The sequence below is a fragment of the Rhodoferax sp. ZS1R25 genome, from assembly GCF_056521335.1.
The window spans coordinates 675,675-733,345 of sequence record NZ_JBWMAZ010000001.1 but is presented as its reverse complement, the minus strand read 5'-3'; the positions used below and the strand labels follow the sequence as shown (position 1 = coordinate 733,345).

Sequence of the window (57,671 nt, the reverse complement as noted above, 5' to 3'; positions counted from 1 at the left end):
ACACTGGGCGGTTCGGTCTCAAACGCGGTACCAGGCAGCCAGACGCGCACGCCCATCTCCAGCAGCATGGCGCGTTGGCGGTCGTCAAGGTTCAGGGCCATGGTGGAATGGTTCTCGTCGAATTCAGAGGGGCAGGCTCATGACCACCGCGTCTTCGCGCTGGCCACCGTCTGCCGGGTAATAGGCTTTGCGCTGGCCCACGCGGCGGTAGCCGTAGCGCTCGTACACATGCAGGGCACGCAGGTTGCTCACGCGAGCCTCCAGCCACAGCCACTGCGCACCTTGGCCACGGGCCCATACCGCCAGGCCGTCCAGCATCACGCGGGCCCAGCCCTGGCCCTGGAATTCGGGCGCCACGGTGATATTGAGCAGGTGCACCTCGTCCACTCCCTTCATGGCCACAAAGTAGCCCAGCACATAGCCATCGGCCATGAGCATTTGGGCCTGGTAACCGCTGTGCAGTGCGTCCAGAAAATTGGTACGGTTCCAGGGGTGGGCATACGCACGGTCTTCCACGCGCAACACCTCGTCCAGGCGGTCGGCCAGCAGGGGCTCAAAGATAGCTTCCGGTTCGCGTGGGAGAGACGACATAGCGTGCGAGGCTCAGGCAGCCGCAGCTGCGGCTTTTTCAGCCATGCGCTCGGCCGTGGTTTTGGCCACCTTGTCGCGGATATAGCTGGGCATGGCGTGGGCCGCGTCCACGGCTTGGCCTGCTGCCAACAGGGTGGGCGCCAGGCGCAGCATGGCCGTCGCAGTGGGCAGGGCCTTCACCACGGTGGTGGCCTGCAGCGCGGCTGCGGGCAAGCGGTTGGCGTACACGCCAAACACATTGCCTGCCAGCAACAGAGGGCCGAGCGCTGCGTCGTCCGCAGGCAGCACCAAATGCTCGGGACGCAGCAGTTGCTGGGGCTGCAGCACACGCCACTGGCCATGGGCATAGGCGTAGTGGGCGGCATACATCTCGTCCATGCGGGCATCCAGCAGGGCCAGCACCTGCAGGGCTGGCGCATCGGGCGCAGCAGCCAGGCGCGCGTCTTCAGCCACAGCCATCAACGAATCCACGGGCAACACCCGCAGCTTGGCACCAAACGCCAGGCCCTGGACCACGGAACACGCCGTGCGCAGCCCGGTGAACGAGCCTGGCCCCGCACCAAAGGCAATAGCGTCCAGCGCAGGCAGCGTCAGGCCCGCCTGGGCCAGCAGATCCAGCACCCCGGCAATCAGGTCGGTGGACGCGCGGGCACCGCCTGCCCCCGTGTATTGCCACACCGTGGGGCCCTGGCAGACCGCAATGGACAAGTGTTCGGTACCGGTGTCGATGGCCAGCAAGTTCATGATTTTAAGAAAAATAGGCCTCTAGCCCCCGTGGATATTGCGCGAGCAGCTCCTGATTTAGGAGCATTGCGCACCCCTGCGGGGAAACGCAACCACTATCGCGGGCGCAAATGGGAGTGAATGAAGGCATTCCCCGATTATCGGGGCTTGCCCGGATAATCCCGCGATGCCCCTGACCCTTAGCCTCCGCCCTACGCTCCTGACCCTTGGCCTGCTGGCCGCAGCCCTGCCCAGCCTGGCCCAGCCCCTGCCGCCCGAGGTGGATGCCGCCCTCGCCCGCGCCAAGGTGCCACGCGATGCGGTGGCCTTTCTGGTCGTGGACGCCCAAACCCCCAGCGCCCCGGCCCGCTTGGCCTACCGCGCCAGCACGCCGATGAACCCGGCCTCGGTCATGAAGCTGGTGACCACCTATGCCGCATTGGACTTGCTAGGCCCCGCCTACAGCTGGGCCACGCCGGTGTACACCGACGGCACGGTGCAAAACGGCATCCTCAACGGCAACCTCTACGTCAAAGGCCAGGGCGACCCCAAGCTGGTGCTGGAGCGCCTGTGGTTGTTGCTGCGCCGCGTGCAGGGCCTGGGCATCAAGACCATTGCGGGCGACATCGTGCTGGACCGCAGTGCACTGGAGGTGCCCGAGACCGACCCGTCCAAGTTCGACGGCGAGCCGCTGCGCCCGTACAACGCGGCACCCGATGCGCTGCTGATCAACTTCAAATCGGTGGTGATGACCTTCACACCCGACCGCGCCGGCAATGTGGCCCAGGTGCAGTACGACCCGCCCCTGGCCGGCGTCACGCTGGCCGCCACCGTGCCACTGGGCGTGGGCGACTGCGGCGACTACCGCGGCACACTGAAGGCCGACTTTGCCGACCCCGCGCGCATTCGCTTTCTGGGCAGCTACCCAGCCAGCTGTGGCGAAAAGGTTTGGCCCGTGGCCTATGCCGATGCCAAGAGCTACGCCCCGCGCGCCGTGCAGGGCCTTTGGGAGAGCATGGGTGGCAAGGTCATGGGTGCGGTGCGCTTTGGCCTGGTGCCACCCGCACTGGCGGCTGGCAAGCCCGCCTTTGTGAGCAACTCGGCACCGTTGGCCGAGGTCATCCGCGATATCAACAAGTACAGCAACAACGTCATGGCGCAGCAGGTGTTTCTGACGCTGGGCCGCGCGGGCAGCGCACCCACCGCGGCATCGACAGAGAGCCAATCCGATCCCACGCTGCCCCAAGGCAGCTTCACGGCCAGCCGCGCCGTGGTGCAGCGCTGGTGGCGCGAGCGCATCAGCCCGGACGATGTGCCGGTGCTGGAGAACGGCTCCGGCCTGTCGCGCCAGGAGCGCATCAGCGCCCAGGCGCTGGGCCGCATGCTGCAAACCGCCTATGTTTCGCCGGTGATGCCGGAGCTGATGTCGTCCCTGCCCATCTCGGGCGTGGACGGTACGCTGCGCAAGGTGAAAGGTGGCGTCAGCGCCCACCTGAAGACCGGCAGCCTGAGCAATGTGGTGGCACGGGCCGGCTATGTGCTGGCGACCAGCGGCAAACGCTATGTGGTGGTGGCCTTCATCAACCACCCTAACGCTGGCGAGGCGCGACCAGCCATCGACGCTTTGGTGAATTTTGTAGCCAACGACCAGTAGCCCATGCTCACCACCACCCCTTCCTGGAGCCGGGACCTGCGCGGCGGCCTGGAGACCGCCCTGCAGGGCCTGTCCAGCTTTATCGCCCCGATCCTCATCTTGGTCGGGCTGTTGGGCAGTACCGCCTTGGGCGCAGGCTATTGGGCCACGCTCGTGGCCGTCAGTGTGGTTCCTTTGGCACGCTTTGCACTGGGGGGGCATACCGCCCTTCTGTCTGCACCACGTGCGGCATCGCAGACCACCTACGCCACGCTGGTCTATTTGCTGTGCGTGGCATCTACAGGTACCCACGCGCCCGACCTGCCCCAGGGACTGACACCCGAGCAATTGCGCGCAGGCCTGGCCACCGGTGCCATCCTGTACTTCTCGGCCAGCACGCTGGTGCTGCTCGCCGGCGTCTTTCGGCTGGGCACCATGTTCAAGATGATCCCATCGCCGGTCTCCGCCGGCATTGGCAATGGCACGGCCTTGCTGCTGGCCTGGTTGGCCCTGCAGCGGCTCTGGGGCGCGGAATCCGGTGCCGGACTTACGGCGCTGGCCATGCTGGGAACCTACGCACTGTGGCAATGGCTGCAACGCACCACGGCGTGGACACGCGCCATCCCTGCGGTGGTGACTTCTGTGTTGACGGGCCTCGCCATGACGCGACTGTTAGCTGCCGAATCCGCTCCCGCGTTGTCTCTGCTGTCGATAGCACCCGGCCAATGGGTGCCGGTACTGCACGGGTCGGATATGGCGCTGGGAGAACTGCCCCGCATGCTGCGCATCGCTGTGCCCGGCACCATCACGCTGGCGCTCATCATGATTCTGGAGAGCTTCACGGCGGCCGCACTCATGGAAAACCGCTTCAACCTGCGCACCGATGGCAACCGTGAATTGATCGCTTTGGGTGGCGCCAATATGGTCGGCGCGCTGGTCGGCGGGGTGCCCTGTACCACCAGCGCCCTGGTCAGCGTGGCGCATCGCAACGCAGGGGGCCGCGGTGCGTTTGCCGTGCTGGTGGCCTACGCAGCGGCATTGGCAGCCCTGCTGCTGGCCGCACCCTGGCTGATCGCCCTTCCTGTGGGCATTGGCGCGGGCCTCCTGTTGCTGCAATGCGGCCCCTTGGTCGATCCCATATTCCGCGCCCAATTGGCACAACTGCTGCGTCATCGTACGGCGACGATCTCCGACCTCGGATTTCAAATCACCACGGTGATTTCGCTGATTGGTTTTTTTGGTGACCTGATCTGGGCCTGCACCGTGGGCATCGCCCTGTCCAGCCTGGCCGTGCTCAAGCGGGTATCCAGCCATCTCACGGCCCAGTGGACCTATCTGGACACCCGCCGTTCGCGGCGCGTCCGCAGCCCGGAGGAACTCGGCCTGCTGGGCCAGCAGGCGCGTACCGTGGGCGTGCTGCAGCTGACGGGACATCTGTTTTTTGGCAACAGCGTGCGCTTGCAGCAGCTCGCCAGCGAACTCGATGCTCAGGCCACCTTGGTGGCTCTGGACCTGAGCCAGGTGTACGAAGTGGATCCCAGCGGGGTGAATGCAGTGCGCAATCTGGTGCTCGCCTTGCGGGCAGACGGGCGCACCGTGTTGCTCAGCGGTCTGGGCAGTTCGCCATCGCAAGCCCTGCGTGCCGGCGTGGGCCAACTGCCCGGGGTGGCTTACCACCCCGACTTGGACCGCAGCCTGGAAGACTGCGAAAACCGTCTGTTGGCAGATGCCGGCGTTTTCCACGGTGCCCAGACACAGCCCATTGTCCACAACCAACTTCTGCACGACCTGACGCAAAACGAGGTGCAGGCCGTTGTGGCTCTGGGCGAGATGCGCAACGTGAACCAAGGCGCCACCTTGTTTGACCGGGGCGCGCAGGCCAACGGCATCTGGCTTCTCACAGCCGGGCAGGTCAGCATCCTGTGGGATGCCCAGCAGGATGCTGCGCGGCTGGCCACCCTGGGGCCGGGCCAGTTCGTGGGGGAAATGGGGCTGATCGATGGCCAAGCGCGCTCCGCCAGCGCGCGGGCCGACACCGCGGTGAGCGCATGGCTTTTGGACCGCGACGCCATTGCTACACTGATGGTGCAACATCCGGCTGCGGCCCTGAAAATCACGCGCAATATCGCCAGGGAACTGTCCCTGCGGCTGCGCAGTGTTGCACCCTAAGGCAAGCCCCTGAGCCCACCATGAACTCTCACTACGCTGCACCCGGCAAACGGCATCTGCCCGAAGACGATGTGCTGCGCGCCGTGCTGCACAACGAGGTACTGCTGCGCCCTCCGCCCCGCATGGGCCTGCCGGTGCACTTGCTGTGTGTGGTCGTGCGCAATGCGGACGTGGACCTGCAAACCGAATGCGCCCACCTGGCCTTGTTGCCGGGCCAAAAGGATCTGGACGTCTCCATGCTGCAGGCGCAACAGTTGCGTGTACAGGTGGGGCCCTGCACGCTGCGTTGGGAACGCCATACCGAGTTCACGCGCTACACGCTGATGCGCGCCTTGCCACCGGCCACGCTGATCAACGACGTGCCGCAGCAGTATGTGTCTCAGCTGTTTCCGGACGATGGCTGGCTGGAGAATATTCCCGGCACCACGCTGGCCGCCATGCATCTCGTGATGCTGTGGGGCGAGCCCCCACATGCCGTCACGCGGGCCACGGCCTATGGCCACTGGTTTGCCGAAGGCGCCGCCGTGGCCGCCCTGATGGGCACCCCGCCGCATTCCTGCATCGTCACCGACCTGGCGCTCCAGCCCGACGGGTTTGAGCGCCTGTTGGTGGTGGCCACACCGGGCATGAGCGAACCGCGGGCAGGACGCATTGCCCAGCGCCTGCTGGACATCGAGACCTACCGGATCATGGCCCTGCGTGGCTTGCCCGCCGCGCAACAGCTCCAGCCCCAGATCACCGAGATGGAGAACGAGCTGGTCGATCTCAGCGGGCAGTTGCGCGGCATTTTGACCCACAACCAGGAGTTGCTGGACCAACTCACGCCCCTTGCGGCGCGTCTGGAGCGCAGCATTGCGGAACACCGCGCGCTGTTCGATGCCAGCCGGGCCTACGCAGCCATCGTCACGCAACGGCTGAGCGAGTTGCGTGAGAAAGCGGCGCCAGAAACCCGTGCACTCAGTGAACTGCTGGACCGCCGGCTGGCGCCGGCCATCGCCACCATCACGGCTACCGAAAAGCGCATGGGGGATCTGTCGGTGCGCATCAGCCACACCACGGCCCTGTTGCAAACACGCATCCAGGCCATCGGGGAGGCGCAGAACCGGCATGCCATTGCCACACTGCGCAGCACCCAGTTGTTGGTGCGGCGCCTGCAGCGGACGGTGGCGGGGCTGACCATTGCGGCCACCACCTATTTCATCGTCAGTTTGCTGTGGCAGGCGGCCCAAGCACTCAAGAGTGGCGGGCTGGCGTTTGATCCCCAGCTATGGGTAGGGGCCCTGATTCCAGTGGCATTGGGCGGTGTCTGGTGGATGGTGCGGCGCGTGAACCAAGCGCTGGACGCCGACTGAAACTCTTTTGCCTCAACCCGGTGGAGGGGCAGTTTTCGCCAAGGCGTCCAGCCACTGCTGCGCACTGGCGACATCGCTGAATTCGGGCATGGTGGTGCCCGGGGGCAGGGCAAAGCCCTCTGGCAAGGTCAGGCCCGGCGGCAAGTTCAATCCTGCAACAGGCAGCTCCGGCACCTTGAGCGCGGACAGATCAGGCACCGCCATTGGTGTTGCAAGGTCGGGAAGTTTCACCTCCGGCAATGCGATGTCCTTGGGCAAGGTCAGGCCATCGACGGCTGGCATGGCAGGCATGTCCAGCGGCGGGATCTCTGGCATCGCCGGGATTTCGGGCAGGGCTGGCATCTCGGGGATGGCCATGCCCGGCACCGCGGGCTCCGCCGGGGCTTGCGGGGCGGCGCCGGCCGCGGCCGTGGAACCTGCAGGCGCGCTAGCGGCGGCGTTGGCAGAAGAAGCAACGGGCGGCGAGGTCGCAGCTGCGCCAGGCGCTGGTGCAGTGCTAGCGGGAGCGCTCGCAGCGCCGGGTGCCGCTGCGGCATTTTCTGGCGCCTGAGCGGCGGCGGTTTGGGGTGCTTGACCTGCGGCAGCGGGGGACGCTGGGGGCGCAGCAGCAGCAGCAGCAGTAGCAGTAGCAGTAGCAGTAGCAGTAGCAGTAGCAGTAGCAGTAGCAGTAGCAGTAGCAGTAGCGGGTGCGGCTGCAGGCGCAGCCGCTGGTGCAGCAGTCTTGGCCGCCTCTTGGGGCGCAGCACCGCCGCCCGCGGGGGCCCCGGCGCCAGCCGCAGGTGCGGCGGCCGTGGCACCACCCGCAGCCGGCGCACCGGCGGCGGCTCCAGAACTACCCGCTGCTGCGGCGGCGGCAGGGGCGGCACCAGAGGGTGGAGCCGCAGCAGCGGCCGCCGCGGCCGCTTTGGCTGCCTGCGACTGCCCGCCCTGTGCCACTACCGCCGCATCCATCGTGGCCTCCGCCTTCACCGCATCGGCCCGCGCGACCTGCGCCTCCTGTTTGGCGCTCTCCACCTTCTTTTTGGCATCGTCGATCAGCGCCTGCCCCTGGTCGCGCAGCTTTTGCACCTGCGCCTGCGCTGCTTGCGTTTTCTCAGCCATTTGCGCAGACGCTTCCTTGACCTTGTCCTTCAACGCATCCACCGGCGCCGCCACTGAGGCCAGGCTTTCCTGCATCTTGGCCTGCACCGACTCGGCCGCATCGGCCGCCGGCTGCAGCGCAGCCAGGGTGTCATCCTTCATGCTCTTGACCGTCTCCAGGGCTTGGTTCATCTGTGAACAGGGCCCCTCTGTGGCAGCGTTGACCGTGTCGCCTGCAGAGGCAGCGTCGTCCTGGGCCTGTTGCAGTGCGTCTTGCACCGGCTGGCCTGATGACTGCAAGGAGTCTGCCTCGGACGTGGCGGAGTCTGCCGCTTCTTTCGCACTACCGCCTGCGGTCTTCATACCTTCCTGGGCACCCGACACGGCCTGGCCGGCCTCCTTGAGCTTGCTGCTAACCGAATCCAGTGCGGCGGCGGCTTTGGTCTTGGCGTCGTCGATGCGCGCCTGCACCCCATCCACCTGGCCTTTAGCCGCGTCTAGTGCGGACTGGCCCTGCTCGGAGAGTCGGTCTACCGTGCTCTGCGCCTGTGCCCACTGGGTCTCCAACTGCGCTGACATGCGCACCGCATCACCACTGAGTCCCGCGGCGCGGTCGACTGCCACCTTGGCCTGGCGCACCACATTGCGGGCCTGCGCAAACAGCCCGTCCATGACGCCCAGCGCCTTCTGCAACTGGATATGGAACTGCTGGCGCAGGTCCTCCACCATGTCCATCAACTTGGCGGGTGGTTCATGCACCTTGACCTTGAGCATGTCGATCTGCTGGTGGACCACACGCATCTGTTGCTTGACCAGATCCATGGGCGGCTGCATCTGTGCCTGCACCTTGGAGACCGCATCCAGCAACTGCGTGCGCATCGCATCGATTTTGTCGTGTACGGGCACAACGGCGGTCGCTTTAATCTCCACCACCTTGTCGTGCAGCAGTTGGATTTTTTCCAGGGGCTGCGCCGCGGCCAAAAAGTCGTCACGGGCCTGACGCACCTGGGCCAACAGGGGATCAGGCTGCAGTTTGACTTGCTCCACCACCGTATGCATTTGCTCGGAGACGGCATCCATCTGGGCACTGGCTTCCTGCACCGCAGTCTTGACCTGGTCGAGCACGAAGATGACCTGCGCGATGCTTTGGCGCACCAGCTCCACGACCTGTGCCAACACCGGCCGCAAGCCTTCCACCTGCACGATGGCCTCGTCCATCAAGCCGATGGAAGTATCCCCAGCGGTCTTGACCGTGGTGCGTGCGGTGGCGATCGTGGTCTTGATGCCGGGGATCATGCCCTTAACGCCCATGAACAGGGCGCGCGCCGCCACCATGGCCATGGAGCGGCTGATGTACTTGGTGCACACCTCGATGGCCTGGTCGCACAGACCATTGGCCTGGTCCATCTCCCGTGCAGCCTGGGCCAGGCTGCGATCTGCCACCACCATGAACTGGCGGATGGTGTCCTGCACCTGGGCAATGGACACTTTGGAGAGGTCGATCTGCTGCTCCACGATGTCGAACTCTTCTGGCAGGTGGTTCAGCAGCACCTCCAGATTGTCGATCTCGCGCACCACCTCCTGCAGGGCGTCCTGCAGGCCGTGGATGGCGTGGTCGACGGCGTCCACTACCTCGTCCAGGCTGCGCTTGAGCTTCTCGACGGTGCGCTCCAGGCGCTGCAACGCAGACTCGACGGCGTCCAGAATCGCGTCTACCGTTTGCGCCACCGTGTCGATCTGTTCGACCACGGTATCGATGGCAGACTCCACCTCGCGCACGGGGTGCAACACGCCCTCGATGAGTGCATTCACCTTGTCCTTGAGGGTATCGCCCATGCCACGCAGCAGCTGGAGTTCGGCCTCAATGTCGCTCACGGCGGTGTCCACCCGCTCGACGATGGGATCCAGCACCCCGCTAACCTCGTCGATCAAAGCGTCCACCTTGCCCCGCACGTCCTGCACCATGTCGGCAACCAGTTGCTCGGTCGCGTTCACCTGGGTACGGATGTCGGTGGCCGTACTGGCAAGATCGGCGTCGGTGTTGTCAATCTCCGTCTGCACACTGCCAACCAGCTTCTGCACCTCCACGGCGATCTGGGCTTGAGTGGCCACCAGATCGGCAGGGCGGGTGCTGCGCAGTTGCTGCGCGCGCTGCTGCAGCGGAGCGAGCTGATCTGCAAAGGCTTGCATGCGCGGCCCCAGCGCACGGGCCTTATCCATCAAACCCTTGCCTTCTGCAATCACCGACTCCACGCGCGGCGGCACCGCCGTGACGTCGGGGCGAATGTCGGCCACGCGCTGCGGCAGGCCCTGGGCCATGGCTACGATATCCTGCACATCGGTGGTGACACCCGCCAAGTTTTCTCCGACGGCGAGCAGGCGTTCGCCCATGCCTTTCAACTGGTCCGCCATGTCCTGCGCTTGTGGAGGCAGTGACTGCAAGGCGGTAAGCAGCGGCCCGGACAGGGCTTGCGGATTCAGCGTGTCCTGCAGGCCCTGGATGGCTTGGGCGATACCGGTGACTTTTTCCACCACCAGGTTGACCGTGTTGGTGGCTTCCTCAATGCCGCCGACCACTTCTTCTTCGACAGTGGCCTTGGCCTTCAGGACCGCCGCAACGACCTGGTTAGCGCCTTCGGTGATGGCGTCGGTCGCCTTGGTAACAAGCTGCATGGCGGGCAACCGTCAGAGCGCGTCCAGTGTCTTCTTGACGTTGCCGCCTGCCTCGGTCATAGCTTCCTCAATCTTGGGAATTTGTAGCGGGGCGGGTTCCAGCGATACCCCGGCCTGGTCAACGCCCCCGATGGAGACATCGATTTGCTCCAGCGTCTGGTCGATCTCGGGCAGGACCTGGGCATTCCCAAGCTGCACCTCTTCGAGGATAGGCAACAGGGGAGGGACAGGCGGCTTGTCGGGCAGTGTGTTCAGATTCACGGGGGCGGCATCGCTGACCGGAGTCGCGGCCTCTTCGGGGGCCTCGGGCCACCCCAACAGCATATGAGAAGGCGCCCCCAAACCGCCAAGCCCCTGTAATGGCGCTTGGGCCGCCAGGAACTCGCGCATGCGTTGAATGACTTCGGCGTCCGAGAGCATGGTCACACCCTATCGCTCAACCCTTGGGCTCTTTGATGCCCAATAGAGAAAAGTACCGTCCAATGTCGCCTTCTTCGCGCACGATCTCCTGCATCAGATCTCCCAGCGACATGCGCCCCCAGGTGACTGCACGCTTGACCAAATACGGCGTGGGGCTGTGTGGCTCCGTTTTTTGCAAATACTCCGCCACGGCATCGAGCATGCGATAAGCATCTTCACGGCTGTTGATTGGGCCCATGGCGTTATCACTTTCAGGTAAAGGTGGGGATGCCGGCAATGAAGCCGCAGGAGCTGCTGCAGCCTTAGATGCCGCCGCCAGTGCCGGCACAGCCGGTGCGGTGGGAGCGGGAGCCGGTGTAGCAACCGGTAGCGTTTTGGGTTGGGGTTCACGCCCGGCAATCAGGGTGTCACACATGCGCAGCATGCGTTGCAACACATCCGGAACCTTGGCCACACTGGGCGCCTGCATGCCCATTTTTTCGTTCAACGCCTGGGTGAAAACTTCCCATGCGGCCACGCTCGTCAATAGAAGATGGCGATTGTCAATGAGCAACTGCAATTGGGCACCACTGGCCCCCGCCACGATCTCCGAGCGCGTAGGAATGGGGCTATCCACCACAGCGGCGTTCTTGGCCGGCGCGGACTTCTTGCCCTCGGGCTTGCGGTTTTCCAGCGCCAGCGCCTGTTCCCAATCAAACACATTCACGGCACTGGGCATGCGCTCTGGCAGATGCATTAGCGGCACGCGCAGCATCAGCACCCGCGGCAGGTTTTCATTCATCCAGTACAGCGGGGCGATGCGGGCCTCGTCGTCGTCCGCCTCAATTTGGGGGTGGGCCGTATCCCAATACCCCTCAACCAGCCCCGTGATCAGCGTCACCGCTGCATGAAAGCCCTTGAGCTGGTGCTGCTGTATCCAGGCCTCGCACAGCCACGCCGCAACCTGAAAATCCTTGGAGCGACTGCGCAAGATGGCGCAGGCGTTGTCCGCCACCGCACGCCAATCCGCCTTCTTCAGGGGGCGCTCCCATTCCCGCATGGGCAGTCGCGGGTCTTCTTCCTCGCGTGCGGCCCGGATGGCCATGTACTGTGGGTCATAGCGCATGGAGGGGCCGGCCGGCAATTCGCCCGCGACGGGCACAAGCAAACCCTCTATATCGGGCTGGAACTCATCAAAATCATCCATGTGCTGGCGCTCACTGGCCATTGAATTCAGGAGCCCGGACGGGGAAGGAAACAGGCCACACCATGGGGGTACGTTTGCCCACGGGGAACAATGTCAACCGCAGATAGACTTTGGCGCGGGTGTCGGGTTGTGCGCCCTTGCCCGGTTCGGTGCCGGTTCCAATCGGGAACTCCATGCGCAGCAGCTGGGTACGCAGATCGCCGCGGCCGCTCGGGTCCGCCTCGCGCTGGCGCTGCACCATGCGTACCAACGACCATGTGTCGGTGAAACGATAGGTCACCGTCTTGCCATCGACGGCCATCGCCGTTTGTTGAGGATCGGGCAGAGCGTTGCCAGGAATGTCTTTGGCGAGCCGCAAGTTCAGCATCACCGGCATACCAGGCTCCCAACGCATCAAACGGGGGGTATCGCGCAGCTTGATCGTTTGTGGCCCGACATCCAGTGACCAATCAATGACCTTGTTGCCTTCGATTTCTGCAGCCTGGTTGGCGCGAAACTCCACCATCACATCGTAGCCAGGCACCATGCCGTCTTCCGGCGGATACAGGGGCGCCAAGAAGGCGCGCACGCGCTCGAACTGGTCCGAGAACTTGCGCACGGACTGGGAATACGGCGCCGTGCGGCTCGCGGCCAGAGGATCTTTCAACACGCGGGACAGCTTTTCAGAGGTCTTCAGCAACTGGTTGACATCTTCGTAGTCCGCATCGATCGTGTCTTTGACCCCAGGCACTGCGAAGGGCGCGCGGCCAGCGACCTGTCCATTGAAGGCATTTGCGAAGGCGGACCATTGCTCCAATTGCTCGGTGTAGCGCAGTTCGTTGCAGCGCTTGAGCAAGGCGCCATAGACCTGAACATAGCGCTCCGAAAAATAGTCTGCGGGTCGGCTACCCGGAGATTTCCCGGCCAGTTTCTCGGTGCAGGTATTGCGATCAGTCTCTGCACCGACAGTGAGCAAGAATTGCTCGTACACCCCAAGGCTGCTGTTGGGGTTCTTGCTGCGGTAGCGTTCCAGCTCGCGATTGATGGCCTGCCAGCGGTTGGCCAATTGGCCATCGGTCGATATCTTGTCCAATGAAGGCAGATAGATTTCGGCCTGCCGCCCCAAGGTCTCGGCCCGGCTGAATTGCAGCGCCAAGTACTGCTGCAGGGCTTGGGTATCGGGCACTCCGAATGCCTGCAGCAAAGGCCCACGGTCGCCGGTCCAGTAGCTGAAGTCACGTCCCCGAATTGCGTACAGATCGGACTGATTGAGGCTCTTGTCGATCTGGCGCAAGCGGATGCTCGCGTCCGCAGACACCAAACGCTGCAAAGTGTCTGCGGTGGCGTTGGCACCGAGATCGGACAACAAAGCCTCTACCTTGGTGAGCCGGGTACGTGCAGCATCAAACGCGTTGGCATCGGTCGCATTGGCGGGGTCCACGCGACCACTCACCGACAAGGCATCGACGATGCGATCATTGATCAACCGTGCGAACTGCGCATTCAGGAACGCCACTACTCCCGGACGATTGGACGGTGGAAACTTCAGCAAGCCTTCGGCCATGAAGCGCTTGTGCAGGTCACCCAGTGCCAGCGCCTGGTCCAGCTTGGCGACGTCCCACAGCAGAACGCCCTGTGCGGGAATCTCGGGGATGTCACGGTCTCCGGGCTGCGTCATGAAGGGCTGAGCTAACAAGCCGGTAATCGCATCACGCAGGCCCAACCGCTGCGCCGAGAGGCCATAGCGCGCTTCCTTTTCCTGCCACACGATGTCGCTTTGCTGTTCAGAATTGGAACGGGCCGAGAACTCGCTGGAAAACTTCAGAAACTCGTTGACTGCGCGCTGGCGGACTTGCTCAGCCGCCTCGGGACCCAGAAGGCGTGTCGCCTGCGCAATCCGGTCCAGCGCCGCGGCATAGGCCTTGCCCAAATCGAAATTCAATTCATGCATCCAGCCACCTCGGCCGGTCGCCAGCATATTTTCCTGCTCACGGATGATGTTCAGGATTTCCTTGTAGCCTGCCACCGTCTGGGCAAAACCAGTGACACGGAAATCGGTCGACAAGAGCCGGTAGCTCAAGGCCGCCAGTTGGCGCTCCATGACCAGCAGGTCATTGTTGACAAACACCCGCTGGTCCAGCGCGTTCATGCCTTTGACCAGCGAGCAGCGCACGGCCTGCTGCATGTGCATGACACTGACACCATTGGAACCACTGGAGCCAGAGTCGCTGCCGCGCAGCAACCGCAGGCTTTGCGAGAGGTTGCTCGGTAGCTCTGCACCTAGCGTAAATTTGACCAGCAGGCGCAGGTCGTTGGCTTCGTTGGCACCGCCCTTTTGCAGTCGCTTCATCGCTTCCACAGCCTGCTCCAGCCGCTCTACCGACGAGATGTATTGCAGCATGGCGGGGAATTCAGCGGTGTCCTCCACCGCCAACACAGCCTTGTGGGTCGGGCCAGCCACAGGCACGGGATTCACACATTCGCCACCAATGATCAGTTCAGCTGTGCTTTCATCCTGCGGCACCCCGGTGAGCTCGGAGGCGCGTGCATAGAGCTCCCGCCGCAAAGTACCGATGGCAATGTCGCCAAACTCCCGCTCCACACGCTCCACCACGCGGGTGTCAAGGTTGTCCCAGATAGGCCAAGACCCCGGCATGAACACCGAGAACATTTTCTGTGACCCAAGCTCTTCAATGACACTCAGGAGCGTCAGTGTTCGCGCCTTGTACCAGTCTGAGGTAATCGGCTCCCCACTCCGCATCTTTTGGGTTCGGTAGCGGGCGTCCGCTTCGATCTGCTGAAGGGTCGCGCTGAGCTGGTGACTGCGGCGATCCAGATGCAGCGTGGCAACGACCAACCCTACGCTCCACCCGCCCAGCACCACAATGGCGGTGAACTGACCAACGCGGGTGAGCATGGGCCGGGCGAGCGGTTGGCGCGAGGGACGCGCCAACCCATATTCCATGAATATTTTCTTTTCGAACAGATCCCGCAAAAATGCGGGTTCCTGCATGAGCTGAGATACCAGATCTGCAGTGTCTAGAGATTCCAGAACGGGCTCAGCATCCGCTTCTGCGAACTGCACCTCGGCGGTCTGGGCGGACTGGCTGCTATCACCGGTGAAGTAGATGCCCCGGAAGAAGAAAGGCTCATGGTAGGCACTGGGGCGCATGAGCTCATCGGTGTAGACCTGCAGCTGGTCGCGCAAGGCCTCGATACGGCTGGGAAGCAAGAAGAAGCCACGGGTATCGGTCAGGGTCTGCTTGCTGGCAAACAGCTCCGCAGACGTATCTGAAATGGTACGCACCACACCATCGAGGGCTTCGCCCACCCAGGTGTCCTGGTAGGTCGTTGACAGGTCATACGGCGAGGACCAACCCAGCATGCCCGCGCGCATGGGTTCGGGCAAGGTCCGTGCAAAGCTGGAAAAACCCTCAATCTTTTCGCACCCCGAGATCGCAACATACACGGCAAAGCGCATGGCGAAACGATTTTGTGCAAGCCACAACCTGCGGTGGGCCAGCCGCGCCATCTTGCCCAATTCCAGCGCGGCGTCTGGGCTTGTATCCATCAGCATGGCGGCCGGCACAGTGATCACGACCGAATCAAACGGGCGCTGGGGGCGGTATTTGTGGCACAGGCTGAGAAATTCGTCCCAAGGTTTTTCTGCCGCATTTTCGTCGTCTGGCGAGCCCAGGTAAGCCCCCTGCATTTCCACAACAACACCTTTGTCGAAGAAATGCCAAGAGATGCCTTGTGAGGTAGCCGCCGAAGCGGCTTCCGAACTCAGTGCACTGGGCACGCCAGCTTGTTCAATCGGCAGCCCGCGTTGCTCCAATCCTTCGTTCAATACCAATACCCAGGGGATCGCGTAGCGCTCAGAACGCGCCGCGATATTTCCTTCGATCAACTCGACTGCTTGGCGAAACGAATTGCGCAAAGAGTCAAAGCGCAGCTTGGCCAGTTTGGGATCACTGCCCGGCTTGGCGGAAGCACCGCGCATAGCGAAATAAAGCACCAGGCCCAGAACGGCCAAGACAATCAGGGTGAGCAGGGCCAGCGAGGCGAGGAACAGGTTGTCTCGCAAGATACTCATTTGGCACCCTCCTGGCTTGTGTTCGCGCCACTTTGGAGCACGTCACGCACCGGCCACGATTGCCAGAGCCACAGCATTTCAGACACCGCCAAAAGCCCAAGCACCCCCACCAAAAAAATAACCGACCAACGGCTCAAGGTCGGCATCTTGCGCGGAGAGAGATGCGACAAGGTGCTCGCGTAGGCGCGCTCGGACAGCACCCGGTCACGCCCCGACAAATCGGCCTGGCGTTGGTACACAAATTGGAAGAGCTCTGCACGATAGCCCGCGAAACGCTCGGTCGCGGCCGAGCCACGGAACTTGCCCTGAAATCCCAAAGCCAACGCGAACAGATAGAGTGCCGCAATGGGCCTCAGCGAGGGCTCGCGATTGGACAACAACTCCTCGATCTTTTCAAAGATACGATCCCCCGCAAAACTCGTCCGGAACAGCGAGGCCTCCAGCAAATGGTCGGTCCAGCGATCACGCCCCACCCATTCCGTGTTCAGCAAAATTTCGTCCGCCAGAGCAGCCTTGAGGTAACGTGCATCGGCAATGCTCTGCAACTCAGAGCGACTGCCTTCGCGTTTGGATTCCAGGGTCTGCAGTTCGATCAACTGCTCCAGATCCTTGCTCACAGCCGCTGCGGCAGCATCCGGATTGATCTCTCGCATCTCTATCGCACGGGTTTGCGCTTTAGAAACCTCGGCAAAGAACGCGCGAAATTGCGCGATCAAATGGTCGTCTTCGTGTTTTTCTCGGATCTGACGGGCCATGCGCAAATTGCTCCTGTTTTAGTCTCAGCCTTTGACGAACAGCACCATCTCTTGAGGACGCTGCGCCGTAGCACTTTCGGCAGAGTTGCTAATCACCAACGGCTCTCCGGCCAGTATCAACGCCTCGTCGAGCTTGATGGAGAACAAGGTGTACCCCGCACTGGCACGTACACCGAGCTCCTTGGAGGACTCGATGAACAACCGCTCAGCCCCCAAGATCCGGCGTTCCCGCAAGGAGCCGTAAGTGGACTGGGACCCGACAATGGCGCCCTCCATCCAAGCGATCAATTCGCGCTCTGGCTGACCGCGCAGCCCCACAATGAGCTGAGGCGCCATCCATTCACTCTGCAATACGATCTCAAATGCGGCGTGGCGGAATTCAAACTTGAACTCGCGGTAGTCTTGGCTAATTTCGTCCAGCGCACCCTGCAGGGCCGCCAGCACCGGGGTCAGCGTCGCCAACGGATCGGCATGGTCGTATTCCGGCGGCACCGGCGGGAGGCCGCCGGGACGCAACAGGCTCAAGGGGCCCAAAAGGCTGCACAAGGACAGGAACAATTGGTAGGGATGCAAAGCGGGTGTGCGCATCACAGCCTCCACCAGAGGCAAACCTGTCATCAGGTTGCGCAGGCGCTCGCGTTGCTCCAGGTAGGCCAAACGGTCTTCCGTCCGCGAGGATGGCACTGCGGTCTGCTTGGCAACAAAGGCTGCCTTGCCGCGCAATTGCGCCACAAACGTGGAAAGGCGCTCCCAAAGCTCTCCCTCTTTGGGAACCTCCAGCAAGGGCGGCAACGCCGCACCCAATTTGATGACCTCGTTGTCCTTGAGCACAGTGGCCAACCTGAAGCTGGTGTAGAGGCCCGACGGCGTACCCCCCGCGAGAAGCGACAAATTGGGAAGCAGCCGGGGCACGTCGGCTGGCAACGCCTCGGAGACCTCATCCTCAACGGCCACAGTCGCCACGGAGCGAAAGCGCGAAGGCGAGCCATTGGATCGCATGCTGGGCGAAACGGGCAAAGCAAGGTAGACATCCACCGCCGCATTCGACATGGCCGTCGTGTGGGGTCCCAAATCGAGCTCCAGAACGCCATGCTGCACGTCTTGCGCAGAATGCACCACCGCTGTGCCATCGGGCATCACCGCTTCCAACTGGACCACTCTCAAAATACCTGCGGCCAACAAGGCCGTGTCTATTTTGAGTCGTCGTACGCCCCAGGCAAAGGGCACGGCGACTTGCATTTGCCACGCCAGCAGGGCATCCACACGGCCGGACTCTTGCTGAAAGTGCTGCGGCGAGAGCAGCATGCCCTCGTGCCACTGAATCCGCGCGCGCGGCGAGCCTGGGTTATTCATCGCCCGCCTCCTGTTGCTGGTCCATGGGAAAGGTTTTTATGTCAATCAGCATGGTGGCTCCGGGGTTCATTTGGGCGACTGCGCGGTGACTGTGAAATCGCGGGCGCCCAGCTGAACCAGCACGGTGCCCTGTAGCTGGTCTACCCGGATCCGGTGCTCGCCAGGTGTCAAATAGTCGGCGTACATCATGACGCCGACCACTCGCGCAGATCCGAAGTCGGCCGCAGCGATACGCAATGTCTGGCCGGGTGCGACTTCGAAGCTTTTGTAACTGATCGCCTGAGGGAACGTCTTCTCCATCTCGCCCCGCGTTGCAAACCACTTTGCAGCGGGCAGAGTCGCCAACATATTTAAAGAGGCGTCGTCCTTGAGCATGACGATGTCAAGCGCCACAGGACTATTGAGATTTGCGTCGTTGGTCGCCGAGATAGTGACGCTGTCCCACCCCAGCTTGGTCCCTTTTGGCGACGCGAAATCCATCATCCCTTTGGGAATGATGTAGTCCAACACTCCGCAGGCTGTGAGATGGAGCAATGCAAAAGCTAGGAGGGCGTGCTTCAGGAAGGTAATCATTTTGTGTTCGAAGGATTATCCACTAGCAATTCCCCAGAAAGAACTGCGACAGGCCGTCCAACGCTGGAACTGCTGGCCCTTTGTCCAACGCCGATTCCAACCAACACAATCAAGCTGGCCAGCAGTACGCAGCAGATGACCGCAAAGGAGGCACTGGCGCGTGTGAACGAGAACTGAACCGGAGCAGCCACCGCCACATCGTCGCCTTGCTTGACATCGATACGCTCAGAGGGGAGCCCTTTGCACACCAAGACGATCAATACGCAACAGCACAGCGTGGAGAGCAGATTGCGTGGTGCCTCACAAATCAGGTCAATTGCCAAGAAAAGCGCCAGTGCAGCCTCGACAGGCAAGTTCAGCAACGACAACACCACACTCCCCGAGGCGACCACCGCAAAACTGCTGGTCCCGGCCGAGGCAAAAGCCGACATCGCGGCCCCCAGGCAAATCAGCATCAACCCGGCGCCATCCAAGGGATGCCCATAAATATTGGCAACGAAGACCGCCAACAGTGCGAAATACACGGCAGAGCCGGCACGCACAAAAATAGAGGCAGCGGGCACCACCAGTTCAACAATGCCTCGGCTATACCCTAGCTTGGCACTCATGGCACGAATAGTGTCTGGTACACCCGCCGTAGAGCTGGCGGATGTCAAGCTGATCAAGGCAGGTGTCTTCAGGCAAGACAGCACCGTCAACAAAGGTGCGGCTGAGTTTCGCCACACCAGCACCGTGGCGAAGATGGAGAGTAGCAAAGACAATGCAACAAAGGCTGCGATAAAGGAACTCATGGACCGCAAAACCTGGCCATCCGCACTGGCCGCAAAGTGCGCTGCTAAGCCAAACACCAGAACCGGAATAAGCAGGTTCACTCGGGAAATAATCGTTTCAAAAGTGCGGTAAATTGCCTCAAAAATCCCCATCAGTGCATTGCTCCGGGTCTTGCCCATGGACGCAAAAGCCAATCCAAAAAGAATGGCGCAGATGAGGATTCCAAGCGGCTGGCCCTGGGCCAAAGCTCTGAAAAAATTGTCCGGCAGGAAAGCGCCCCACGCATGGACCGCGGAAGCCGCATTCTGGGTATCTGTATCGAACAACGAGAGTTCGGCGTTGCCTGCAGCCGAACTCAGCACGACAGACCCCAGATAGGCACGGTTGGCCGCACTCAGGCTGCTGCCTGGATCGGTCACATAGCCAAAAATCGTTCCCAACATTGCTGATGCAAACACCAGACCCACTGCCAGCACCACAATCATCAGGCTTCTGCGCGCCGGTTGCGGTAAAGCCAGGGTTTGGCGCAGGCCAAAGAAAGTAGCCACCACCATCAAGGGAATAGCCACCATGTTGATCAAGGCAAGGTAGACCTGTCCCAAAACAAACGCTGGCTCCGCTACGCCCGGCGCGGCACTCCCTGCTGCCGCACCCGCCAACAGGCATAGCAGCAGTATCAGGGGATTGGATGCCAGCGTTTTCAGGAGTCCCATCCGGGCCTGCTCCACCCACGCTCAAGGGCATATGCGACGCTGGCACGTGCCAACTCCAACGAGCTGTCGATCAACGTCAATCCGGCGGTGTCGGCATGCCGACTTGCAATGGGGATCTCGGTACACCCCATGATCAGGGCCGTAGCTCCTGCTGCTGCTGCTGCTGCACAGGCTTGCGCCAACGAGGAGCCCGCCACGTCAAAGCGACCAGCCTTGACCTCCCGGATACACACATCGACCTCGTTCTGAACGCTCTCGGGGTCAGGCAGAAAATAGTCCAACCCCTGCGCCAGCAGTGAGCGCTGGTAGAAGCCCGACAGCAATGCGCCCCGCGTCGCAAAGATCGCAACGCGCGTGAACGGCGATCGGGGCACGGCCGCCACGCTGGTCTCGGCAATGTGCAGCAAGGGCGCCTTACTCCGTTCACGCAATTGCGCAAACCAATGGTGTGAAGAATTGCACGGGATGACGATAAGGCCCACACCCGCATGGTTGAGCAGGTCTATTCCTTCCAGCAATTGCGGAAGCGGGTCACGGCCACGGCCCAAAATGGCACTCGAACGGTCATGTGTGTGGGGCAGGCTCGCCACCAACAGAGGGATGTGGTCCTGGTCACGCGTGGCAGGCGTCAGTCGAACCAATTTCTCCATGAAATCGACCGTGGCCAAAGGGCCCATTCCGCCAAACACACCAATTCGTGACATCCAGCGCGCTCCTCTATATCTTCAGCGGTTTCGCACAGACCACGGAAACCGCAGCACTGTTGCCGATGACCAAGACCAGCGTTCGGAGCATGTCGCAAATCGGGTCCACGGCCAAAAAGAGGATGAATGCCGCCTCAAAGGGGAGCCCGAGATAACTGCAAGTCAGACCGACAAGCGACACGGTCAACAAACCCGTCATACCGGCAGACGCAAAACCCGCCAGAATGGATGCGGCCATGACGATGCCCAGCTCACTCGGTCCCAGTACACGACCGTAAAGCTGTGCAATGAAAAGCGTGGCCGCTACATAGTAAATAACGGGCCCCACGCGGAGCAACGACACACTCAATGGCACCAGCAGTTCGACGCGGGAACGGGCAAACCCCAACCGGTCCACAAGTCCCTCGATCATGATGGGCATGCACGTGGCACTGCTGCGCGTAGCCAGTGCCAAAGCAAAAGGACCTCGTAGCGCACCCAAGGTCTGGCCCAGGCTGGCATTCGATCGCTTCCAGATGATGAGGGTCGCCAAGGTCAGTGCCAACAGCGAGGCGACCGTGAAAGCCAGTACAAACTGGGCCATCGCCTGCAACGGCCCCAACCCGGTCTTGGCCATCTGCGACGCGCTCATGCACAACAGGATGATCGGCAACGGGTAGTTCAACCAACGCATGAGCGTCTGGCACGCGTGGTAAATCGTTTCCAAGGAATAGGTCAGGCCATCCGCAATACGCGACGGTACCTGCCCAACTGCAAAACCGAACATCAAAGCAAACACCAGCGCTTTGAGCGTTTCCCCCCCGGCCAGCGCCGCAAAGATGTTGGAGGGAACAATGCTCACCAGCACATCGGCAAAGTTGACCGACTTGGCTGGCGCATCAATGCCCTGCAGGCTCATCACGGTATCGCTAGAGTTGAGATCGTTGCCAACAATCTTGCCAAAGGTCTGGCGGGTCTGGACCGACAAGTCCTCGCCCGGACGGATCACCAACAGGGTGGCAGCGCCCAAGGCCGCGACCACGATGGAAAATACGACAAACACCGCACCAACGCGCGCCAAAAGGCTCCCGGCGCCACCTTCGCGAAACAACCGCTGCAAACTGAATATCACGGCGGACACCATGAACGGCAAGGCAATCATTTTGAGCATGTCGACATAAATGTCTCCAACAATGCCCAGGTTGCGCGCCACGTCGGGTTGGTACAGCCCCAACGCAAACCCCGCAGCCAACATGGAAACCACAACCCAGGGGTTGAGTGCGAGTGCGTATAGTTTTTTGGAATCAATCATGGAGAAACTTCCGTCAGCCTTTATTGCGACACTGCCTTGAGAACCTTGTCGATCGTCAGTTTTTCCGTTCCTTCCGCGAGGAACTGATTGACGAACGCCAACAAGGTCGGGTCCTGAATGCCCACGGCAATTCCCAGGCTGTCTTCCAGGTCCTTGAATGTCACGGTGCGCAGCGTCAGCGACACGGTGGGGTCAATCTTCAGGAGGCGTTTGATCTCGAATTCATCGCGGTAGGCCGCCATGATCTGACCTTTCTCAAGCGCCTTGAGCACATCCCCCCAACTAGGGAACTCACGTATCTCGGCGTTGGGGAAATTCTTGACGGCATAGTCGGCAAAGGATGATTTGGCGATCACACCAATCGAGCCCTTGAAACCGCGGATGACCGTTGGCAATGGCCGGTCGCGGGCCAACTCTGCAAACTTGACCCGGTTCAGAATAAACGCATGGTTCAAGCGCAGATACGGATCGGTGAAACTGATGGTCTGGGCACGCGCCAAGGTGCGCGAGAGTTTGCTAACCCCCAAATCCGCCTCCTGGCGTGCCACCACGGCCACAACCTCATTGAAGGTCTGGGCACTGCGATCGAAGCGCACGGTCACCCTGAGCTCTTTGGCGATAGCCTTGGCCAGGTCGACCTCCAGCCCTACTAGCTCGCCGTTGCGCGTGTAGAAAAAAGGAGGCGAATCCACGCCCAACATGGCCACGATGAGCTCACCACGGTTGACGATGCGCGCGATGTCAGGCGCCAGCAAGCGCCCGTCCGCAACCTTAACCAGCGTTGTGGTGGGGACCACCGGGGCGGGCGCAGGCACCTCCACCACGGCAGCCGGCTTCGCGGGCACGGGAACCGGGGTCGCGCTATGCGCCCCTGCGGTCAGCCAAACACCAGCAAGTATTACCAAACACTGCACAGCTTGGCGCGTCATGGATCGTGGCCCGTGTTGCATGGATACGCTTTTGTCTTTCTTGATCATGTTCATGGTTTGGTTGTAGGGGCCAAGGGTGCCGCCAATTCCGCAACACCCGGCAGCTTTGGTGGGGCGGGCAAGGCTTTGGAAACGTCTGGGACTTGCACGTTGATCGTCTGACCTGCCATCTTCTGCCCGATCTCCATACCGACCAGGAAGAGCAGAACGCAGAGCAGAATGACACACACCGCGGCCAGAGTCACCATCCGTGGCGTCATTGAAAATGTGTATTGCATGCGCTAATAGCCTCGCTTTAGGGAACCATGACGGTCGTCTGTCCTGGCACCAGGATTTGGATCACACCACCCCAATTGCACATTAATTTGGAAGAATTTTGCAAGCTTGGCATGCCTCCAACCAATACGGTAGGCGCCCCCGGAGCCCATGGGGCCGCGGTAACTGGAATACATGGCATAGGGGTCAACACACCGAGCGCTGCTGCTGTTGCAGCGGCCACCATGGGGTTGGCCGGGCAATTGCACATGCCAAAGGGAAGAATATTGACCATGGGCTTGTTGTCCATGATGTTGGCAGCCGGAGCCCCTGTCATCACTTTGCTGGCGGGCAGCACCGTAAGCGCACTCGGCGCCACGCCAAAGCTGCACTGGAGATTGGCGCCCATGGCTACTTGAATCCCCATGTTCAACCTTTCACCAGTTGTTCGAGCCGCTGCATTATGCCGGGCTTGGCACCGATACTCTGTATTTCGTCACCGTTCTGATCGAAGCTGCGCAGAGCAGATACCGGCTTGCCAGCTTTGTAGTCCTGCATCTCGAGAATCTTTCCATCGGGCCAAAAGCGCGTCACGGTTCCATCCAACAGGTTGTCTTTGTAGACAGCCTTCTGCACGGGCTTGCCATCGCGGCTGAAATCTACGGCATCCCCGTTTTGTACACCGCTGCGGTAAGCCACTTTGCGAACCACGCGGCCCTCGTTCAGATAAACAGCCTCGCCTTCGAGCAGGCCTTGCACATACATCTGTTTGGCAGAAATTTCGCCTGCCTCGGAATACATGACACTGGGGCCATGCAGCATTCCCCGCTGGTAGTTCTGCTCCATGCAGAGTCGGCCCGCCACGTAAACACGCGTCAGACCATGCTGCGCACCAGCGGAATAACTGGCCTCTTGCAACAAGCGACCTTGCTCATCCCGCGTAACCAGCCCCCCATCCAAAATCCCGTCCAGGTAAGAGGCTTTGGCCAGTGTTACCCCATTGACACCAAACACGCTGAAATCACCATGCAAGATGCCCGCACGCAGACTGGAGCGCTGCGTCAGTCGCCCCTCCGCATCGAACTGCTCGATGGTTTCCGTCATGGCGGTGGAGGAGGCTGCGTCCATGTCAGTTGATCTTCACCATGCCACCCTTAAGGGTCAGCATGCCGCCACCATCGACCGTTTGTGTCGCAGACGCTTTGTTGTTAACCATCGCACCTTCATTGTCCAGCGTGGTACCGGCTTTGTTCTTGAGTCCGGTGCCGGCCTGGTTGGTCAGCTCGGTCCCGGCCTTGTTGGTCAAGGCGGTGCCCGCCTCATTGGTGAACGTGGTGCCGGCCTTGCTCGACACACTGCTGGCGGATTTGATGGTGATGGATCCGGTCACATCAATCAGCAGGTCGCCCGTCACCTTGAGCTCATACTTGCCAGTGACCACCTGCTTGAAATCTGCCTTGTTGGTGTGTGTTTCGTTGCCAGTGATGGTCAATTCCCGTGTGCCCTTGACGTTGTGGGTTTCTTTGCCGGTCTGAACGTCCACTGTGCGGTCGCCTTTTTCTAAAGTGTGGATTTCAGCGCCTTTATGGAGCGTGGTGGTCAGGTCGTTCTCGATTTCCACCTTCATGTCTTTTTGGGCATGGAAATAGAACTCCTCGGAATCCTTCTTGTCTTCCATGCGCATCTCATTGCCGGCAGCGCCCTCTTTCGAGGAGCGCGACTTGATGGTGCTTTGGGTCTGCATGGACGGCAAAGCCACCGGTGGCGCGTTCTCGGCGTTGTAGACGCTGCCGGTCACCAGTGGGCGGTCTGGGTCCCCGTCCACGAAGCTGATAACCACTTCCTGCCCGATCCGGGGCAAAAACAGGCTGCCCCAGCCCTTGCCGGCCCAGGACTGCGCAACCCGCACCCAGCAAGAACTTTTGTCATCCTTGGCACCTAGCCGGTCCCAGTGGAACTGCACTTTGATGCGCCCGTGTTCATCCGTCCAGATTTCCTCCCCCGACGGTCCGACCACGAAGGCCGTCTGGCTGCCCGACACCCTTGGTAAAGCGGTGTGCCGCGGGGTGCGGTATGGCACGGTGGCATCAAACGCTTCAAACGCATTGCAATACTGCGCCGCGCTGGCCCAGTGCGTCACGGAGCGCAACACCAGTGCCGTGTTCAGCGCGGTGCGCGGGTGCTCCGTCAGGTTGAACTTGGTGCCCGCCGCTAGCGGATAGCTATAGCTGGTGCCACGACAGATCACGCCCTGGTTCTGGCTCGCCTGCGAACGCACCGTAGCGCGCTGAGTCCCATCTGCTGCAACGGCATGGTTACCAGGATAGATAAACTGCTTGCCTTTGCCGAGGGTGCCGTCCACTTCAGCCTTGAGCGCTGTGGTGGGTGTGAGGTAATTGAAATCGCCGAACTCGAACTTCTGCGACACCAGACGGCTCTCCAACTCCAACTGGTTGACGATGGTCATGCGTCGGCGACCGTCCTGGTCCGGGAAGTACTTCAGGTCGGTCGCATCGGTGCAAGCCTTGTGCGCGCTGGCGGCATCCGCCAGCACCATGGTGTGCACGCCGTCGGCAAACGTGAAAAAGTAGAAGATGCCCTCTTCCTCCATCAGCCGTGCGATGAAATCAAAGGCGGTTTCATCGTACTGGACACAGTATTCGCGAATGCCGTAGGTGCCGGTGAGCTTGGCGTCAAACACCACGGCGAAGTCCCCCAGCACTTCCTTGATGATGTCGGCCGCCGTCTTCTTCTGGTAGATCTTGCGGTCGCGGCTGAGCGTCAGCAACCACAGCGTAGGGACCATTTCCGCGGTGTAGAAGGAGAACGCGTCGTCCCCCCCGGCATGCAGAAAGCGCGAGGCGATGCCGCTGAAGTAGCGCTTAGGCCCCTTAGGTACCTGGAGTTTGACCGTCATGGTCGCGCCAATGATGGTGGCGGGGTCCAGCGTCGCCTTGGCCGCGCGCATTGTCAGCGAAAATTTGAAGGGCTGGGAGATAGCCTCCACGCCATGGAAAGCATCCAGCATCAAGGCATCAGCACCGAACGGCGTGGTCACGCTCATCACGGAGTTCTGTTGGGTAAAGCCCTCACGCATTGCCGGTCAGCCCTTCGATGTCAACGCAAAGTCGAACTGGAACTGGTCTGCACCATCCAGTCGCACATAGACGGCATTGAAATCATCCGCCGTGGCAATGCACTCCAGCACGCGCCGCGACAGCTCAGGCAGCAAGGCCTGGGACAGGATGTGGTCCACATTGCGGGCGCCACTGTCGACCTCGGTACAACGGGCGACGATGGCGTCTTCCACCTCCGCATCCCATGTCAGCTTGGCCTTGTGGTTGCTGGCAAACCGCTGCGCCAGTTTGTCGAGCTTGAGCCGCACAATGGCACGGATTTGCGCGTCCCCAAGAGGGTAATACGGCACCAGGGTCAACCGGCCCAGAAAGGCTGGCGAGAACTGCCGCAGCAATTCGGGCCGCAACGCTTCCACCAATGCACTGGCAAACGGCCGCGCGTTGCCCGCGCAGGCCTGGGTGATGACGTCCTGCGCCGCGTTGGATGTCAACAAAATAAGCGTGTTCTTGAAGTCGATCTGCACGCCTTCGCCGTCGTCCATCGTGCCTTTGTCAAAAACCTGGAAGAACAATTCCAGCACGTCCGGGTGCGCTTTCTCCATTTCGTCGAGCAGCACCACGCTGTACGGCCTGCGGCGCACCGCCTCGGTCAGAACGCCGCCTTTGCCATAACCAACGTAACCGGGCGGCGCACCCTTGAGGTTGGAGACGGAATGCGCCTCCTGAAACTCCGACATGTTCACGGTCACCATGTTGCGGTCACCGCCATACATCAGATCGGCCAGCGCATAGGCGGTTTCCGTCTTGCCGACGCCGCTGGGACCCACCAGCATAAAGACGCCGACCGGCTTGCCCGGGTCATCCAGGTCTGCACGCGAGGTGCGCACCCGCCGCGCGATGGCGTCCAGCGCTGCATCCTGCCCAACCACCCGCTCGGCCAAACGCTCCTTGAGGTTCAGCACCGTGTGCAATTCATCCGCCAACACCTTGCCAATGGGGATACCGGTCCAACCCGACACCACCGCTGCTACCGCCGCAGAATCGACGTAGACGGGGACGAGGGGTTCATCACTGCGGATGGCTTCCAGCCCTTTTTCAAGTCGCACCAGATTGGCGGACGTCCATCCTGCATCTTCACCACTATCGACTGGGGTGTTTGCATCCGCCTGCTGGGCAAGGCGGCGACGCAGCACAATGATCTCCGCAACAGCCCGCTTTTCTTCAGCCAACTTCTCGTCCAGCCGTTCCTTGTCCTGCTTGTGCCGCGCGATCTCGGCCGTCAGGCTCTGGATGGCACTGACATGGTCCCGCCCCGCAGCAACCTCGCGTCGGTAGATGCGCAACTGAACTTCGGCATTGGCAATCTCGCGCTCCAGATTTTCCAGCTCAGGCGGTAAACCACTCTGACCGACCGCTACGCGGGCGCATGCCGTGTCGAGCACGCTGATGGCTTTGTCTGGCAACTGGCGGCCGGTGATGTAGCGGTGGGAAAGTTTGACCGCATCACGGACGGCATCGTCCACGATCTCCACGTTGTGGTGCTTCTCCAGCGTGGCCACCATGCCACGCAACATCTCGATGGCCACCTCTTCCGTGGGCTCATCGACTTTGACCACCTGAAACCGCCGCGCCAAGGCCGGGTCGCGCTCCACATACTTCTTGTATTCGGCCCAGGTAGTTGCCGCGATAGTGCGCAACTCACCCCGTGCCAATGCGGGCTTGAGCAGGTTGGCCGCATCGCCCTGGCCTTCCGCCCCACCCGCACCAATCAGCTGGTGGGCTTCGTCAATGAACAGGATGATGGGTTGCGCCGAGGACTTGACCTCGTTGATGACGGATTTCAGCCGATTCTCAAACTCGCCCTTGATGCCAGCCCCGGCCTGGAGCAGCGCCAAGTCGAGCGAGCGCACCGACACATTGCGCAGCACAGCCGGCACCAGCCCTTGCACTACACGCTGCGCAAAGCCTTCCACCACGGCAGTTTTCCCAACGCCAGCTTCGCCCGTGAGGATCGGGTTGTTCTGGCGGCGGCGCAGCAACACATCAATGAGCTGGCGAATTTCAGCATCACGGCCACGGATCGGATCAATCTGCCCTTGCCGCGCCCATTCCGTCAGGTCCACGGTGTATTGGTCCAGCGAAGGTGTGCTTCCATGGGCACCCGAGCGGCTTGGCATCTGTGCAGGTACTACGGCACCGGCCACCGCCGGCATCGCACCGCCAGCGGCGTTACCCTGGTAACTACGACTGTCCTCGGTGGAGCCGCGCAACCATTCGGACAAACCATTGCGCAAAGACTCACGCGGAATTTGCAAAAGTCCAGGCGCCGACTCCAGCAGCACGCCGCGCAGAGCGTCTACCTCCAAGGCGGCCAGTAGCACCGTCCCTGAGCGGATTCGTTGCTCCCCCAAAAGCATGGAGCTCAACAACCACGCTTCCTGCAACAGCGGGGCTAAATGGGGGGAGAGGGCCGGGGTTCGTGCGTTGCCGCGTTTGAAATGGTCCATCGCCTGCTGCAATTGCTGCGCAATAGCGTCCGGTGGGATCGCGAAGTGGGTCAGCAACACCTTCCAGTCGGGCGCGTTGCTGTCCATGATCATCAGGAAAAAGTGCTCGACTTCGACGTTGTAATGCGTTTGTTGAACGCAAAGCTCGGCAGCACGTTCTAGAGCGCGCTTGCATTCCGGGTTCAATTTGCCAAGAAGGGTGCGGGTGTCTATTTCCACGGTCAGGCGCCCTTCTTCATCATGGTGCCGCCGCTGATTCAGCCAGCTTGAAGCGCACTGGGGGCAAATCCACCAAAGAGGCGGGCCGAGAAACCAGCCAAGAGGTCCACCCCAAGCGCAAGGGTTGCTGGGCACTGAGCCCAGCGGGCGGCAAGTCATCAGGTCGAACCTGCAACACAATTTCAGCGTCGAGGTCTTGTGGCAGGTAGCGGCGCACCATCCAACCCAGCAATGCGTGCTCACTTCCGCCCTTCAGCAGCTGCTGCAAACGAGCCAGCCGCAACCCATGGAATGTGATGGAAACACCGGCACTTTGATCCCAGACCCGCTGCCCCAGTACCGCCGAGCGACCAAGCCTGGGCGCCCGCCCCCGCCCGCCAAGACGCAGAACATCGGTGGGCTCCAGCAAGCGCCAGCCACCGCAAAATTGTCTGGCCGAAGCACGCACATCCAGGCGATGGGACAACATCGCTAGCAAGCCAGTGATCGACCGAGGAGCGCCACCCAGCAGTCCCGCGTGCTCCAGCCATCCGGCGTCACCATCTGGTGCACGCACACCGGCCTTCAGTCCCAGCGCGCTGAGCGCGTCCAGACAGGATGCCAGTGGTGAATTGGCTGGCGCCAGACCATTGAGCCCCATGTTGTGTTTCTTGCGGCTGCGGTACAGAAAGGCCAGAAAACGGTGATTGAAGATATCGAGAAAGTCTGCCGTGGCGTGGTCACGTGCGGCATTGCGCTCCAGCACCATCTCGGTGAATGGCAGGGGCAGCGGGCCTTGCGCCCCCGCAAGCGACATCACGGGTGTGCGCAAGACAAACGGCTCACTCTCCGAACCGTCCTCGCTTACCTTGCTGACGTCACTGGCCTGAAAACCCAGAGAAACAACGGCGCGCAAACGCACAGGCAGCTGCATCGCATCGCGCTGCAGCGTTGGCGTTTGCGCATCCGCACGGACTTCACGCTCCAGCAGGCTGATGGCCTGAAAGAGGTTATAGCCTTGCGGCTTGGCCATCAGTCCTTGGACTAAAGAACCAGTTGGCGGCCGCTCATCGGTTCCCATTGCTTCCATATCTCATCGCCGCGGTACACCCGCAATTGCACAAATGAATTGACCGACGTGTAGAGCGCGAAAAAACGTGCCAACGCCGCCGACATAAGCAGGCGCGACCCACCTACGAAGGCTTCCTCATCAAATTCCAGCGAGATTTCCGTGCCCCTGCAGTACCCACGCCAAGCCTCGGTCCCAATATGGCCCGTGACACTGCGCGCCTTCAAACTGCGGATGCCACGGATCTGTTCATGGTCACGCGTGCTATCAGAGGCAAAGAGCCCCAGCATCTCACGTAGCTGGTCTTTGCCAGTGGAGCCATCCACCAACGACTGGTGACTCAAAGTCAAGAGCGAGACCAACCGCCAAAGCGTTTCGCTGCCGAGCGGGGGGTTACGCTGTGAGGTGGGCTCATACAGGCAGCGTACGGCGGCAGTGTCAGAGATGCCTTCCGCCACCATGCGCGCGTTGCGCGGAACCTGCTCAGCCAACCGCCGGTTGGTGCACAGCACATTGGCATAGACCACCGGTTGCGGCGGTGTCGTCAGCGACTTGCTCTGATCCACAAACGAAAGGAACACGTCGGTGCCGGAGATATCGCGACGCAAACTTTGCTCTCGTCGGGCAGACCAATAGCATGCAGGAGCACCTGTTCGCGCATGACTCAGCGCTGCGAAACTGGGCACAACAACGGGGCGCTGCGCGTTCGGATCGGATGCCGTCACCGACACAATGGAGTGCACCTCTGTACTGGCTTCACGCTGGCGGTCTGCCACCAGGCGGTATTCATAGTGCTTCTGGTCGATCAACAGCGGTTCACTGGTCCGCGGAAACAGGTTGATGATGGGCGTGCATCCGAGTTGAAATTGATCCGCATCAATGCCTGCAATTCCCCGCGCAGGCTGACCCATGACCAGGCGCACCTCAAAGCGCCTGCCCTTGCCCAGTCTGCCGCGCAGATTGCAGAGGTCAAAAAAGTGGAATTTGTTCGGAAACGCAAAATATTCCTGCATCAACCCATACGCGGGTTGTGCGTTGGGCGGCAGCGGCAACACATTCTCATCCTCGCCATAGCCCACTTCGCGCCATGAGTTCGCAGGAAGGAATCGGGTTGGCTCACCCTCCGGCGTGAGGCTCGCTGTTGCCACGTCGGCCACCAAAAATTCGTACAGCGGAATCGTCGTCATCCAGTCGCCATGCAGGTGGATGCGCAGCGAGTCGATTTCCAGCTCTGAAAAATCTGAATCCGCACCGCACTCGAAGGTCAGTCGCACCGCATTGCTACCGCCTTCCAAAACGGCGGCTGTGACGCTGACGGGCCACAGCACCGAATGCCAAGCCGTGCGGAAGCGGCATTGCTGGCCGTCCGATGCATTGGCATAAAGCGCCGAATGCTGGGGCACCTGGAAGCCGGAGGTGACCTTGCCTTGCGTCGGGTCCAGCTGGAATTGCGCAACGGACATGGACGGCACCGGCTGCACTAACGAGGGGCACAAGTTATCCAGCAATGCAGCGGCGACTTGAGGAAACTCGCGATCCAGGTCTTGGTGCACGCGCGCGGCCAAGAAGGCCACCGACTCAATGAGCCGCTCGGTGTGCGGATCCAATGACTCGGAGCCATGCAAGGCCAGACTGGACGCCACCTTGGGGTAACGCGCAGCAAAGTCGGAGCCTTGCTCGCGCAAATAGGTTAGTTCACGCTTGTAGTACTGGAGCAGATCGCTATGTATGACTTCAGCCACCGTCAATTCGCCTTTGCCAAGCCACCATGGCGCGGATCAATTTGAAGTTCAAAATTCAGGGGGCGCAGTTTCATGTCGATGGTGACCGCTCCGCTAATTGCCACCCGAGTCGTCGCATCGCTGGCAGACGAAGCAGCCCGCACCACCACATTTTTCAAACGGGGTTCGTACATGGCAATCGCCTTGGCAATTGCCAACTGCAGCAAGTCCAAGTCGGACTGCGAACGCGATGACAAGGCAGACATATCCGGTATGCCGTAATCCAGCGTGGTGCCGCTGCTATCCAAAAACTCGCGCACCACCAACCTGGACCGGGTGTTCAACAACCGCGACAGCTCGCGCCCAATCGAGAGCTCAAGCTGCACGGGCGACATGACTTGCCCGAATTGGCCGGAGTCACCACCTTGCAAGCGCTCGAAGAGCGGGATGCTGGCACCGCGGATGAGTTCTGCCATTCAAGAAATCCCTCATCCGAATAATAGGTGCCAGACGTCCCGCAAGACGCTTGCCTTGGATTAGCCGCCGGCGGCGGATTTGTTCTCGCGCGTCTTCATATCCCACGAGAAGTTGGCCGTACCCTCGGCAGTACCCTCTGGTTTCTGCTTGGTGTAGGTCGCGTTGATAGCCGTGAAGTTGATCGAGAAGCTCTCTCCTGGCAGATCACCGTGCCCAGACCCAGAAGTTTGAACGCTAGAGATCATGGCGTCGCTCATGGTGTAGTTCACCAGCTCCAATTGCTCGTCGCCGTCCGTACGGGTCACCGTCAAAACCACTTCGCCCAAGTTCTTGTTGCCGGCACAAGCTTCCGCCAGCAACAAAGAAGAAACGTCCATGGTTTTGGAGCAATTCATTTCGGAGATTTGCACGCCACCACTGGTGCGTTCACTGTTGCCCGCATTGGAGGTCAGCGAGTTGGATACACCCAAGCTGAACGAATCCAACATGATCCAATCCTCGTAGCCCTTTTCCGTGCAATTGCCGCTAATGGTGTCAATACTTAGGTACAACATAGGTTATCCAAACAGGTTGAGTTAATCGAAAGAGACGTGCTTCAGACTGCAGGAGCAGGCAGATCAGCAACCAAGCGGATGGATGCAGTCAACTCTTCCATTTGGAAATGCGGACGCAGGAAAACTACCGCACGGAAAGCGCCTGGTTTGCCGGGCACTTCTGATACATCGATACGTGCTTGGTTAAGCGGGAAGCGTGCCTTCATGGCCTGAGGAGCGCCCTCGTTGATCAACACATACGCAGAGATCCAGTTGTTCAAATAGATCTCTACTTCTCCACGGGTCTGGAAGCTGCCGACCTTGTCACGCATGATGACTTTGAGGTAGTGCGCGAAGCGGGAGGCCGCCAGCACATAGGGCAGGCGGGCCGACAGCTGGGAATTGGAATTCGCAGCGTCTTTGTCATACAGCTTGGGTTTGTTGACGGTTTGTCCGCCAAAGAACGCTGCAAAGTTGGAGCCCTTGGAGTTGACGATGGCAATGAAGCCCAGATCGTTGAGCTCCTTTTCGCGGCGATCGGTAATCAGCACTTCGGTCGGGCACTTCAGCACCACATCGCCTTCATCGGTCTTGAAAGCATGGGCAGTCATGCCCTCGACTTTGCCCCCGCCCTCCACACCACGAATGGCGGTAGACCATCCGTACTGGGCATAAGCGTCGGTAATTCGCAAACCCAACTGGTACGCAGAGTTGGCCCACAGGTACTTGGAGTGGTCTTTGCCATCCACGTCTTCTTCAAAATTAAAGTTGTCTACCGGGATGGTCTTGGCGCCGTAAGGCAAACGTGCTGCATAGCTGGGCAGCACCAGAGACACATAACGCGAATCTTCCGAATCACGGAAGCCACGCCAAGCAGCCAGCTCTGCGCTTTCGAAAATCTTCGAGAGGTCACGCGGAACACCCAGCTCGGTGAACGATTTCATGTCAAACAGGGCGGGTGCCGCTGCCGCGATGAAAGGCGCATGGGCCGCTGCGGCCACTTTGGAGATGCGCTCCAACAAAGCCAAATCCTGTGGGTGGCGGCCAAATTGGTAATCACCAATCAACAGCGAGTAGGGATGGCCGCCGAAGGTGCCATATTCTTCCTCGTACACCTTCTTGAAGAGCACACTCATGTCGTGGTCCACTGCGGACTCCAGATCCTTGAGCAGTTCCTTCTTGGTCACATTCAGCAGGCGCAGCTTCAGGCGCGTGCTGGTTTCCGTGCCGAACACCATGTCGTGCAGACCGCGCCACGAGGCTTCCAGCTTCTGGAACGCGCTGTCGTGCATGATGGCGTTGAGCTGGTCAGAGAGCAGTGTGTCGATCTCTGCAATCCGCTCGTTGATCATTGCCACGACGCCCTTGTCCGGGCTGGTTTTCATACCCTCGTCCAGAATCTGCGAGGCAAACTGGCCGATCAGTTTCTTTGCATAGGGGTTTTGCGAAGGCTCCACCGCCATATTGCCCTCCACCACGATGCGGTCCAGAAGACCCAGTTCGCTGGTGGTGCCGGTGGCGCCTGCGCCACCCGTTTCTTGTGTAGTTGCCATGTCAATCACCGTTCCAAATGTTGAAGCCCGTGCGCTTGCACGAACCTAAAAGCTGTTAAGACGAAGAGGCGTCCGACGCAGGGGCATCGGCATTGGCCTGGGACTGGATCGTTTTGAGCTCTTCCGTGCTTTGGACGATGTTTTCAAGGAGGCTGTCGAGCTCATCGTTGCCGTCGAGCTTGGCCAGCAAGTCGCGCAGTTGCTGGCGTGCTTCCAGCAATTTAGCCAGACGGGGAACCTGGCGAACAATGGCTTCGGGATGGAAATCGTCGTACTCTTTGAAATTCAGTTCGACCTTGATATTGCCCTCACCCTTCATCGCATCGGGAACGGAGAGGTCCAGCCGGGGAGCAATCTTGGCCATGATGCCGTTGAAGTTGTCGCGGTCGATTTCGACGAAGCGGCGGTCCTTCATTTTGGGCAGTGCAATGGCAGGCTGGCCGGAAAGGTCGGCCAACAAGCCCACCACCATCGGCAATTCTTTTTTCTCAACCGCATCGCCAATTTCAACGTCGTACGTGATTTGAACCCGTGGTGGACGGTTGCGACCCACCCAATTTTGCAAACTGTCAGACATAGATTCCCCTCAAAAAGGTTGAAAACAAAGTTGCAAGAGGCCGCGATCGTCACCACGCATGAACACAAAGCGAAAACCATGCACCCGAGGTTGGGCTTTGTACACCACAATCCCCTGCTATGCAATAGATAGTAACGTTTTAAACACCTTGGATACTTGACATATGGGTGTAACCTGCATCCCATATTTGCCGACCTTGCCATTTTTTCAACGGAAGGGCATCGCCATGGACACCGTCACCCAACTCCGAACCGACCTGACAAGTCTGCGTATGGTGGTGGCCATCGATTCGGCGATGCTGTTGTCAGTGCTGCGGCGTATGCGCCCTGAACAGCTGGGTCAAGCCTCGACGGACTTTCTGGAAGTGTGCGAGGGGTTGAGCATCAAAACCCTGTTTTCCGAGATGGACGATCACGCCATTCAGGCCGCACAAAAACGCCGTGACTGGTGGGTGGGCTTGGTGGCCGAGTTACTGGCAGATGGAGCCATGGCGCAGGGCGCCACTAGCCCCGACGCCGCCGAGCCTCCGGAAACGTGAGCGGCAGCCGACGGTCACACGACAACAAAGCGTTTGGTTAGATCGAGCATCCGGGTTGCGGCCACGGCCCCCAGCGCCAATGTCAAGGACTGCGCCACGGAAGGGTGCTCCGCTCGCAGCTGGTTGAATCGGCTCGGCGTGAGACTCCATACCCGACAAGCTACGGAGGCTTGCACTGTTGCATTGCGCTCACGCTGTGAGAAAAAGGCGCCTTCTCCGACCACACCACCAGCCCCTACCATTGCGACAGCCTGCGAGTCAGACTCTGTGCCGTAGAGGACGCGTAACACCCCGGATTCCAGAAAATACACAGTCCGATCCAAGGCTCCCTTGGCGGTGAGGATGTGACCACGTCGCAAATTTTCCACGTCTAGATAAGAACCCAGCACTTTCCATTCCTCCTCGGACACGAAGCGTGTGAGGGAATCGTCCGACGCGGTGGTTCGAATGGCCTGCAGCAGAACGGAGAGATCGGGTGCAGCTACGCTGAAGAAGGAACGGGAATTAACCATCGATAGAACGCCCCGGTGTCAGGCGGCAAGTCTGAGTCTGCCGCACTGTAGTTCAAATCGCTCCGACGGTAAACAGTGATGCCCAAACGCTTTGCGGTGCATCGGTCATTTGTTACGATGGAATACTGCAACTTCAAAAAGGCGGCTCCAGATGCCATGGGAACAAGTGGAAGACATTTTTGTGTTTGCACGCAAACGCATGGACAACAAGGGCTATGGCGCTCGCATCAAAAACTCTGCAAAGCTTCACACGCTGCGTAGTGCGCTGAGTGGCAAGGGGTCGGCATTGTCCAAGGCGGCCTCCGTCGCTGGCATTGTTGTGCGATCTGCCTTCAAGTTGATACCAGTCCCCATGGTCGGAGACCTGCTAGGTGCCGCCCAGAAGGCGGCAGAAGGCAAGGCACGCGGCTTTCACCGCTCTAGGCGCAAAAACGAGGCGATCAAGAAAAAGGACCTCGAAAATCAGGTGAAGTTCGCGCTCAAAGAACTGACGGTGGAGGATATTGACCGCTACCGCTGGAAACTCAAGGAAGCGATTGAAGCGTTGAACAAAAAAGCGGCTGGCTTTGATGCGCTGCTTGCCGACAAGCTGTCTGACGGCAAACCTTGCCATGCCTATCTGGAAATGGCGGAAGCAGTTGCCCAGGCGGAGCGGCGCTTTGACAAACTCGATAGCCTATGTTCCGACATGATGGGCGTTCTCAACGAATGCCGCGATTGGTGTGGAACACAAAACGCGCTGATCACTGGTTTCAAAAACCAGTACTCACAGTTTTTTGGCGACCAAGTAAGCAAGGAAGAGAAGGCGCTCAGCCGATTGGAGGCCATTCAAGCTGGTCAAGGCCTGTACATTGGACAGGCAAGACACGTGAACTGCGAGCACTACTGCTACTTTCACGCGCATACAGAATCCGACAACTGGGCCCAAACCCGTCAAGGACTGGCAACGTTCGTTCGGGAAATATCAGCTCCCTTTGAGGCCGAATCCTTCGTTACTCTGGACGGAAGTATTTACCAAACCGCCAAGTACGACTCTCAGACCGGCGAAAAACTCTAAGAGAGTCCCTGCACTCACGCAGCTGCGCGTGTAAGTCGGTCCCGCACGCCGTCCCACTCAGGCGCCTCGGGCGGCGCCTCCACCCAAATCAGCTTGACGCCTTGGGCGTCCATCTCGCGCAGCTTGGCAAACAGCTCGTGCGCTGCCGGCTGGGCGTGGTTGGGCATGCGGTGCGCAGTCACCAGCGGTGAGCGCACCTTGAGCGGGCTGCGGTGGTAGAGCGCAATGGTGGGGCGTGCATCGGGCGCCTGGGCGCTGGCCAGCAGGTCCAGCGCGGCCTGCAGCGCCTTGGCGTCCATCAGGCGCACAGTGGCGCTGGGGGCGTAATGCGACTCCAGGGTCCCAGAGGCCCGTGGCCCCGGCTGGCTCTGCGCATCCAGCTCTTCTTTTGATAGCAATTGGCGCCCGCAGGCATCGGCCACCTGCACTGCCGTAATCGACCCGGGGCGCAACAGCACCGGCGCACCGCGGGTGCAGTCGATGATGGTGGACTCGATGCCCACGTCACAGGGGCCGCCGTCCAGGATCAACAAATCGTCGCCAAACTCGCTGTGCACATGCTCGGCTGTGGTGGGGCTCACGCGGCCAAACTTGTTGGCGCTGGGAGCGGCAATGCCCCAGACCTCGGCTTCACCCTCTGCGGGCTTGCGCAATGCGGCTAGCAGCGCTTGCGCTACCGGGTGCGCGGGGCAGCGCAGGCCAATGCTGTCTTGCCCCCCCGCCGCTGCCTCGCCCACACCTTCGCGGCGCGGAAGGATGAGGGTGAGCGGACCGGGCCAGAAGGCCGACATGAGCTGCTGGGCAAACGCCGGCACCTTGGTGCAGTAGTGCGCCACGCCACCCATGCCGCCGTCAAACGCGGCCACGTGCACGATCAGCGGGTGGTCCGCCGGGCGGCCCTTGGCGGTAAAGATCTTGCTGACGGCGGCGGGGGCTGAGGCATCCGCGCCCAAGCCGTACACCGTTTCGGTTGGTAGGCCAATCAGGCCTCCAGCCCGCACCGTCTCTGCGGCAGCAGCTATGGAATCAGGAGCAAGCTCCACGCCATCCGCAAACAGGTAGGCCGAAACAATCATGGTGCTGGTGGCTCAGAACGCGGCGATGCCGAGGATGCGCGCCGCCTCCAGCGCCGTGGCACGCACCTGCGCCACGGATTCACCGGTGATGTTGAGGTGGCCCATCTTGCGGCCAGGCTTAGCTTCCAGCTTGCCATACAGGTGCAGGTGGGTGCCGGGCAGGGCCAGCACCGCAGCCCAGTCGGGCACACCGCCATCGGGCCAAATATCGCCCAACAGGTTCAGCATGATGGCGGGGCTGTGTTGGCGCGGCTGCACCAGCGGCAGGCCTGCCAGCGTACGCACCTGCAGGTCGAACTGCGAGACATCGCAGGCGTCCATGCTGTAGTGGCCGCTGTTGTGCGGGCGCGGCGCCATCTCGTTCACCACCAGGCCGCCCAGGCCGGCAGCGGCTGGGTGGCTTTCGTCCAGCACAAAAAACTCCACGCACAGCACGCCGACGTACTGCACGCCTTTTGCTATCGATTTCGCAGCAGCCACCGAACGTTCCACGAGGGCTGGGGGCAGATTTTCTTCATAGACCTCGGTCACCGCCAGAATGCCGTCGCGGTGCAGATTGCGCTGCACTGGCAGGTTCACACAGCTGCCGTCGGGCGCGCGTGCCACGATGACCGAGCACTCCAGGGCCAGCGGCAGCATCTTCTCCAGCACGCAGGGCACGCCTTGCAGGTCGGCCCAGGCCGCGGCCAGCTCGGCCGGCGTTTTGACACGCACCTGGCCCTTGCCGTCGTAGCCCATGCGGGCCGTTTTCAGGATGCCGGGCAACAGATGGGCGTCCACAGCGGCCAGCTGCGCAGCCGTTTCAATCACGGCATAGGGTGCACAGGGCACGCCGCATTGCACAAAGTGCGCCTTCTCGGCTGCGCGGTCTTGGGCGATGGCCACGGCGGCACCGCTGGGTGCTACGGGGCGGCGCTGCGCCAGCTGGCTCAAGGCCTCGGCCGGCACGTTCTCGAATTCGGTGGTGATGGCCACGGACACGTCGGCCAGCCGGGCCAGGCCCGCAGGGTCGGTGTAGCTAGTCTGGATATGGTGGTGGCTGATGCGGCCGGCCGGGCTATTGGCGTCCGGGTCCAGCACCGCGGTAAAAAAACCCATCTGCTGCGCGGCGTGGGCAAACATGCGGCCCAGCTGGCCGCCGCCCATGACACCCAGCGTCACCTCCCGTGATCCGCCCAGCGCCAAGCTTTCCGAGGCAGCGCTCACGACGCGCTTCCTGTAATCGGCAGGGTCATGCCTTGGGCTTTTAGGGTCTGGTCGCGGCGGAAGGCCTCCAGCTCCCTGCGCATGTCCAGGTCGTTGACCGCCAGCATGGCCACGGCAAACAGTGCCGCGTTGGCCGCCCCAGCCGCGCCAATGGCAAACGTGGCCACGGGAATGCCTTTGGGCATTTGCACGATGCTGTGCAACGAATCCACACCCGACAACGCCTTGCTCTGCACCGGCACGCCCAGCACGGGCACCGTGGTTTTGGCCGCCAGCATGCCCGGCAAGTGGGCGGCGCCGCCAGCACCGGCGATGATGGCCTTGAGGCCCCGTTCGACCGCCAGTTCGGCGTAGGCAAACATGTCGTCGGGCATGCGGTGGGCGGAAACCACCTTGGCTTCGAAGCCAATGCCAAACTGCTGGAGAATATCGACTGCGTGCTGCATGGTGTCCCAATCCGAGCTGGAACCCATGACGACGCCGATTTGAATGGTTTTCATAGTGCTGAAATGCGCTTTGCAGAGCGCCAGGTGGACTGGCGGCGCAGGGTTTGCGCACTTGGCCAGAATTGAATTTTACTTTTTCACCCCGAGCTACCCCCCATGATCAACGTCACCATCGAAAATTTTGAGGCCGAAGTCGTCGCAGCCTCCCACCAAACTCCCGTTCTGGTGGACTTCTGGGCGCCCTGGTGCGGCCCCTGCAAGGTCATTGGCCCCCTGCTCGAAAAGGTGGAAGAAGAGTACGCCGGCCGCTTCAAGCTGGTGAAGATTGACTCGGACCAGGAGCAGCAACTGTCCCAGGCCTTTGGCATCCGCAGCATCCCCACCTGCGTGCTGATGATCAACGGCAAGCCGGCCGATGGCTTCATGGGCGCGATCCCCGAGAGCAAGATCAAGGAATTTCTGGACAAACATGTGCCGTCCGAGGCCGTGCTGGAAGCCGAGGCTGACGCGGAAGACGCCCAGGACCTGGCGGCGGCTGGTGACCCCCAGGCCGCGCTGAACAAGCTGCTGGAGGCCCTGACCATCAACCCCGGCAACGACGACGCGCGCTACGACTATGTGCGCTTGCTGATTGAGAACGACCTGCTGGAGGACGCCGAGGCCGCGCTGGCGCCCAAGCTCACCGAAATTCCGCGCCAGCTGCGCTTCGAGGCGCTGGGCCAGTTTCTGGACGCCATCAAGTTCGTGGTCACCGATGACCGCGGCCTGTGGACGCCGGACCAGTTCGACGCCCTGACCGCCACCAACAAGCGCGACTTTGACGCCCGCCTGGCCAAGGCCCGCGTGTTGATGGTGGGCGGGGACTGGACCGGCGCCATGGACGAGTTGCTGGAAATCATCATGCGCGACAAGGCCTGGGGCGACGCCGTGCCGCGCAAGACCTTTGTGGCGATTCTGGAACTGCTGACCCCGCCCAAGCCCAAAGCCAACCCCGCCGACGCGGGCAAGACGGCCGGTGGCATTGAGGTGGTGGGCAAGGTAGTGGCCGAGACCGACCCACAGGCCCAGCTGGTGGCCACCTACCGCCGCAAGCTCAGCATGGCGCTGAACTGAGTTTCAGGCGCCCCCCGGGGGCGCCCTGTTGCGAAAGGGGCGGATTTGCAGTACGGTGCATCAGGCATTTCGCACACCACAGCATCCACCTGCTCCCCTTCGATGCAACCCTCTGTCCGTATCGGCTTTGTGCACCTCAATGCCCTGTGCTGGACGTATTTCCATTACCACCTGCAGATCTGCAGCAAGCCCCTGGGCATAGAGCTGCTGAACCGGCCCGTCCGGTCCCTGCAGGGGCAAATTGAAGAGATCCGTGCGCTGCTGCTCGAAGGCATCCAGGTCCTTATCGTGCGGCCAGTCGCCAGCGAGCAACCCGACCTGATTGCAGTCCTGCACCAGGCCAGGGAACAAGGCGTGCATGTGATTGCCGTGGATGGGTCTCCCGGTGGAGAAGACCATTTTTTAACCATCAGCGCCGACAACTTTGCCGGCCAGTTCGCCATGGCGGACTATATGTGTCGACATTTGGGCGGCAGCGGCAAAGTCGCTTACCTGCAGGGCGACCAGCGCATGGAGGCAGGGCGTCTGCGCACCCAGGGCTTTCTGAGCGCGCTGAAAAAGTACCCGAACATCGACCTGGCGTTTGATGGCGCGCTGGACTGGAGCTCGGAAACCGACCTGCGCACCCAGGGTATGGCCCTGGCGCGCGATGCCTTGGCCCGGCACCCCGACCTCGTTGCCATCCTGACCACCAGCGACGAGGCCTCGTTGGGCGTCAACGAGGTCCTGATCCAGGCGGGACTGGTCCACAAGGTGCTGGTCACAGGCTTTGATGCCATGCCCGAAGGGTTGGTGGCCATGGCCCAAGGCCGCATGCATGCCTCGGTCCACCAGCCGCTGGACCGCATGGCCGAAACGGCGATCCAGGCCGCACTGCAGATGGTTCAAGGTGTGGCCCCGCAGAGCAACCAGGTGGTGCTAGACACGGCAATCGTTCTGCCCGAGAACCTGGGCGATGCGGCGCTGCGCGCGCTCAGCATCTTTCCCAGCATCACCCAGGATTTGGTCACCCGCAACCAGGAGCAGAAGCAGAGCAACGCGTTTTTGGAAACGCTGCTGGACAACATCCCCACCATGCTCTACGTGAAGGAGGCCAAGGAATACCGGTACATCCGCGTGAACAAGGCCCGCGAGGCGTGGCTGGGCGTATCACGCGATGAGCACCTGGACAAAACAGTCTTTGACCTGTTTGGCGAAGAGGACGCCAAGCGCTATTGGCAGGAAGACCGCACGGTGATGGAGTCCGGCATTCCACTGGAAATTCCCGTGGAGAGAACCGAAATACCCGGCTTCGGGTTGCGATTCGTGCACACCCGAAAAATTCCGATTTACAACGAGCAGCACCAGCCCGCCTACATCCTGTGCATGGCCGACGACATCACGGAACGCACCCGTGCAGAGGCTCTGCTGGAGCAACACGCCACCGATCTGGAGCGTGCCAACCAGGCCTTGCTGGAGAACCAGCGCATGCTGGTGAACTCCGAAAAGATGGCCGCGCTGGGCGCGCTGGTGGCAGGCGTGGCGCATGAGCTCAATACCCCCATTGGCAATGCCATGCTGGCGGCCACGACCCTGAAAGACCAATGCCTCGCCTTTGCAGAACAAGTGGGCAAGGGCATCACGCGCACCGACCTGCAGCACTTTCTCGATGCCATTGGCAGCGGCTCGGACCTGGTGGAGCGCAACCTGGTGCGCACAGCGCATTTGATTTCGAGCTTCAAGCAGGTGGCGATCGACCAGTCGAGCTCCCAGCCGCGCAAGTTTCTGCTGGCATCGGTGGTGGAGGAAACGCTGTTGCTGCTCTCCCCCACCCTGAAAAAGACTGCGGTGACGCTGGAACGCGCCATCCCCGACCACCTAGAAATGCACAGCCACCCCGGGGCTCTGGAGCAGGTGCTGATGAACCTGATCAACAACGCTGTGATCCACGGGCTGGACGGCCAGGCGCAAGGGCATATCCGCATTCAGGCCCACCTGCAGTCGCCGGGCTGGGTTCGGCTGGCGGTGGAAGACGATGGCGTTGGCATTGCGCCCGAGAACATCCAGCGCGTGTTCGATCCCTTTTTCTCCACCCGCTTTGGCCGCGGTGGATCGGGTCTGGGCCTGAGCATCACGCACAGCCTGGTCGAACACACCCTGGGCGGAAAAATCGCGGTGCGCAGTCAGGTGGGCCAAGGGACCCACTTCGACATCACGCTGCCGCTGCGTGCGCCCGCCGTCCCCCTGGAGTAGTACGCCTACTTGGCGGCCTCTTTGGCCTTCAGCCACGCGGTCATCATCGCAATCTCCTGCTTTTGCGCGCGGATGATATTGCGGGCCAACTGCTTCACCTTGGAGTCTTTGCCGTACTTCAACACCACCTCGGCCATGTCGATGGCACCTTGGTGGTGGGGGACCATGCCGGCCAGAAAGTCGCGGTCTGCATCACCCGTCAACGCCACCGACATGTCCTTGTGCATCTTGGTATTGGCCGCTTCATAGGCCACGCTGGAGGGCGAGGTGTCGCCGCTCGCCGCCATGGTGTGGCCGGCGTGGGGGTCTTGGGCCTGCGCCCATGCACTGGGGGCTAGCAGCGTGGCGGACAGGGCCAAGGTCAGGGCGGCCGCGGTGCGGCCCAGGGAAATGTGTGCTGTCATGGATTCCTCAATCTCTGCAAAGCGCAGGTGCCAGATAGACCGCCTTGGAAGGCCAAGGTTCCCGCCCGCGTTTGCGCTGGATCAAGAAGCCCTTCAAGCGGCCCGACGGTGCGCTGCCCCACTGGCAGCGGGGTAGCGCTCGGTGGCCAGCACGCGCTCGGCGTTCAGGCTGCGGATAGGAATTTCCACATCCTGGGGAATGCCGCCGCTGAGCTGCAGCGCCATGTAGCGACCGCAGCACACGCGCAGGAAGGACGCGAAGTTGTCTACCTCGCCACGCTCCTCCACCAGCTCGTCGTACAGCTTGGTGCACAGCTGCGGCACGCTCATGCCGTCGCGGGTGGCGATTTCATGGAGCACCTGCCAAAACAGGTTTTCCAGTTTGATGCTGGTGGCCACGCCGTGCAGCCGCACCGAGCGCGCGCGGCTCTCATAAAGCGTAGGGTCGGCGCTGATGAACACTTGGCACATGGACTGTCTCCAAAGGGGGCTGCCCCGCATGGTGCAGGCCAGCCCCCAAGGCGTCAATGGGAAATACGCGTGCCCAGCAGCGCCAGGAACTGCGCGATCCAGGCCGGATGTGCGGGCCAGGCTGGTGCCGACACCAGGTTGCCATCGGTGTACGCAGCGTCGATGGCAATGTCGGCGTAGGTGCCGCCCGCGCGCTCCACCTCGACCCGGCAAGCCGGGTAGGCTGAGCAGGTTCGGCCCTGGAGCACGCCAGCACCCGCCAACAATTGCGCCGCGTGGCACACGGCGGCGACAGGCTTGTTGGCGTCGAAAAAATGCTTCACGGCAGCGACCACCGCAGGATAAGTGCGCAAGTACTCGGGGCCACGGCCACCAGGAATCACCAGCGCGTCGTAGGTCTCGGCCTTCACGTCAGCAAAGCTGGCGTTCAGCGTGAAGTTATGACCGGGCTTTTCGCTGTAGGTCTGCGCGCCCTCAAAGTCGTGGATGGCGGTCTTGATGTGGTCGCCGACCTTTTTGTCGGGGCACACGGCGTGCACCGTGTGCCCCACGGCCAGCAGTGCCTGGAACGGCACCATGGTTTCGTAGTCTTCGCAGTAGTCACCGCAAATCATCAGGATTTTCTTGCCCGCCATGTCAGTCTCCTCGTTGTAGATGGGAAACCGATTGTTGGGCGCCACGCGCGTGGCGTGGTGGTACCGGGTTGTTACACCCGGCTGGGGGCTCAGGCGGTCAGGCGGGTCAGCGCTTCCTGGTATTTGGCGGCGGTCTTGGCAATCACCTCGTTAGGCACGCGGGGGGCTGGGGGGGTCTTGCTCCAAGGCTTGCCGTCCACCAGGGCCTGCTCCAGCCAGTCGCGGACAAACTGCTTGTCGTAGCTGGGCGGGTTGGTGCCTTCTTGGTAGCTCTCTTGCGGCCAGAAGCGGCTGGAATCGGGCGTGAGCACTTCGTCCATCAGCGTCAACGTGCCGTCTTTGTCCAGGCCAAACTCAAACTTGGTGTCGGCAATGATGATGCCCTTGGTCAGCGCGATTTCGGCCGCGGCCTTGTAAATCTGGATGCTGAGGTCGCGGATCTGCGTGGCCAGGTCCAGGCCAATCATTTCCACGGTTTTCTCGAACGTGATGTTCTCGTCGTGGTCGCCCACCGCAGCCTTGGCAGCCGGGGTGTAGATCGGCTCGGGCAGCTTGCTGGCGTTCTTCAGTCCGGCAGGCAACTTCACGCCACACACGGCGCCGTTTTCCTGGTATTCCTTCCAGCCGCTGCCTGCCAGGTAACCGCGCACTACGGCCTCCACGGGCAGGGGCTTGAGACGCTTGACCAGCATGGAGCGGCCTGTGACCTGGGCCACTTCAGAGGGCAACACCACACTCTCAGGCGCATCGCCGGTCAGGTGGTTGGGGCAGATGTTGGCGCCGTTAGGCCCAAGCTTCTCGAACCAGAACAGCGCCATCTGCGTGAGCAGCGCGCCCTTGCCGGGAATCGGCTCGCCCATGATCACGTCAAACGCGGACAAGCGGTCGCTGGCCACCATGAGAATGCGGTCATCGCCCACGGCGTAGTTGTCACGCACCTTGCCACGGGCAAGCAGGGGAAGGGACAGGGCAGAAGTGTGCAGTGCAGAGGTCATGGCATCCAACAAATAAAAAGGCTCTGCCCCCACGCCGGGAGGCAGAGCCCTCGATTATCGCAAGTTACGCGCCGCCTCGGGCCGCGCCCTAGTTCCGGTGGCTAAGCAGGTAGGTCTTTCTACCCACGCCGTTGCGCTTGGTTTCGGACATCGAGCTGATGCCGGAGTGGCGAAAGATGAGCCCATAGCCCACCTCATCCCAGGCACCGGCCTTCTTGAACTCTTGGCTGTAGTACAGCACATAGCGCTCAGAACCGCTTCCCAGCCAATAGGAGGCCACGGTGGCATTGCCATTTGAATAGGCGTAAACAACCTTGGCAGAACCCGACTCTGCCAAACTCCTGGCGATCTGCTTGTACCAATCGTCCAGGATGTCCGGAGGGACGCCCACGGGATTCACGGTGTCCAAAAAGGCCTCTGCTGCCAGGATGGTGTAGCGCGCCTCGCTTTGGCGCAGACAAATGCCGGTGGAGCGCGTGATCTGGAACTGGCTGGCCGAACTCAGGTGGCTCACCCCAATCGTGGTGCCCGCAGGCAAGGGCAGTTTGGCCGCCGTGTCCTTCACGCCCGTGCCGGACGCAACAACCTGCGGCACGCACTTGGCTGCTTCAACCGCCAGATTGCCAGCATTCACTTGGGCACTCTGAAATTTGCTCTCGATACGAAGCGCGCTCAAAGGCACGTAGTCATCGGGCGGTGCAAACTGCTTGGGCTGGGTGGTCTCGCACCCCGCCAACAGCGCCACAGCGCTCACCACGCCCCAGATCCATTCTCTTCTCACGTTGTCTCCTCCCTTGGGTTATTGGAGCAACGAGTTTAGCCCCGTCCCAACGGAAAGGCCCTTGGTGCGTGATGTGCACCAAGGGCCTTGCGAGAAGTGCAGAAGGAATTACTGAACGACCTGCGCCAACTCTCCGCGCGCGTACTGCCCGGCCACCACCTGCAGACTGTGGCCCTTAATACCGGCGGCTTGGCCTTCGCAACCGAACTCGACGTAGCGCTGTTTGCAGAGCTGTTTGGCGGCTTCGCGTGCGGGCTTGAGCCATTCTCGGGCGTCAAACTTGTCGGGGTTTTCAAACAGGAACTTGCGCACCGCGGCGGTCATGGCCATGCGGATGTCGGTGTCGATGTTGACCTTGCGCACACCAAACGGAATCGCGCGCTGCACTTCTTCTACGGGCACTCCCCAAGTCTGGGGCATCTTGCCACCGTACTGGTTGATGGCTGCCAGCAGGTCTTGCGGTACCGCGCTGGAGCCGTGCATCACCAAGTGGGTGTTGGGGATGCGAGCGTGGATTTCCTTGATGCGCTCAATGGCCAGGATGTCGCCCGTGGGCTGGCGCGTGAATTTGTAGGCGCCGTGGCTGGTGCCAATGGCGATCGCCAGCGCGTCCAACTGCGTGCGCTTCACAAAATCAGCGGCTTCCTCAGGATCGGTCAGCAGCTGTTCGCGGGTCATGATGGCGTCGGTGCCGTGGCCGTCCTCCTTGTCGCCCTGCATGGTTTCCAGCGATCCCAGGCAGCCCAGTTCGCCCTCCACCGTCACGCCCAGCTTATGGGCCATGTCGACCACCTTGCGGGTCACTTCGACGTTGTACTCATAGCTGGCAATGGTTTTGCCATCGGCTTCCAATGATCCGTCCATCATCACCGAGCTGAAGCCCAGGTCGATGGCGCCTTGGCAAACGGCAGGGCTTTGGCCGTGGTCCTGGTGCATCACGACGGGAATGGTGGGGTAGCTTTCCACCGCAGCCTGGATCAGGTGCTTGAGGAAATGCTCACCCGCATATTTGCGGGCGCCAGCGCTGGCCTGCATGATGACCGGGGCGCCCACCTCCTTGGCGGCTTCCATGATGGCCTGGACTTGCTCCAGGTTGTTCACGTTGAACGCGGGAATCGCGTAGTTGTGCGTTGCCGCGTGGTCGAGAAGCTCGCGCATCGAAACGAGTGCCATGGATGTCCCCAGGAAGTTAAAAACTCGCAGCGGCAGATTTGGTAACCGCTTGGTAACTTGTACCGTTGCTGGATTCTAACTCCCGAGGGTTAACCCGAATTCGGACGCGAAAAAGGGGCCCGCAAGCCCCTTGATACAGCGTTGAACTGGATCAGTTCACCGCGCAGATCTTCAGCATGTTGGTGCCACCGGGGGCGCCCATGGGTTCGCCGCAAGTGATGGCGTAGATCTCGCCCTTTTGCACAATGCCGCGCGTCTTCAGGTGCTTTTCGGCTTCCAGCAGTGCGGTGTCGCGGTCGGCGCTGGAACCCATCAAGAGCGGGCGCACATTGCGGTACAGCGTCATCTTGCGCTGGGTGGTGACTTTGGGGGTCAGCGCGTAGATCGGCACATGGATCAGGTGGCGGCTCATCCACAGTGCGGTGCTGCCGCTGTCGGTCATAGCGACGATGGCCTTGGCACCCAGATGGTGGGCCGTGAACAGTGCGCCCATGGCGATGGACTGGTCGATGCGAGTGAAGGTCTTGCCGGTGAAATCGGCATCCAGCTTGACGTGCTCGCTGCCTTCGGCGGCGAGACAGATCTTGGCCATTTCGATCACGGTTTCCAGCGGGTATTTGCCAGCGGCAGTCTCGGCCGACAGCATCACGGCGTCAGTGCCGTCGAGCACGGCGTTGGCCACGTCGCTCACCTCGGCGCGCGTGGGCACGGGGTTGGTGATCATGGATTCCATCATCTGCGTAGCGGTGATCACGACCTTGTCGTGCTCGCGGGCCAGCTTGATCATGTGCTTTTGCAGCGCAGGTACGGCGGCGTTACCAACTTCCACGGCCAAATCGCCGCGGGCCACCATGATGCCGTCCGAAGCCAGCAAGATTTCCAGCAGGCGGGGGATGGCTTCGGCGCGTTCGATCTTCGCAATCAGACCGGGCTTGTGGTTGTATTCGGCCGCCGCGACATTGCACAGCTGGCGCGCCATTTCCATGTCAGTGGCGTTCTTGGGGAAGCTCACGGCCACGTAGTCGGCCTGGAAGCTCATCGCGGTGCGGATGTCTTCCATGTCCTTGCCGGTCAGCGCGGGAGCGGTCAGTCCGCCGCCTTGCTTGTTGATGCCCTTGTTGTTGGACAGCTCGCCGCCCAGCTTGACGGTGGTGTGCACCTGCTCGCCCTTCACCGCGTCCACGGTGATCACGATCAAACCGTCGTTGAGCAAGAGCACGTCACCAGCGCCCACTTCAGAGGGCAGCGCCTTGTAGTCCAGGCCCACGGCGTTGATGTCGCCCAACTCTGTGCGGGCGGCGTCCAGAATGAATTTTTGGCCAGGCTCCAGGAACACCTTGCCTTCGGCGAACTTGCCCACGCGGATCTTGGGGCCCTGCAGGTCGGCCATGATGGCGACTTCGCGGCCGGCGCGCTGCGCGGCTTCGCGCACCAGGCGGGCGCGGTCGATGTGGTCTTGGGCCTTGCCGTGGCTGAAGTTCAAGCGCACCACGTTGACGCCGGCACGGATCATTTGCTCCAGCAATGCGGGGTCGCTGGAGGCGGGTCCGAGGGTGGCAACGATTTTGGTAGCGCGACTGGGCATGAAACGGTCTCCTAGAGTGTGTTACCTATTTTCACACGTAAGGTCCTGTAAGAGTTACAGCCCAGGCACAAGAAAGAACAAGCAGGGGTTAGCCCCGAGGGCAGACAACCGCCGCACGTGGTTGAATGATTGCCCGCCCGACGCCTGCCCGCCATTCCCCATGAACGCCCCCGCCACCCACACTGCTGCGCTGCTGGACAGCACGCACGGCAAGCCCAAGCTGTTGGTGGTGGACGACCAGCCCATCCACATCCAGATGCTGGTGCAGGCCTTTGCCGAGGACTACCAGGTGTTCATGGCCACCTCGGGCGAACAGGCGCTGGCCGTGTGCCACAGCAACCCGCCCGATCTGGTGCTGCTGGATGTGCTGATGCCGGGGATGGACGGCTTTGCCGTGTGCCGCCAGCTCAAGGCGCAAGAGGCTACCTCCCACATCCCCATCATCTTTGTCACCGCGCGGCCCGATGCCGGCCAGGAGACCCATGGCCTGGGCCTGGGCGCGGTGGACTTCATCTCCAAACCCGTGAACCCCGCCGTGGTGCGAGCCCGCGTGCACACGCACCTGACGCTGAAATTCCAGTCCGACCTGCTCAAGAAGCTGGTGCTGCTGGACGGTCTCTCGGGCGTGTTCAACCGCCGCTACTTTGACCAGCAGCTGGCCACCGAGTGGGCGCGCGCGGCACGCAGCGGCTTGTCGCTCTCACTGGTGCTGCTGGATGTGGACCACTTTGGCGCCTACAACGAACGCCACGGCCACCAGGCTGGCGACGATTGCTTGCGTCTGATTGCGGTCACGCTCAAGGCTGTGCTGCGCCGTCCGGCCGACGTGGTGGCACGCTTTGGTGGCGAAGAGTTTGCCTGCCTGCTGCCCGACACCTCGCACGAGGATGCGCTGGCGCTGGCGCAGGAAATGGAGCGGCGCGTACGCCAGCTGCGACTACCGCGCAGCGATGCCCATGGCAGCGATGTGCTGTCGGTCAGCGTGGGCCTGGGCACGCGCGTGAGCCCCCACAGTGGCCAGGCCAGCGACCTGCTGGCGCTGGCGACCACACAGCTGCAGCACGCCAAACACAATGGCCGTGGCCAGGTGCGCTACGCCAGCCTGCACACCGCGCCAGCGCCGCTCTAGCCCCCGTGGACGCTGCGCGAGCAGCTTCCAATTTGATAGCGACTTAGCCCGCTGCGCGCTTGGTAAGAATTTCGAATGCGGGCAGGGTCTTGCCTTCCAGCACTTCGAGGAAGGCGCCGCCGCCGGTGCTGATGTAACCCACCTTGTTTTCAATGCCGTACTTGGCAATGGCCGCCAAGGTGTCGCCGCCACCAGCGATGGAGAAAGCGCTGGACTCGGCAATCGCCTGCGCAATCACCTTGGTGCCGTTCTCGAACGCTGCGAACTCGAACACGCCCACGGGGCCGTTCCAGACGATGGTGCCCGCCTTCTTGAGCTGGTCGGCCAGGGCTTGGGCGGTTTGTGGACCGATGTCCAGAATCAGGTCATCGTCGGCCACATCGGTCGCGGCTTTCACCGTGGCCACCGCGTCGGCGGAGAAGGTCTTGGCCGTCACCACGTCGGTAGGAATGGGCACGGCGGCGCCGCGTGCCTTCATGGCCTCGATCACGGCCTTGGCCTGGTCCAGCAAATCGGGTTCGGCCAGGCTCTTGCCAATCTTGAGGCCTGCAGCCAGCATGAAGGTGTTGGCAATGCCGCCACCCACGATGAGCTGGTCCACGTTCTCGGCCAGGCTCTTCAAAATGGTGAGCTTGGTCGACACCTTGGAGCCGGCGACGATGGCGACCAGCGGGCGCTTGGGGGCCAGCAGGGCCTTGCTGATGGCGTCCATCTCGGCGGCCAATAAAGGACCGGCACAGGCAATCGGCGCGAACTGCGCAATACCGTAAGTGGAAGCTTCAGCGCGGTGGGCCGTGCCAAAGGCGTCGTGCACAAAGATGTCGCACAGCGCAGCCATTTTCTTGGCGAGGTCTTCGTTGTTCTTTTTCTCGCCCTTGTTGACGCGGCAGTTTTCCAGCATCACCAGTTGGCCGGGCTTCACCGCCACGCCGTCCGTCCAGTTGGCGATCACGGGGATCTCGCGGCCCATGAGTTCGCCCATGCGCTTGGCCACGGGCGCCAGCGAATCTTGGGGTTTGAATTCACCTTCCGTGGGGCGACCCAGGTGGCTGGTCACCATGACGGCAGCGCCGGTGTCCAGCGCCATCTGGATGGCGGGCACGCTGGCGCGCACGCGGGTGTCTTCGGTGATGTTGCCGGCGTCATCCTGCGGCACGTTCAGGTCGGCACGGATGAATACGCGCTTGCCAGCGACTTTGCCTTGGGCAATCAGGTCAGAAAAACGGATCACTTGCATGGGGGAAACCTCAGGTAGTAAGCGCGCGCGGGGTGCGGCAACACCCGGCATTGTAGAAGTGCGCAGGCTGTGGCTAGGCCCGCACCGGTTGTTCACGCAACGAAACTACCAACCGAGGCCAATGTGCAGGGGCAGGTAGACGGCCATGCCGGAGAGGATGGTGCCCAGCACCGCTTGGCCCGCGCCGCGGCGCCAGACAAAAAAGGCCAAGCCTGCGGCCACGGCGTACAGGCGTGCATCCTGCAGGGTGTGGATGGGCACGCCCTTGGTCATCACGATCTCGGGCACGATCACCGCGGACAGCGCCGCAATGGGTGCGTACTGCAAACCGCGCTGGGCCCAGGCGGGCAGCGACCAGTCCTTGTCGGTGATGAAGAAGAAGGAGCGCGCAATCACGGTGATGCAGGCCAGCCCCAGCGTGGTCAGCAGGGTCCAGCCATCCGTGGTGCCAACAAAGAAACTGTCCCAGTTCATGCGGGGTCCTTGGGCGGGTGGTGGGGTGGGTGCGAGGTGTCGGGGCGCTTGTCCAGTAGCAGGCACACCGTCACCGCCACCGCAATAGCCACCAGGATGTTGAGCTTGAGCGGCAACGCAAATGCCGCGACACCCGCAGCGCCCGCCACCCCGGCCGACACCCAGCGCAGACGGCTGGTAGCCAGCGAAGCCATCATGCCCACCAGCGCCAAGATGCCCGCAAAGCCCAGGCCCCACGATGTGGGCACAAAGTTGGCCAGCACCACGCCCAGCACGCTGCTGACGGTCCAACTGAACCAGTTGATGCCCCCATTACCCGCCAGGTAGGCCATTTGCGCAGCGCGGCCCGCCTCGTCCGTGGCGGGCTTGGTGAATTGTTTAACAAACAGCACATAGGTCAGGTCGGCCGACAGGTAACCCGTGACCAGTCGCTGCCAGCGCGGCAGGTGCATGAGGTAGGGCCGCATGTGCGCGCTGAACACCACGAAGCGCAGGTTCACACAAAAGCCCGTCACCAGAATCACCCACATGGGCGCCCCGGCAATCAGCAGCGGCACCGCCGCGAGCTGCGAGCTGCCGGCAAACACGGTGAGCGCCATGAACAGCGCCTCAAAAGTGCTCATGCCGGACTTGACCATGGCCACGCCCGTCATCAGGCCCCAGGCGGCGATGCCGGGCGACACGCCCAGCATGTCCGAGAAGCCACGGCGGAACTCGGGGTGGGTGTAGTTGCTACGCAGGAAAAACATCAGGAGGCCTCAGGCACCGCGGGCAGCTCAAACCGCTGGCCCACCTGCAGCGGGCTGCCGCGCAGGAACTCGGCCACGGGCAGGCGCTTGCCACCGGGACGTTGCAACTCGGTCAACATCGCTATGGAATTCATAGCAGCTACCGCAATGCCTTCGGGGGCTAGAGCCACTATTTGCCCAAATTCTGCATGGCCGCTGCCTTCACCCACACGCGCGCTCCAAACCTTGATGGTTTCGCCATGCAGCACCGTGCTGGCGCCCGGAAACGGGTTGAAAGCGCGCACGCGACGCGCGATGGCGGCAGCGTCCAGGCGCCAGTCAATCGGTGCCTCGTGCTTTTCGATCTTGTGCGCGTAAGTTACGCCTGCTTCGGGCTGCTTCACCGGCTGCAGGGCGCCTTGGGCGGCCAGGTCCAGCGCCTGCACCACCATGGCAGCACCCAACTCGGCCACCTTGTCATACAGCGTGGCCGTGCTGTCTGCGTCTGCAATCGGCAGGCTTTGTGTGAGCAGCATGTCACCTGTATCCAGCCCCACATCCATCTGCATGATCGTGACACCGGTCTCAGTGTCACCCACTTCAATAGCACGATGGATGGGCGCGGCACCGCGCCAGCGTGGCAGCAAGGAGCCATGGATATTCAGGCAACCGTATTTGCCACCGCCAGCCATGTCGTCGAGTACCCACTGGGGCAGGATGAGGCCATAGGCGGCCACCACCATCACATCGGCCCGCGCGTCGGCAATAGCCTGGCGCGCCACGGCGGCATCTTCGGGGTATTTGCCATCCAGGCGCAGGCTGCGCGGCTGGGCCACGGGAATGCCGTGTTCCAGCGCAAATTGTTTGACGGCAGAGGCCTGCAGCTTCATGCCACGCCCGGCCGGGCGATCCGGCTGGCTCAGCACCAGGGCGATGGTGTGGCCCGCGGCGTGCAGCCGTTCCAGCGCCACCCGCGCAAACTCCGGCGTACCGGCAAAGATGACGCGCAGGGGCTGTGCGGCCCGAATGCCCTGCGCCACTTAGCGCGATTCCTCGCGCTGGGCCTTGATCATCTTGGTCTTGATGCGGTTGCGCTTGAGCGGCGACAGGTATTCCACAAACACCTTGCCCAGCAAGTGGTCCATCTCGTGCTGCACGCACACGGCCAGCAGGCCATCGGCCTCGATCACGCGGCTATTGCCCTTTTCGTCCAGCGCCTTCACATGCACCGCGTCAAAGCGTGTCACGCCGTCGTAAATGCCAGGCACCGACAGGCAGCCTTCTTCATTCAGGTGCGTGGTGGGGCTGGTCCAGACCAGTTCGGGGTTGATCAGCACCATGGGCTGGTCGCGCTCTTCCGACACGTCAATAACGATCAGGCGCTCGTGCACATTGACCTGCGTGGCCGCCAAACCAATGCCTTTGGCGTCGTACATGGTCTCCAGCATGTCCGTGGCCAACTGCTGGATACGCGCGTCCACGACCGGGATGGACTTGGCCACGGTGTGGAGTTTGGGGTCGGGGTAACAAAGAATCGGAAGTAAAGCCATAGGAAGATCTTCAAAGATGTGGCTATTTTCGCCACTTTTGGGTTCCCTCGCAGCACCAAAGGGCTAAAAACGTTGCCGAATCAAGGGCTTGAGCGCAAAATCGCGCGTAAATTATCAAGTTCCTTCACAGATTCGCACCTTATGACGACACACCTCAAGGCGAAATCCAGCGTGGCCATCGCCGCCCTGGCTGCACTGGCCACTTTGGCAGGCAACGCGACCTGGGCGCAGAACTTCCCGATCTCTGCCGCCCAGAAGCAAACCGCCAACGAAGTGGCCCAAAAAGGTGTGCCGCTGAGCGAACTGGCCGCCAACGCCCCTGACAGCTACACCATCAAGAGTGGTGACACCCTGTGGGCCATCTCCAGCCTCTACCTCAAAGGCCCCTGGCGCTGGCCCGAGCTGTGGGGCATGAACCTGAACGACATCAAGAATCCCCACCGCATTTACCCCGGCCAGGTACTGCTGCTGGAGCGCAAAAACGGCATGGCCACGCTGCGCGTGGCCGGTGCAGGTGGCGACTCTGCCCCTACCGACACGGTGCGTGTCAGCCCCCGCACCCGCTTTGAATCGCTGGCCGACCAAGCCTTGCCCACCCTCAAGTCCCGCATCATCGAGGCCTTTTTGGCCGAACCCATCGTGGTCGACGAAGCGGGCCTGAAAGCCGCACCCCGCATCGTCTCTACGCAGGAAGGCCGCGTGCTGCTGACCCGCGGCGACCGTGCCTATGCCCGCGGCTCCAACGGCGGCCCGCTGCTGGATGACCAGAGCAAAGAACAACAACTGTTCCGCGTGTTCCGCAACGCCACCCCGCTCAAAGACCCAACCACCGCCGAGATCCTGGGCTACGAAGCCCAGTACGTGGGCAAAGCCACGCTGGTGCGCGGTGAGACCACCACGGAAGTCGAGGGCGAAGAAGGCAAGACGACCAGCGCCATCGTGCCCGCCACCATCGACATCGTGGCAGCCAAGGAAGAAATGCGCGTCGGCGACCGCATGCTGCCCGAACCACCGCGCGAACTGACCACCTACGTTCCCCACGCCCCCGACACCCAGACCACGGGTCGCATCGTGTCGGTCTACGGCAATGCCGTGGCCAACGCGGGCCAGAGCCAGGTGGTGGCCATCAACCGCGGCAAGCGCGATGGCATGGAGGCTGGCCACGTGCTGGCTATCCTGAAGGATGGCGCCCGCGTGGTCGACAAATCGGACCCCGCCCACCCGCTGATGAAGCTGCCCGACGAGCGCAACGGCCTGCTCATGGTGTTCCGCACCTATGACCGCCTGTCTTACGCGCTGATCCTGGAGATCACCGACAGCGTGCGCGTGGGTGACCGCCTGGTCAACCCCAAGTAAGCAAGATACCCGCACCAGGCCGCTAGCGCCGTGGAGCCCGACGAACTCAGCGCATGGCTGCGCCTGCAGCTCAGCCCCGGAGTGGGCAATGGCACGGCGCGCAAGCTGCTGGCCGCCTTTGGTCTGCCGCAGCAGATATTTGCCCAATCCCCTGCCGCACTCGAAGCCTGCGTGAGTGCCCGCCAAACGGCAGGGCTGCTACAAGTGCCGCCAGAACTGGCCGAGCAGCTGCAAACAACCTTGGCATGGCTGGCCGCGCAACCCGAACAACGCCGGGTGCTGAGCCTGGGCGATGCAGACTACCCCCAAGCGCTGCTGGACATGGAAGATCCACCCCTGCTGCTGTACGCCATGGGCGCTGCAGGGCAGTGGCAGGGCTTGGCCCAGTGCGCCGCCAGTGGCATCGCCGTGGTGGGTAGCCGCAACCCCACGCCGCAAGGTCGAGCCAATGCCCGGCAGTTCTCCCAAGCGCTGGCAGAAGCCGGCCTGACCGTGGTGTCGGGCCTGGCGCTCGGGGTGGATGGCGCGGCCCATGAAGGCGCGCTGGACGGAGCTCCCGACGGCCAGCTGGCCACCATCGCCGTGGTCGGCACTGGCCTGGACCGGGTCTACCCCAAGGACCATTTCGACCTGGCGCACCGCATTGCCCAGCGCGGCCTGCTGCTCAGCGAATACCCGCTGGGCACGCCGCCCCTGTCCGCCAACTTCCCGCGGCGCAACCGCATCATTGCCGGACTGGCACGCGGCACGCTGGTGGTGGAGGCCGCGCTCAAGTCCGGATCCCTCATCACGGCACGCCTGGCGGTAGAACAAGGCAAAGATGTATTCGCCATTCCCGGCTCGATTCACGCCACCCAGGCGCGCGGCTGCCATGCGCTGATCAAGCAGGGGGCCAAGCTGGTGGAATGCGCGCAGGACATTCTGGAAGAACTACAACTTCCTGGCGGCCTTCAAAGCGCTATGAATTCAGGAGCTATTGGCGCAGAGACGACGGGGGCTAGCACGCCAAATGATGCTGAAACTTCCGTGCTAGATGCTCTGGGCTACGACCCCAGTGGGCTGGACGCCCTGCAGGCCCGTACCGGCCTGGACACCGCCAGCCTGCAAGCCCTGCTGATGGGCCTGGAGCTACAGGGCCAGGTGGCGCGCCTGCCCGGCGGCTTGTTCCAGCGCATGGGCCAGGCCTAGGCATCCGCGGCCCCGCCAAGGCCTTCAATCGGGAGAAAAGAGGGGCAGTTTCGCCAGCCGGCGCGAAGCCGTTTTTTCTGCGCTATATTGGCTCCCATGTTTGAAGTGCTTGTCTTCGTTTACGAAAACTACTATGCCGATGAGGGCTACCCCGAGCCGGCGCATCTCCAGCGCAAACTCAGCGCTGTGGGCTTTGAGGCCGACGAAATTGAGGAGGCCATGGCCTGGCTCAATGGCCTGAGCACCGCCTCGCGCGGCGCCCGCCCCCTCCCGGAGACACTCCCCACCGTACCAGCGGACCCCTGGCTGCGCCTCCCGCTGGCCTCCAGCGTGCGCATCTACCCGCAGTACGAACAAAACCACCTGGGCCCCCAGTGCCTGGGCTTCATCAGTTTTCTGGAGTCCAACGGCGTGCTGCCCGCCCACATGCGCGAGGTCGTCATCGACCGTGCCATGGCCGCACCAGGCAGCCCCGTGGCGCTGGATGATCTGAAAACAATTATCTTGATGGTGTTCTGGAGCTTCGGGCTCGAACCCGACGCTTTGGTGCTGGACGAGTTGTGTGACAACCCCAGCGAACGCGTCGCGCATTAGTTAAGCCCCCCAAGGGGGCCAACACACCGTCTCTGTCAGGCCAGCAGGCGTTCTGGATTGGCTTCGATCTTGGCCAACGCATCGCGTGTGGCGCGCACGGTCAGCGCTTCTTCCTCTTGTGGCAACAGCAAGCCAGCCTGCAGGTAGGCTGCCAGTCGCCCGCCTTGAATCAGGAAGCTTTTGCCCGAGGTGGACGCAAACAGGTTCAGGTGCTTGCGGTCGCTGCGCCAGGC

The 57,671-nt window shown here is 61.8% G+C and carries 53 protein-coding genes (2 of these 53 cut by a window edge); 11 read left to right on the top strand and 42 right to left on the bottom strand.

Annotated elements, in window-relative coordinates; all coding sequences use genetic code 11:
* The 3 genes in view from AC097R_RS03425 to tsaB are tightly spaced (at most 22 nt apart) and all read right to left on the bottom strand, a layout consistent with a single transcriptional unit that may run on beyond the window.
* On the bottom strand, positions 1-101 hold the beginning of the coding sequence (locus AC097R_RS03425) for a uracil-DNA glycosylase (RefSeq protein ID WP_479596194.1). Its footprint begins 748 nt before the window's first position; only the first 101 of its 849 coding nucleotides appear in the window; the start codon lies at positions 99-101; the stop codon falls past the left edge of the window.
* A 22-nt stretch (positions 102-123) separates the two neighbouring features.
* Entirely contained in the window at positions 124-591 is a 468-nt protein-coding gene (gene rimI, locus AC097R_RS03420; protein WP_479596193.1) for a ribosomal protein S18-alanine N-acetyltransferase, read from the bottom strand.
* Between the two features lie 12 nt (positions 592-603).
* Positions 604-1,335 (bottom strand): tRNA (adenosine(37)-N6)-threonylcarbamoyltransferase complex dimerization subunit type 1 TsaB, encoded by a 732-nt coding sequence (tsaB, locus tag AC097R_RS03415; protein ID WP_479596192.1) that lies wholly within the window; start codon positions 1,333-1,335, stop codon positions 604-606.
* Between the two features lie 166 nt (positions 1,336-1,501).
* Between tsaB and dacB the strand changes: the two genes are divergently transcribed.
* From dacB to AC097R_RS03400, 3 genes are read left to right on the top strand one after another with little or no spacing between them, the layout of a single operon-like run.
* The gene (gene dacB / locus AC097R_RS03410) at positions 1,502-2,968 is read left to right on the top strand and encodes a D-alanyl-D-alanine carboxypeptidase/D-alanyl-D-alanine endopeptidase (RefSeq protein WP_479596191.1); all 1,467 of its coding nucleotides are present in this window, start codon (positions 1,502-1,504) and stop codon (positions 2,966-2,968) included.
* A 3-nt stretch (positions 2,969-2,971) separates the two neighbouring features.
* Positions 2,972-5,116, top strand: a complete 2,145-nt coding sequence (locus AC097R_RS03405) for a SulP family inorganic anion transporter (protein ID WP_479596190.1) — start codon at positions 2,972-2,974, stop codon at positions 5,114-5,116.
* Between the two features lie 20 nt (positions 5,117-5,136).
* Positions 5,137-6,468: a DUF3422 family protein gene (locus AC097R_RS03400; RefSeq protein ID WP_479596189.1), complete on the top strand. Its 1,332-nt coding sequence runs from the start codon at positions 5,137-5,139 to the stop codon at positions 6,466-6,468.
* A gap of 12 nt (positions 6,469-6,480) precedes the next feature.
* Here the strand turns inward: AC097R_RS03400 and AC097R_RS03395 are convergent, their stop codons facing one another.
* The 22 genes from AC097R_RS03395 to tssB all read right to left on the bottom strand — a co-directional run bounded on the left by AC097R_RS03395 (position 6,481) and on the right by tssB (position 34,958).
* Positions 6,481-10,221, bottom strand: a complete 3,741-nt coding sequence (locus AC097R_RS03395) for a hypothetical protein (protein ID WP_479596188.1) — start codon at positions 10,219-10,221, stop codon at positions 6,481-6,483.
* Positions 10,222-10,233: 12 nt separating this feature from the next.
* Positions 10,234-10,641 (bottom strand): hypothetical protein, encoded by a 408-nt coding sequence (locus AC097R_RS03390; RefSeq protein WP_479596187.1) that lies wholly within the window; start codon positions 10,639-10,641, stop codon positions 10,234-10,236.
* A gap of 16 nt (positions 10,642-10,657) precedes the next feature.
* Positions 10,658-11,827 (bottom strand): type VI secretion system protein TssA, encoded by a 1,170-nt coding sequence (gene tssA / locus AC097R_RS03385; RefSeq protein ID WP_479596186.1) that lies wholly within the window; start codon positions 11,825-11,827, stop codon positions 10,658-10,660.
* A 10-nt stretch (positions 11,828-11,837) separates the two neighbouring features.
* On the bottom strand, positions 11,838-15,902 hold the full coding sequence (locus AC097R_RS03380) for a type VI secretion system protein (RefSeq protein ID WP_479596185.1): 4,065 nt from the start codon (positions 15,900-15,902) through the stop codon (positions 11,838-11,840).
* Positions 15,899-16,657: a DotU/TssL family secretion system protein gene (locus AC097R_RS03375; RefSeq protein ID WP_479596184.1), complete on the bottom strand. Its 759-nt coding sequence runs from the start codon at positions 16,655-16,657 to the stop codon at positions 15,899-15,901. The genes AC097R_RS03380 and AC097R_RS03375 overlap by 4 nt, the downstream gene beginning before the upstream one ends.
* Positions 16,658-16,681: 24 nt before the next feature.
* A complete protein-coding gene (gene tssK, locus AC097R_RS03370; RefSeq protein WP_479596183.1) occupies positions 16,682-18,010 on the bottom strand; it encodes a type VI secretion system baseplate subunit TssK in 1,329 nt (442 codons plus the stop codon).
* A 66-nt stretch (positions 18,011-18,076) separates the two neighbouring features.
* Positions 18,077-18,583: a hypothetical protein gene (locus AC097R_RS03365; protein WP_479596182.1), complete on the bottom strand. Its 507-nt coding sequence runs from the start codon at positions 18,581-18,583 to the stop codon at positions 18,077-18,079.
* On the bottom strand, positions 18,580-20,067 hold the full coding sequence (locus tag AC097R_RS03360) for a dicarboxylate/amino acid:cation symporter (RefSeq protein ID WP_479596181.1): 1,488 nt from the start codon (positions 20,065-20,067) through the stop codon (positions 18,580-18,582). The genes AC097R_RS03365 and AC097R_RS03360 overlap by 4 nt, the downstream gene beginning before the upstream one ends.
* Positions 20,055-20,771: a cysteate racemase gene (cuyB, locus tag AC097R_RS03355; protein WP_479596180.1), complete on the bottom strand. Its 717-nt coding sequence runs from the start codon at positions 20,769-20,771 to the stop codon at positions 20,055-20,057. The genes AC097R_RS03360 and cuyB overlap by 13 nt, the downstream gene beginning before the upstream one ends.
* 13 nt (positions 20,772-20,784) lie before the next feature.
* Positions 20,785-22,059 carry a dicarboxylate/amino acid:cation symporter gene (locus AC097R_RS03350; protein WP_479598087.1) on the bottom strand — a complete coding sequence of 425 codons (1,275 nt, stop codon included), beginning with the start codon at positions 22,057-22,059 and terminating at the stop codon, positions 20,785-20,787.
* A gap of 23 nt (positions 22,060-22,082) precedes the next feature.
* Complete coding sequence (locus AC097R_RS03345; protein WP_479596179.1) at positions 22,083-23,045, bottom strand: ABC transporter substrate-binding protein; 963 nt, start codon at positions 23,043-23,045, stop codon at positions 22,083-22,085.
* Complete coding sequence (locus AC097R_RS03340; protein ID WP_479596178.1) at positions 23,042-23,269, bottom strand: hypothetical protein; 228 nt, start codon at positions 23,267-23,269, stop codon at positions 23,042-23,044. The genes AC097R_RS03345 and AC097R_RS03340 overlap by 4 nt, the downstream gene beginning before the upstream one ends.
* Positions 23,270-23,286: 17 nt before the next feature.
* Positions 23,287-23,673: a DUF4280 domain-containing protein gene (locus AC097R_RS03335; RefSeq protein WP_479596177.1), complete on the bottom strand. Its 387-nt coding sequence runs from the start codon at positions 23,671-23,673 to the stop codon at positions 23,287-23,289.
* Positions 23,674-23,675: 2 nt separating this feature from the next.
* Entirely contained in the window at positions 23,676-24,350 is a 675-nt protein-coding gene (locus AC097R_RS03330) for a toxin-antitoxin system YwqK family antitoxin (RefSeq protein ID WP_479596176.1), read from the bottom strand.
* 25 nt (positions 24,351-24,375) lie between these two features.
* Positions 24,376-26,310 (bottom strand): type VI secretion system Vgr family protein, encoded by a 1,935-nt coding sequence (locus tag AC097R_RS03325; RefSeq protein ID WP_479596175.1) that lies wholly within the window; start codon positions 26,308-26,310, stop codon positions 24,376-24,378.
* Between the two features lie 39 nt (positions 26,311-26,349).
* A complete protein-coding gene (gene tssH, locus AC097R_RS03320) occupies positions 26,350-29,049 on the bottom strand; it encodes a type VI secretion system ATPase TssH (RefSeq protein WP_479596174.1) in 2,700 nt (899 codons plus the stop codon).
* Positions 29,050-29,068: 19 nt separating this feature from the next.
* Entirely contained in the window at positions 29,069-30,061 is a 993-nt protein-coding gene (gene tssG, locus AC097R_RS03315) for a type VI secretion system baseplate subunit TssG (RefSeq protein ID WP_479596173.1), read from the bottom strand.
* A gap of 11 nt (positions 30,062-30,072) precedes the next feature.
* Positions 30,073-31,839 carry a type VI secretion system baseplate subunit TssF gene (tssF, locus tag AC097R_RS03310; RefSeq protein ID WP_479596172.1) on the bottom strand — a complete coding sequence of 589 codons (1,767 nt, stop codon included), beginning with the start codon at positions 31,837-31,839 and terminating at the stop codon, positions 30,073-30,075.
* Between the two features lie 2 nt (positions 31,840-31,841).
* The gene (gene tssE, locus AC097R_RS03305; RefSeq protein ID WP_479596171.1) at positions 31,842-32,294 is read right to left on the bottom strand and encodes a type VI secretion system baseplate subunit TssE; all 453 of its coding nucleotides are present in this window, start codon (positions 32,292-32,294) and stop codon (positions 31,842-31,844) included.
* Positions 32,295-32,354: 60 nt separating this feature from the next.
* The gene (locus AC097R_RS03300; protein ID WP_479596170.1) at positions 32,355-32,849 is read right to left on the bottom strand and encodes an Hcp family type VI secretion system effector; all 495 of its coding nucleotides are present in this window, start codon (positions 32,847-32,849) and stop codon (positions 32,355-32,357) included.
* Positions 32,850-32,890: 41 nt separating this feature from the next.
* Entirely contained in the window at positions 32,891-34,381 is a 1,491-nt protein-coding gene (tssC, locus tag AC097R_RS03295) for a type VI secretion system contractile sheath large subunit (RefSeq protein WP_479596169.1), read from the bottom strand.
* 55 nt (positions 34,382-34,436) lie between these two features.
* Positions 34,437-34,958 (bottom strand): type VI secretion system contractile sheath small subunit, encoded by a 522-nt coding sequence (gene tssB, locus AC097R_RS03290; protein ID WP_310343140.1) that lies wholly within the window; start codon positions 34,956-34,958, stop codon positions 34,437-34,439.
* Between the two features lie 226 nt (positions 34,959-35,184).
* Here tssB and AC097R_RS03285 point away from each other — a divergent pair, with 226 nt between their 5' ends.
* Positions 35,185-35,496 (top strand): hypothetical protein, encoded by a 312-nt coding sequence (locus AC097R_RS03285; RefSeq protein ID WP_479596168.1) that lies wholly within the window; start codon positions 35,185-35,187, stop codon positions 35,494-35,496.
* A gap of 14 nt (positions 35,497-35,510) precedes the next feature.
* Here AC097R_RS03285 and AC097R_RS03280 read toward each other — a convergent pair whose 3' ends face one another.
* Positions 35,511-36,008: a Crp/Fnr family transcriptional regulator gene (locus AC097R_RS03280; RefSeq protein WP_479596167.1), complete on the bottom strand. Its 498-nt coding sequence runs from the start codon at positions 36,006-36,008 to the stop codon at positions 35,511-35,513.
* A gap of 181 nt (positions 36,009-36,189) precedes the next feature.
* Here AC097R_RS03280 and AC097R_RS03275 point away from each other — a divergent pair, with 181 nt between their 5' ends.
* Positions 36,190-37,065 (top strand): hypothetical protein, encoded by an 876-nt coding sequence (locus AC097R_RS03275; protein WP_479596166.1) that lies wholly within the window; start codon positions 36,190-36,192, stop codon positions 37,063-37,065.
* A gap of 14 nt (positions 37,066-37,079) precedes the next feature.
* Here AC097R_RS03275 and AC097R_RS03270 read toward each other — a convergent pair whose 3' ends face one another.
* The 3 genes from AC097R_RS03270 to purE are packed head-to-tail and all read right to left on the bottom strand — an operon-like array spanning position 37,080 to position 39,847.
* On the bottom strand, positions 37,080-38,123 hold the full coding sequence (locus AC097R_RS03270) for an L-threonylcarbamoyladenylate synthase (protein ID WP_479598086.1): 1,044 nt from the start codon (positions 38,121-38,123) through the stop codon (positions 37,080-37,082).
* Between the two features lie 30 nt (positions 38,124-38,153).
* Complete coding sequence (locus AC097R_RS03265; protein WP_479596165.1) at positions 38,154-39,347, bottom strand: 5-(carboxyamino)imidazole ribonucleotide synthase; 1,194 nt, start codon at positions 39,345-39,347, stop codon at positions 38,154-38,156.
* Positions 39,344-39,847: a 5-(carboxyamino)imidazole ribonucleotide mutase gene (purE, locus tag AC097R_RS03260; protein WP_479596164.1), complete on the bottom strand. Its 504-nt coding sequence runs from the start codon at positions 39,845-39,847 to the stop codon at positions 39,344-39,346. The genes AC097R_RS03265 and purE overlap by 4 nt, the downstream gene beginning before the upstream one ends.
* Positions 39,848-39,949: 102 nt before the next feature.
* Between purE and trxA the strand changes: the two genes are divergently transcribed.
* A complete protein-coding gene (gene trxA / locus AC097R_RS03255) occupies positions 39,950-40,906 on the top strand; it encodes a thioredoxin (protein WP_479596163.1) in 957 nt (318 codons plus the stop codon).
* 102 nt (positions 40,907-41,008) lie between these two features.
* Entirely contained in the window at positions 41,009-43,138 is a 2,130-nt protein-coding gene (locus AC097R_RS03250; protein ID WP_479596162.1) for a substrate-binding domain-containing protein, read from the top strand.
* 5 nt (positions 43,139-43,143) lie between these two features.
* Here the strand turns inward: AC097R_RS03250 and copM are convergent, their stop codons facing one another.
* From copM to pyk, 7 genes are all read right to left on the bottom strand, one after another.
* The gene (copM, locus tag AC097R_RS03245; RefSeq protein ID WP_479596161.1) at positions 43,144-43,542 is read right to left on the bottom strand and encodes a CopM family metallochaperone; all 399 of its coding nucleotides are present in this window, start codon (positions 43,540-43,542) and stop codon (positions 43,144-43,146) included.
* 93 nt (positions 43,543-43,635) lie between these two features.
* Positions 43,636-44,013: a ribbon-helix-helix domain-containing protein gene (locus AC097R_RS03240; RefSeq protein WP_479596160.1), complete on the bottom strand. Its 378-nt coding sequence runs from the start codon at positions 44,011-44,013 to the stop codon at positions 43,636-43,638.
* A gap of 53 nt (positions 44,014-44,066) precedes the next feature.
* Positions 44,067-44,648, bottom strand: a complete 582-nt coding sequence (locus AC097R_RS03235; protein ID WP_479596159.1) for a DJ-1/PfpI family protein — start codon at positions 44,646-44,648, stop codon at positions 44,067-44,069.
* A gap of 89 nt (positions 44,649-44,737) precedes the next feature.
* Entirely contained in the window at positions 44,738-45,643 is a 906-nt protein-coding gene (locus AC097R_RS03230) for a phosphoribosylaminoimidazolesuccinocarboxamide synthase (protein WP_310343160.1), read from the bottom strand.
* An 88-nt stretch (positions 45,644-45,731) separates the two neighbouring features.
* Positions 45,732-46,424, bottom strand: a complete 693-nt coding sequence (locus tag AC097R_RS03225; RefSeq protein ID WP_479596158.1) for a hypothetical protein — start codon at positions 46,422-46,424, stop codon at positions 45,732-45,734.
* 108 nt (positions 46,425-46,532) lie between these two features.
* A complete protein-coding gene (gene fba, locus AC097R_RS03220; protein ID WP_479596157.1) occupies positions 46,533-47,597 on the bottom strand; it encodes a class II fructose-bisphosphate aldolase in 1,065 nt (354 codons plus the stop codon).
* A gap of 151 nt (positions 47,598-47,748) precedes the next feature.
* Positions 47,749-49,182, bottom strand: a complete 1,434-nt coding sequence (gene pyk / locus AC097R_RS03215; protein WP_479596156.1) for a pyruvate kinase — start codon at positions 49,180-49,182, stop codon at positions 47,749-47,751.
* Positions 49,183-49,342: 160 nt separating this feature from the next.
* On the opposite strand from pyk, the gene AC097R_RS03210 reads away from it, so the two are divergent.
* Entirely contained in the window at positions 49,343-50,311 is a 969-nt protein-coding gene (locus AC097R_RS03210) for a GGDEF domain-containing response regulator (protein ID WP_479596155.1), read from the top strand.
* A gap of 43 nt (positions 50,312-50,354) precedes the next feature.
* On the opposite strand, the gene AC097R_RS03205 is transcribed toward AC097R_RS03210, so the two are convergent.
* From AC097R_RS03205 to def, 5 genes are all read right to left on the bottom strand, one after another.
* Entirely contained in the window at positions 50,355-51,548 is a 1,194-nt protein-coding gene (locus tag AC097R_RS03205) for a phosphoglycerate kinase (protein ID WP_479596154.1), read from the bottom strand.
* 105 nt (positions 51,549-51,653) lie between these two features.
* Positions 51,654-52,022 (bottom strand): AzlD domain-containing protein, encoded by a 369-nt coding sequence (locus tag AC097R_RS03200; RefSeq protein ID WP_479596153.1) that lies wholly within the window; start codon positions 52,020-52,022, stop codon positions 51,654-51,656.
* On the bottom strand, positions 52,019-52,771 hold the full coding sequence (locus AC097R_RS03195) for an AzlC family ABC transporter permease (RefSeq protein ID WP_479596152.1): 753 nt from the start codon (positions 52,769-52,771) through the stop codon (positions 52,019-52,021). Before AC097R_RS03195 ends, AC097R_RS03200 begins: the two co-directional genes overlap by 4 nt.
* Positions 52,771-53,760 (bottom strand): methionyl-tRNA formyltransferase, encoded by a 990-nt coding sequence (fmt, locus tag AC097R_RS03190; RefSeq protein ID WP_479598085.1) that lies wholly within the window; start codon positions 53,758-53,760, stop codon positions 52,771-52,773. The genes AC097R_RS03195 and fmt overlap by 1 nt, the downstream gene beginning before the upstream one ends.
* Positions 53,761-53,790: 30 nt before the next feature.
* Positions 53,791-54,300, bottom strand: a complete 510-nt coding sequence (def, locus tag AC097R_RS03185; protein ID WP_479596151.1) for a peptide deformylase — start codon at positions 54,298-54,300, stop codon at positions 53,791-53,793.
* Positions 54,301-54,441: 141 nt separating this feature from the next.
* Here def and AC097R_RS03180 point away from each other — a divergent pair, with 141 nt between their 5' ends.
* From AC097R_RS03180 to AC097R_RS03170, 3 genes are all read left to right on the top strand, one after another.
* Positions 54,442-55,656 (top strand): LysM peptidoglycan-binding domain-containing protein, encoded by a 1,215-nt coding sequence (locus AC097R_RS03180; RefSeq protein WP_479596150.1) that lies wholly within the window; start codon positions 54,442-54,444, stop codon positions 55,654-55,656.
* 30 nt (positions 55,657-55,686) lie between these two features.
* Positions 55,687-56,844: a DNA-processing protein DprA gene (dprA, locus tag AC097R_RS03175; RefSeq protein WP_479596149.1), complete on the top strand. Its 1,158-nt coding sequence runs from the start codon at positions 55,687-55,689 to the stop codon at positions 56,842-56,844.
* A 96-nt stretch (positions 56,845-56,940) separates the two neighbouring features.
* Positions 56,941-57,438: a Smg family protein gene (locus AC097R_RS03170; RefSeq protein WP_479596148.1), complete on the top strand. Its 498-nt coding sequence runs from the start codon at positions 56,941-56,943 to the stop codon at positions 57,436-57,438.
* Positions 57,439-57,473: 35 nt separating this feature from the next.
* Here the strand turns inward: AC097R_RS03170 and AC097R_RS03165 are convergent, their stop codons facing one another.
* Positions 57,474-57,671, bottom strand: partial view of a DUF1631 family protein gene (locus AC097R_RS03165; protein ID WP_479596147.1) — the 3' portion only. Its footprint extends 2,451 nt past the window's final position; the window shows 198 of its 2,649 coding nt (coding positions 2,452-2,649); its start codon lies beyond the right edge, outside the window — the gene reads right to left on this strand; its stop codon occupies positions 57,474-57,476.

Coding starts and splice junctions, on each gene's coding strand:
- AC097R_RS03205 (WP_479596154.1), bottom strand. CDS start 51,548: ATGCAAGTGATCCGTTTTTCTGACCTGATTGCCCAAGGCAAAGTCGCT.
- AC097R_RS03335 (WP_479596177.1), bottom strand. CDS start 23,673: ATGGGGATTCAAGTAGCCATGGGCGCCAATCTCCAGTGCAGCTTTGGC.
- tssA (WP_479596186.1), bottom strand. CDS start 11,827: ATGGATGATTTTGATGAGTTCCAGCCCGATATAGAGGGTTTGCTTGTG.
- rimI (WP_479596193.1), bottom strand. CDS start 591: ATGTCGTCTCTCCCACGCGAACCGGAAGCTATCTTTGAGCCCCTGCTG.
- AC097R_RS03180 (WP_479596150.1), top strand. CDS start 54,442: ATGACGACACACCTCAAGGCGAAATCCAGCGTGGCCATCGCCGCCCTG.
- AC097R_RS03240 (WP_479596160.1), bottom strand. CDS start 44,013: ATGTGCCAAGTGTTCATCAGCGCCGACCCTACGCTTTATGAGAGCCGC.
- AC097R_RS03230 (WP_310343160.1), bottom strand. CDS start 45,643: ATGACCTCTGCACTGCACACTTCTGCCCTGTCCCTTCCCCTGCTTGCC.
- AC097R_RS03400 (WP_479596189.1), top strand. CDS start 5,137: ATGAACTCTCACTACGCTGCACCCGGCAAACGGCATCTGCCCGAAGAC.
- AC097R_RS03200 (WP_479596153.1), bottom strand. CDS start 52,022: ATGAACTGGGACAGTTTCTTTGTTGGCACCACGGATGGCTGGACCCTG.
- tsaB (WP_479596192.1), bottom strand. CDS start 1,335: ATGAACTTGCTGGCCATCGACACCGGTACCGAACACTTGTCCATTGCG.
- AC097R_RS03325 (WP_479596175.1), bottom strand. CDS start 26,310: ATGAGCGTGACCACGCCGTTCGGTGCTGATGCCTTGATGCTGGATGCT.
- def (WP_479596151.1), bottom strand. CDS start 54,300: ATGGCTTTACTTCCGATTCTTTGTTACCCCGACCCCAAACTCCACACC.
- AC097R_RS03340 (WP_479596178.1), bottom strand. CDS start 23,269: ATGCAATACACATTTTCAATGACGCCACGGATGGTGACTCTGGCCGCG.
- AC097R_RS03280 (WP_479596167.1), bottom strand. CDS start 36,008: ATGGTTAATTCCCGTTCCTTCTTCAGCGTAGCTGCACCCGATCTCTCC.
- AC097R_RS03345 (WP_479596179.1), bottom strand. CDS start 23,045: ATGAACATGATCAAGAAAGACAAAAGCGTATCCATGCAACACGGGCCA.
- AC097R_RS03330 (WP_479596176.1), bottom strand. CDS start 24,350: ATGACGGAAACCATCGAGCAGTTCGATGCGGAGGGGCGACTGACGCAG.
- tssE (WP_479596171.1), bottom strand. CDS start 32,294: ATGGCAGAACTCATCCGCGGTGCCAGCATCCCGCTCTTCGAGCGCTTG.
- dacB (WP_479596191.1), top strand. CDS start 1,502: ATGCCCCTGACCCTTAGCCTCCGCCCTACGCTCCTGACCCTTGGCCTG.
- copM (WP_479596161.1), bottom strand. CDS start 43,542: ATGACAGCACACATTTCCCTGGGCCGCACCGCGGCCGCCCTGACCTTG.
- cuyB (WP_479596180.1), bottom strand. CDS start 20,771: ATGTCACGAATTGGTGTGTTTGGCGGAATGGGCCCTTTGGCCACGGTC.
- tssC (WP_479596169.1), bottom strand. CDS start 34,381: ATGGCAACTACACAAGAAACGGGTGGCGCAGGCGCCACCGGCACCACC.
- fba (WP_479596157.1), bottom strand. CDS start 47,597: ATGGCACTCGTTTCGATGCGCGAGCTTCTCGACCACGCGGCAACGCAC.
- AC097R_RS03380 (WP_479596185.1), bottom strand. CDS start 15,902: ATGAGTATCTTGCGAGACAACCTGTTCCTCGCCTCGCTGGCCCTGCTC.
- AC097R_RS03235 (WP_479596159.1), bottom strand. CDS start 44,648: ATGGCGGGCAAGAAAATCCTGATGATTTGCGGTGACTACTGCGAAGAC.
- tssK (WP_479596183.1), bottom strand. CDS start 18,010: ATGAATAACCCAGGCTCGCCGCGCGCGCGGATTCAGTGGCACGAGGGC.
- AC097R_RS03195 (WP_479596152.1), bottom strand. CDS start 52,771: ATGTTTTTCCTGCGTAGCAACTACACCCACCCCGAGTTCCGCCGTGGC.
- tssG (WP_479596173.1), bottom strand. CDS start 30,061: ATGGCCAAGCCGCAAGGCTATAACCTCTTTCAGGCCATCAGCCTGCTG.
- AC097R_RS03285 (WP_479596168.1), top strand. CDS start 35,185: ATGGACACCGTCACCCAACTCCGAACCGACCTGACAAGTCTGCGTATG.
- AC097R_RS03360 (WP_479596181.1), bottom strand. CDS start 20,067: ATGGGACTCCTGAAAACGCTGGCATCCAATCCCCTGATACTGCTGCTA.
- trxA (WP_479596163.1), top strand. CDS start 39,950: ATGATCAACGTCACCATCGAAAATTTTGAGGCCGAAGTCGTCGCAGCC.
- AC097R_RS03405 (WP_479596190.1), top strand. CDS start 2,972: ATGCTCACCACCACCCCTTCCTGGAGCCGGGACCTGCGCGGCGGCCTG.
- AC097R_RS03300 (WP_479596170.1), bottom strand. CDS start 32,849: ATGTTGTACCTAAGTATTGACACCATTAGCGGCAATTGCACGGAAAAG.
- AC097R_RS03365 (WP_479596182.1), bottom strand. CDS start 18,583: ATGATTACCTTCCTGAAGCACGCCCTCCTAGCTTTTGCATTGCTCCAT.
- pyk (WP_479596156.1), bottom strand. CDS start 49,182: ATGCCCAGTCGCGCTACCAAAATCGTTGCCACCCTCGGACCCGCCTCC.
- AC097R_RS03170 (WP_479596148.1), top strand. CDS start 56,941: ATGTTTGAAGTGCTTGTCTTCGTTTACGAAAACTACTATGCCGATGAG.
- AC097R_RS03210 (WP_479596155.1), top strand. CDS start 49,343: ATGAACGCCCCCGCCACCCACACTGCTGCGCTGCTGGACAGCACGCAC.
- AC097R_RS03375 (WP_479596184.1), bottom strand. CDS start 16,657: ATGGCCCGTCAGATCCGAGAAAAACACGAAGACGACCATTTGATCGCG.
- purE (WP_479596164.1), bottom strand. CDS start 39,847: ATGAAAACCATTCAAATCGGCGTCGTCATGGGTTCCAGCTCGGATTGG.
- AC097R_RS03390 (WP_479596187.1), bottom strand. CDS start 10,641: ATGCTCTCGGACGCCGAAGTCATTCAACGCATGCGCGAGTTCCTGGCG.
- AC097R_RS03395 (WP_479596188.1), bottom strand. CDS start 10,221: ATGCAGCTTGTTACCAAGGCGACCGACGCCATCACCGAAGGCGCTAAC.
- tssB (WP_310343140.1), bottom strand. CDS start 34,958: ATGTCTGACAGTTTGCAAAATTGGGTGGGTCGCAACCGTCCACCACGG.
- AC097R_RS03250 (WP_479596162.1), top strand. CDS start 41,009: ATGCAACCCTCTGTCCGTATCGGCTTTGTGCACCTCAATGCCCTGTGC.